General features: G+C 67.4%; 54 protein-coding genes (2 of these 54 running past the window's edge). 37 read left to right on the top strand and 17 right to left on the bottom strand.

Annotation, left to right across the window (positions count from 1 at the left end):
- From ABZ004_RS10335 to ABZ004_RS10300, 8 genes are all read left to right on the top strand, one after another.
- Positions 1-656 carry the end of a sugar ABC transporter substrate-binding protein gene (locus ABZ004_RS10335; RefSeq protein WP_355679489.1) on the top strand. 715 nt of this gene lie to the left of the window's left edge, so 656 of the gene's 1,371 nt are visible here — the last part of the coding sequence; its start codon lies beyond the left edge, outside the window; it ends in the stop codon at positions 654-656.
- Between the two features lies 1 nt (position 657).
- On the top strand, positions 658-1,581 hold the full coding sequence (locus tag ABZ004_RS10330; protein ID WP_355679488.1) for a sugar ABC transporter permease: 924 nt from the start codon (positions 658-660) through the stop codon (positions 1,579-1,581).
- A 12-nt stretch (positions 1,582-1,593) separates the two neighbouring features.
- Entirely contained in the window at positions 1,594-2,418 is an 825-nt protein-coding gene (locus tag ABZ004_RS10325) for a carbohydrate ABC transporter permease (protein WP_355679487.1), read from the top strand.
- A 145-nt stretch (positions 2,419-2,563) separates the two neighbouring features.
- Positions 2,564-4,204, top strand: coding sequence for a polysaccharide deacetylase family protein (locus ABZ004_RS10320; RefSeq protein WP_355679486.1), 1,641 nt, complete (start codon positions 2,564-2,566; stop codon positions 4,202-4,204).
- Positions 4,205-4,455: 251 nt separating this feature from the next.
- Complete coding sequence (locus ABZ004_RS10315) at positions 4,456-5,844, top strand: right-handed parallel beta-helix repeat-containing protein (protein WP_355679485.1); 1,389 nt, start codon at positions 4,456-4,458, stop codon at positions 5,842-5,844.
- Positions 5,845-5,954: 110 nt separating this feature from the next.
- Positions 5,955-6,146 carry a choice-of-anchor Q domain-containing protein gene (locus ABZ004_RS10310; RefSeq protein ID WP_355679529.1) on the top strand — a complete coding sequence of 64 codons (192 nt, stop codon included), beginning with the start codon at positions 5,955-5,957 and terminating at the stop codon, positions 6,144-6,146.
- Positions 6,146-8,443 (top strand): beta-galactosidase, encoded by a 2,298-nt coding sequence (locus ABZ004_RS10305; RefSeq protein ID WP_355679484.1) that lies wholly within the window; start codon positions 6,146-6,148, stop codon positions 8,441-8,443. Before ABZ004_RS10310 ends, ABZ004_RS10305 begins: the two co-directional genes overlap by 1 nt.
- A gap of 28 nt (positions 8,444-8,471) precedes the next feature.
- A complete protein-coding gene (locus ABZ004_RS10300) occupies positions 8,472-9,221 on the top strand; it encodes a class I SAM-dependent methyltransferase (RefSeq protein WP_355679483.1) in 750 nt (249 codons plus the stop codon).
- On the opposite strand, the gene ABZ004_RS10295 is transcribed toward ABZ004_RS10300, so the two are convergent.
- Positions 9,212-9,880, bottom strand: coding sequence for a PhzF family phenazine biosynthesis protein (locus ABZ004_RS10295; protein WP_355679482.1), 669 nt, complete (start codon positions 9,878-9,880; stop codon positions 9,212-9,214). The genes ABZ004_RS10300 and ABZ004_RS10295 overlap by 10 nt on opposite strands.
- Before the next feature lie 159 nt (positions 9,881-10,039).
- On the opposite strand from ABZ004_RS10295, the gene ABZ004_RS10290 reads away from it, so the two are divergent.
- The 7 genes from ABZ004_RS10290 to ABZ004_RS10260 all read left to right on the top strand — a co-directional run bounded on the left by ABZ004_RS10290 (position 10,040) and on the right by ABZ004_RS10260 (position 18,757).
- A complete protein-coding gene (locus ABZ004_RS10290) occupies positions 10,040-10,666 on the top strand; it encodes a peptide deformylase (protein WP_355679481.1) in 627 nt (208 codons plus the stop codon).
- Between the two features lie 18 nt (positions 10,667-10,684).
- Positions 10,685-11,035 (top strand): hypothetical protein, encoded by a 351-nt coding sequence (locus ABZ004_RS10285; RefSeq protein WP_355679480.1) that lies wholly within the window; start codon positions 10,685-10,687, stop codon positions 11,033-11,035.
- 85 nt (positions 11,036-11,120) lie between these two features.
- Positions 11,121-11,873, top strand: coding sequence for a beta-phosphoglucomutase family hydrolase (locus ABZ004_RS10280; RefSeq protein ID WP_355679528.1), 753 nt, complete (start codon positions 11,121-11,123; stop codon positions 11,871-11,873).
- A complete protein-coding gene (locus tag ABZ004_RS10275) occupies positions 11,870-14,248 on the top strand; it encodes a glycoside hydrolase family 65 protein (RefSeq protein WP_355679479.1) in 2,379 nt (792 codons plus the stop codon). The genes ABZ004_RS10280 and ABZ004_RS10275 overlap by 4 nt, the downstream gene beginning before the upstream one ends.
- A gap of 39 nt (positions 14,249-14,287) precedes the next feature.
- Positions 14,288-15,457 (top strand): acyltransferase family protein, encoded by a 1,170-nt coding sequence (locus tag ABZ004_RS10270; RefSeq protein WP_355679478.1) that lies wholly within the window; start codon positions 14,288-14,290, stop codon positions 15,455-15,457.
- A 65-nt stretch (positions 15,458-15,522) separates the two neighbouring features.
- Positions 15,523-16,209 carry a response regulator transcription factor gene (locus tag ABZ004_RS10265; RefSeq protein WP_355679477.1) on the top strand — a complete coding sequence of 229 codons (687 nt, stop codon included), beginning with the start codon at positions 15,523-15,525 and terminating at the stop codon, positions 16,207-16,209.
- On the top strand, positions 16,202-18,757 hold the full coding sequence (locus ABZ004_RS10260; protein ID WP_355679476.1) for a DUF4153 domain-containing protein: 2,556 nt from the start codon (positions 16,202-16,204) through the stop codon (positions 18,755-18,757). The genes ABZ004_RS10265 and ABZ004_RS10260 overlap by 8 nt, the downstream gene beginning before the upstream one ends.
- 46 nt (positions 18,758-18,803) lie before the next feature.
- On the opposite strand, the gene ABZ004_RS10255 is transcribed toward ABZ004_RS10260, so the two are convergent.
- On the bottom strand, positions 18,804-19,985 hold the full coding sequence (locus ABZ004_RS10255; protein ID WP_355679475.1) for a hypothetical protein: 1,182 nt from the start codon (positions 19,983-19,985) through the stop codon (positions 18,804-18,806).
- A 233-nt stretch (positions 19,986-20,218) separates the two neighbouring features.
- Between ABZ004_RS10255 and ABZ004_RS10250 the strand changes: the two genes are divergently transcribed.
- Entirely contained in the window at positions 20,219-20,422 is a 204-nt protein-coding gene (locus ABZ004_RS10250; protein WP_355679474.1) for an antitoxin, read from the top strand.
- Between the two features lie 52 nt (positions 20,423-20,474).
- Here ABZ004_RS10250 and ABZ004_RS10245 read toward each other — a convergent pair whose 3' ends face one another.
- A complete protein-coding gene (locus ABZ004_RS10245) occupies positions 20,475-20,987 on the bottom strand; it encodes a hypothetical protein (protein ID WP_355679473.1) in 513 nt (170 codons plus the stop codon).
- A gap of 156 nt (positions 20,988-21,143) precedes the next feature.
- On the opposite strand from ABZ004_RS10245, the gene ABZ004_RS10240 reads away from it, so the two are divergent.
- The 4 genes from ABZ004_RS10240 to ABZ004_RS10225 all read left to right on the top strand — a co-directional run bounded on the left by ABZ004_RS10240 (position 21,144) and on the right by ABZ004_RS10225 (position 23,709).
- Positions 21,144-22,193 (top strand): biotin/lipoate A/B protein ligase family protein, encoded by a 1,050-nt coding sequence (locus ABZ004_RS10240; protein WP_355679472.1) that lies wholly within the window; start codon positions 21,144-21,146, stop codon positions 22,191-22,193.
- A 58-nt stretch (positions 22,194-22,251) separates the two neighbouring features.
- Positions 22,252-22,578, top strand: coding sequence for a plasmid stabilization protein (locus ABZ004_RS10235; RefSeq protein WP_355679471.1), 327 nt, complete (start codon positions 22,252-22,254; stop codon positions 22,576-22,578).
- Between the two features lie 147 nt (positions 22,579-22,725).
- Positions 22,726-22,878: a hypothetical protein gene (locus tag ABZ004_RS10230; protein ID WP_355679470.1), complete on the top strand. Its 153-nt coding sequence runs from the start codon at positions 22,726-22,728 to the stop codon at positions 22,876-22,878.
- A 126-nt stretch (positions 22,879-23,004) separates the two neighbouring features.
- Positions 23,005-23,709 carry a GAF and ANTAR domain-containing protein gene (locus ABZ004_RS10225; RefSeq protein WP_355679527.1) on the top strand — a complete coding sequence of 235 codons (705 nt, stop codon included), beginning with the start codon at positions 23,005-23,007 and terminating at the stop codon, positions 23,707-23,709.
- Here the strand turns inward: ABZ004_RS10225 and ABZ004_RS10220 are convergent.
- Positions 23,706-24,416, bottom strand: a complete 711-nt coding sequence (locus ABZ004_RS10220) for a hypothetical protein (protein WP_355679469.1) — start codon at positions 24,414-24,416, stop codon at positions 23,706-23,708. The genes ABZ004_RS10225 and ABZ004_RS10220 overlap by 4 nt on opposite strands.
- A 177-nt stretch (positions 24,417-24,593) precedes the next feature.
- Between ABZ004_RS10220 and ABZ004_RS10215 the strand changes: the two genes are divergently transcribed.
- From ABZ004_RS10215 to ABZ004_RS10200, 4 genes are all read left to right on the top strand, one after another.
- Positions 24,594-25,367, top strand: coding sequence for a BTAD domain-containing putative transcriptional regulator (locus ABZ004_RS10215; RefSeq protein WP_355679468.1), 774 nt, complete (start codon positions 24,594-24,596; stop codon positions 25,365-25,367).
- A 19-nt stretch (positions 25,368-25,386) separates the two neighbouring features.
- Positions 25,387-28,209, top strand: a complete 2,823-nt coding sequence (locus ABZ004_RS10210) for a BTAD domain-containing putative transcriptional regulator (RefSeq protein WP_355679467.1) — start codon at positions 25,387-25,389, stop codon at positions 28,207-28,209.
- Positions 28,206-29,009 carry an alpha/beta fold hydrolase gene (locus ABZ004_RS10205; protein ID WP_355679466.1) on the top strand — a complete coding sequence of 268 codons (804 nt, stop codon included), beginning with the start codon at positions 28,206-28,208 and terminating at the stop codon, positions 29,007-29,009. Before ABZ004_RS10210 ends, ABZ004_RS10205 begins: the two co-directional genes overlap by 4 nt.
- Positions 29,010-29,078: 69 nt before the next feature.
- Complete coding sequence (locus tag ABZ004_RS10200; RefSeq protein WP_355679465.1) at positions 29,079-30,542, top strand: glycosyltransferase 87 family protein; 1,464 nt, start codon at positions 29,079-29,081, stop codon at positions 30,540-30,542.
- Between the two features lie 56 nt (positions 30,543-30,598).
- Here ABZ004_RS10200 and ABZ004_RS10195 read toward each other — a convergent pair whose 3' ends face one another.
- Positions 30,599-31,528: a threonine/serine dehydratase gene (locus ABZ004_RS10195; RefSeq protein ID WP_355679464.1), complete on the bottom strand. Its 930-nt coding sequence runs from the start codon at positions 31,526-31,528 to the stop codon at positions 30,599-30,601.
- Between the two features lie 13 nt (positions 31,529-31,541).
- Entirely contained in the window at positions 31,542-32,180 is a 639-nt protein-coding gene (locus ABZ004_RS10190; protein ID WP_355679463.1) for a TetR/AcrR family transcriptional regulator, read from the bottom strand.
- Positions 32,181-32,268: 88 nt separating this feature from the next.
- On the opposite strand from ABZ004_RS10190, the gene ABZ004_RS10185 reads away from it, so the two are divergent.
- Positions 32,269-33,717, top strand: a complete 1,449-nt coding sequence (locus ABZ004_RS10185) for an MFS transporter (protein WP_355679462.1) — start codon at positions 32,269-32,271, stop codon at positions 33,715-33,717.
- On the opposite strand, the gene ABZ004_RS10180 is transcribed toward ABZ004_RS10185, so the two are convergent.
- From ABZ004_RS10180 to ABZ004_RS10160, 5 genes are all read right to left on the bottom strand, one after another.
- The gene (locus ABZ004_RS10180) at positions 33,687-33,953 is read right to left on the bottom strand and encodes a WhiB family transcriptional regulator (RefSeq protein WP_355679461.1); all 267 of its coding nucleotides are present in this window, start codon (positions 33,951-33,953) and stop codon (positions 33,687-33,689) included. The two genes, ABZ004_RS10185 and ABZ004_RS10180, sit on opposite strands and share 31 nt — an antisense overlap.
- A 75-nt stretch (positions 33,954-34,028) precedes the next feature.
- Positions 34,029-34,886 carry a hypothetical protein gene (locus tag ABZ004_RS10175; RefSeq protein ID WP_355679460.1) on the bottom strand — a complete coding sequence of 286 codons (858 nt, stop codon included), beginning with the start codon at positions 34,884-34,886 and terminating at the stop codon, positions 34,029-34,031.
- Between the two features lie 5 nt (positions 34,887-34,891).
- Positions 34,892-36,268, bottom strand: a complete 1,377-nt coding sequence (locus ABZ004_RS10170) for a glycosyltransferase 87 family protein (RefSeq protein WP_355679459.1) — start codon at positions 36,266-36,268, stop codon at positions 34,892-34,894.
- On the bottom strand, positions 36,265-37,536 hold the full coding sequence (locus ABZ004_RS10165) for a DUF2064 domain-containing protein (RefSeq protein WP_355679458.1): 1,272 nt from the start codon (positions 37,534-37,536) through the stop codon (positions 36,265-36,267). The genes ABZ004_RS10170 and ABZ004_RS10165 overlap by 4 nt, the downstream gene beginning before the upstream one ends.
- Positions 37,533-38,192 (bottom strand): glycosyltransferase family 2 protein, encoded by a 660-nt coding sequence (locus tag ABZ004_RS10160; protein ID WP_355679457.1) that lies wholly within the window; start codon positions 38,190-38,192, stop codon positions 37,533-37,535. The genes ABZ004_RS10165 and ABZ004_RS10160 overlap by 4 nt, the downstream gene beginning before the upstream one ends.
- 123 nt (positions 38,193-38,315) lie before the next feature.
- Here ABZ004_RS10160 and ABZ004_RS10155 point away from each other — a divergent pair, with 123 nt between their 5' ends.
- Together ABZ004_RS10155 and ABZ004_RS10150 are read left to right on the top strand one after the other, a co-directional pair.
- Positions 38,316-39,014, top strand: a complete 699-nt coding sequence (locus ABZ004_RS10155) for a response regulator transcription factor (RefSeq protein ID WP_355679456.1) — start codon at positions 38,316-38,318, stop codon at positions 39,012-39,014.
- On the top strand, positions 39,011-40,171 hold the full coding sequence (locus ABZ004_RS10150) for a HAMP domain-containing sensor histidine kinase (RefSeq protein WP_355679455.1): 1,161 nt from the start codon (positions 39,011-39,013) through the stop codon (positions 40,169-40,171). Before ABZ004_RS10155 ends, ABZ004_RS10150 begins: the two co-directional genes overlap by 4 nt.
- A gap of 55 nt (positions 40,172-40,226) precedes the next feature.
- Here ABZ004_RS10150 and ABZ004_RS10145 read toward each other — a convergent pair whose 3' ends face one another.
- Both ABZ004_RS10145 and ABZ004_RS10140 read right to left on the bottom strand, forming a co-directional pair.
- A complete protein-coding gene (locus ABZ004_RS10145) occupies positions 40,227-41,243 on the bottom strand; it encodes an NAD-dependent epimerase/dehydratase family protein (RefSeq protein ID WP_355679454.1) in 1,017 nt (338 codons plus the stop codon).
- On the bottom strand, positions 41,240-42,040 hold the full coding sequence (locus tag ABZ004_RS10140) for an S-methyl-5'-thioadenosine phosphorylase (RefSeq protein WP_355679453.1): 801 nt from the start codon (positions 42,038-42,040) through the stop codon (positions 41,240-41,242). Before ABZ004_RS10140 ends, ABZ004_RS10145 begins: the two co-directional genes overlap by 4 nt.
- Positions 42,041-42,540: 500 nt before the next feature.
- Between ABZ004_RS10140 and ABZ004_RS10135 the strand changes: the two genes are divergently transcribed.
- Positions 42,541-43,011, top strand: a complete 471-nt coding sequence (locus ABZ004_RS10135) for a hypothetical protein (RefSeq protein WP_355679452.1) — start codon at positions 42,541-42,543, stop codon at positions 43,009-43,011.
- A complete protein-coding gene (locus ABZ004_RS10130; protein WP_355679451.1) occupies positions 43,011-43,991 on the top strand; it encodes an RNA polymerase subunit sigma-70 in 981 nt (326 codons plus the stop codon). Before ABZ004_RS10135 ends, ABZ004_RS10130 begins: the two co-directional genes overlap by 1 nt.
- Here ABZ004_RS10130 and ABZ004_RS10125 read toward each other — a convergent pair.
- Positions 43,973-45,628 (bottom strand): bifunctional 3'-5' exonuclease/DNA polymerase, encoded by a 1,656-nt coding sequence (locus ABZ004_RS10125; protein WP_355679450.1) that lies wholly within the window; start codon positions 45,626-45,628, stop codon positions 43,973-43,975. The two genes, ABZ004_RS10130 and ABZ004_RS10125, sit on opposite strands and share 19 nt — an antisense overlap.
- An 88-nt stretch (positions 45,629-45,716) precedes the next feature.
- Between ABZ004_RS10125 and ABZ004_RS10120 the strand changes: the two genes are divergently transcribed.
- The 5 genes from ABZ004_RS10120 to ABZ004_RS10100 all read left to right on the top strand — a co-directional run bounded on the left by ABZ004_RS10120 (position 45,717) and on the right by ABZ004_RS10100 (position 50,082).
- Positions 45,717-47,072, top strand: coding sequence for a PLP-dependent aminotransferase family protein (locus tag ABZ004_RS10120; RefSeq protein WP_355679449.1), 1,356 nt, complete (start codon positions 45,717-45,719; stop codon positions 47,070-47,072).
- A 133-nt stretch (positions 47,073-47,205) separates the two neighbouring features.
- Entirely contained in the window at positions 47,206-48,108 is a 903-nt protein-coding gene (gene pdxS, locus ABZ004_RS10115) for a pyridoxal 5'-phosphate synthase lyase subunit PdxS (protein WP_355679526.1), read from the top strand.
- A 34-nt stretch (positions 48,109-48,142) separates the two neighbouring features.
- Positions 48,143-48,697, top strand: coding sequence for a hypothetical protein (locus ABZ004_RS10110; protein WP_355679448.1), 555 nt, complete (start codon positions 48,143-48,145; stop codon positions 48,695-48,697).
- Positions 48,673-49,287, top strand: coding sequence for a pyridoxal 5'-phosphate synthase glutaminase subunit PdxT (gene pdxT, locus ABZ004_RS10105; RefSeq protein ID WP_355679447.1), 615 nt, complete (start codon positions 48,673-48,675; stop codon positions 49,285-49,287). The genes ABZ004_RS10110 and pdxT overlap by 25 nt, the downstream gene beginning before the upstream one ends.
- 33 nt (positions 49,288-49,320) lie before the next feature.
- Complete coding sequence (locus ABZ004_RS10100; RefSeq protein WP_355679446.1) at positions 49,321-50,082, top strand: YebC/PmpR family DNA-binding transcriptional regulator; 762 nt, start codon at positions 49,321-49,323, stop codon at positions 50,080-50,082.
- Positions 50,083-50,135: 53 nt separating this feature from the next.
- On the opposite strand, the gene ABZ004_RS10095 is transcribed toward ABZ004_RS10100, so the two are convergent.
- The 3 genes from ABZ004_RS10095 to ABZ004_RS10085 form a co-directional block, all read right to left on the bottom strand.
- On the bottom strand, positions 50,136-51,197 hold the full coding sequence (locus ABZ004_RS10095) for a rhamnogalacturonan acetylesterase (protein WP_355679445.1): 1,062 nt from the start codon (positions 51,195-51,197) through the stop codon (positions 50,136-50,138).
- The gene (locus tag ABZ004_RS10090) at positions 51,194-53,896 is read right to left on the bottom strand and encodes a Tat pathway signal sequence domain protein (protein WP_355679444.1); all 2,703 of its coding nucleotides are present in this window, start codon (positions 53,894-53,896) and stop codon (positions 51,194-51,196) included. Before ABZ004_RS10090 ends, ABZ004_RS10095 begins: the two co-directional genes overlap by 4 nt.
- Before the next feature lie 98 nt (positions 53,897-53,994).
- Positions 53,995-54,480 carry a DUF1961 family protein gene (locus tag ABZ004_RS10085; protein WP_355679525.1) on the bottom strand — a complete coding sequence of 162 codons (486 nt, stop codon included), beginning with the start codon at positions 54,478-54,480 and terminating at the stop codon, positions 53,995-53,997.
- A 157-nt stretch (positions 54,481-54,637) separates the two neighbouring features.
- Here ABZ004_RS10085 and ABZ004_RS10080 point away from each other — a divergent pair, with 157 nt between their 5' ends.
- The 3 genes from ABZ004_RS10080 to ruvC form a co-directional block, all read left to right on the top strand.
- The gene (locus ABZ004_RS10080; protein ID WP_355679443.1) at positions 54,638-55,102 is read left to right on the top strand and encodes a hotdog fold domain-containing protein; all 465 of its coding nucleotides are present in this window, start codon (positions 54,638-54,640) and stop codon (positions 55,100-55,102) included.
- A gap of 41 nt (positions 55,103-55,143) precedes the next feature.
- Positions 55,144-56,310 carry a GNAT family N-acetyltransferase gene (locus ABZ004_RS10075; RefSeq protein ID WP_355679442.1) on the top strand — a complete coding sequence of 389 codons (1,167 nt, stop codon included), beginning with the start codon at positions 55,144-55,146 and terminating at the stop codon, positions 56,308-56,310.
- Positions 56,311-56,386: 76 nt separating this feature from the next.
- Positions 56,387-56,804, top strand: partial view of a crossover junction endodeoxyribonuclease RuvC gene (gene ruvC, locus ABZ004_RS10070; protein ID WP_355679441.1) — the 5' portion only. Its footprint extends 179 nt past the window's final position; 418 of the gene's 597 nt are visible here — the first part of the coding sequence; its start codon is at positions 56,387-56,389; its stop codon lies beyond the right edge, outside the window.

The following is a 56,804-nucleotide window of genomic DNA, read 5'->3' as shown; positions in this document are numbered from 1 at the left end:
ACACCGACGATCTCACCCGCACCGACTTCACCACGACGGCCGCTCGCCGCGCGGTGGCCTGGTACGTCGATTTCGCCCAGGCCGGTGTCGGCCCGACCTCGCTCGATCCGCTCCCCGACGGTGCCGACCTGTCCACCTTCCTGGCCAAGCGGATGGCGATCAGCCAGGACGGCTACTGGTACGGCGGCAACTTCGTGAAGGAGAAGGCTCTGCAGTCAGTGATCCGGATGGCGCCGGCGCCGGTCATCGGCGATCACCGGGTGAGTCCGACGTACGCCGGAATCGGCGCGTGGATCCCGGTGAAGTCGAAGCACAAGGACGAGGCCTGGAAGCTGATGGAGTACTTCATGGCCGGACCACCTGCTGTGGAGCGCGCGAGCAGCGGCTGGGGTCTGCCGGCCCTGAAGTCTCTGCTGCCCAAGCTGCCGCAGGAGCTGCCCTACCAGAAGCAGGCGTACAAGACCGCGCAGAACGAGTTGCAGTACACCACTCCGCTGCCGGACTCGCCGTACGTGACGGCGGATACCTGGAACCTCACGCTGGACAAGCACTTGCAGCGGGCAATCAAGAAGCAGGCCACGGTCGACGAGGCGTGCAAGGCGATCACCGAGGAGATCAACAAGGCGCTCAAGCAGGGCAAAGAGCAGATCGGCTGAGATGGCTCGCAACAGCTGGACGCGCTACTCGAACCGGACCTTCTATCTGTTCGTCGCGCCATGGGTCCTGGGGTTCCTGCTGCTCACGGCGGTTCCGCTCGGCTATGCGTTCGGGGTGAGCCTGACGAACTTCGACGGGAGTTCACCGCGTTGGCGGTGGGTGGGTTTCCGCAACTACGTCGAGCTGTTCGGTGACAGCGAGGCCTGGCACGCCCTGCTCAGAACCGTCGCGTACGCCGCGATCGCCGTACCGCTCAGCGTCGCCGGAGCCCTCGGACTGGCCGTGCTGCTCAACCGTCGGCTGAAGGCGGTCGGCCTCTGGCGGACGATCTTCTTCCTGCCGTCGGTGGTCCCGGTGGTGGCGATGGCGATCATGTGGAAACTCGTGCTGAACCGGAACTCCGGCATCCTGAACGCGATCCTCGACGTGGCCGGGATCCGGCCGATCGCCTGGCTCGTCGATCCGATGGCCTTCTACGCGTTGATCATCCTGACCCTGTGGGGCTTGGGCGGCGGCATGGTCATCATGCTCGCCGCTCTGCAAGGTGTGCCGACGGAGCTGGAGGAGGCCGCAGTCGTCGACGGTGCCAACCGCTGGCGGGTGTTCCGGTACATCACCGTGCCGATGATCTCCCCGGTCATCTACTTCCAGGTCGTGACGGGCGTGATCGCGACCCTGCAGATCGTCGTACAGCCGCTGCTGCTCGCGGAGACCAACAGCATCGCCGGCGTCGGGCAGGTGCCGCAGAGCACCCACCTCTACATGGTTCAGGTGTACCAAGAGTTCTTCAACAGCAACCGGTTCGGCTACGGATCGGCGATGCTCTGGGTGTTCTTCCTGGTGATCCTGGCCTTCACGCTGCTGATCCAGCGCTCGAGCCGGTCGTGGGTGCACTACGAGGTCGACACCGACTCGGATCGATAGGAGAACACCACTGTGCCCGTCCGCCGAACCGGCTCCGTCTACGTGCTTTTGATGGGGCTTGCCGTGCTCTTCGTCGGCCCCTTCATCTGGTTGCTGCTGGCAGCGTTGAAGACCCGTGACGAGTGGGTTGCCTTCCCCGCGCGGGTGCTGCCGCAGCACGCGCAGTGGGACAACTTCGCCCACGCACTCACCGACATCAACTTCCCGGCGTACGCCATGAATTCACTCTTCCTGTCGACGCTGTACGCCGTCCTGATCACCGCGTCCAGCGCAGTGGTCGGATTCGGCTTCGCCAGGCTGCGTGGCAGTGGCAAGCGGGCACTGTTCCTGGTGCTGTTGTCGACGATGATGCTGCCGCAGATCCTCACGTTGCTTCCGACCTACGTGTTGTTCTCCCGATTGGGTCTGGTGAACACCTACTGGCCGTGGGTGCTCTGGGGGCTGGCGGCCTCGCCGTACCTGATCTTTCTGTTCCGGCAGTTCTTCGCCGCCATCCCACGGGAGCTGGAGGACGCCGCGATCATCGACGGCTGCGGATGGATCCGGATCTTCTGGCGGATCTTCCTGCCGCTGTCACGACCGGTGCTGCTCACCTCGTTCGTGCTGTCCTTCGTCTGGACCTGGGGCGACTACATCGCGCCGGCGCTGTTGCTCGATGTCGACCACACGACGTTGTCGGTCGCGATCACCGCCTGGTACCGCGACCCGCACGGCAACGCGATCCCCACCGTGCAAGCAGCCGCCGCCGCGCTGTACATGCTGCCGACCCTGCTCATCTTCCTCTTCGCCCAGCGCTACTTCATCCGCAGCGTCGTCTCCTCCGGCGTGAAAGGTTGACCGTGCACGTTCACAGAAATTTGGGTTGTGATCTTGCCAGGCTCTAGCAGATACGCTTCCATTTGCGGGGAGAGCTGAGACTCGTGTTGTTGTGCACGTGCACAGCACGATTCAGCGCCGCCCTTCGAGGAAGAGGTATCGCCCCATGCCCACAAAATTTCCCAGGCAGACGATGGTGATCTTCGCCGTTGGTCTCGCCGTCCTGATGCCGCAGGTGACGGCATCGGCCGACGTCGGTGGCCAGGGCCGACCGGCGACTCTGGTTGGTGACGGGACACCGTCGGATGCCAATATCAAGTATGTCGGGCGGTGGGATACCCGCTCGTCGACCGCCTATGTGCCGGGCTGGGCTGGTGCCTACGCGGTGGTTGGTTTCACCGGTACGACGGTGAAGCTGCGTCAGCGCAACAGTGTCGACCTGTATGCCAGCATCGACGGTGGAAGCTGGGTGACGTATCGGGGTGTCAGTGGCCTGGTGAATCTGACACCGACCCGGCTCGCCGCGGGGACCCACACGTTGCGGGTGTCCTATCGGCAGGCGACCGGTTCGTATCACGGTGACCTGGTGTTCCAGGGCGTGACGCTGGACGCCGGTGCGCGCACGGTGGCGGCGAGTGTGCCGTCGCGAACCGTCGAGTTCGTCGGTGATTCGATCACGGCGGGGGAGAAGGCGTCGAAGATGGCGATCACGGCGTACGGGTGGCTGACCGGGGAGAAACTGGGCGCTGCACACACCCAGATCGCCCGTGCCAGCGTTTGTCTGTACCCGGCCTCCGGCTGCATCGGAATGCGCGACCGTTCTTTCAAGACGACAGTGGATGCCAGCTCGCCGGACTGGGACTACTCCCGCTATCAGGCCAGTGACGTGGTGATCAACCTCGGGACGAACGACAAGTCGCGCAACGTCTCCGGCGCGCAGTTCCAGAGTGCCTACATCACCTTGATGCAGCGGATCCGGGCGAAGTACCCGACCGCCAACATCTACGCGATGGAGACCTTCCACAAGTTCTACGTCAACGAGACGAAAGCCGCCGTCGCCGCCCGCAACGCCGCGGGTGACAACAAGGTTCGCTTCCTCAACACCGAGGGCTGGATCAACCCCTCCACCGACACCGCCGACGGCACCCACCCCAACGACACCGGCCACCAAAAGATCGCCAGCCGCCTCGTCCCCATCCTCGGTACGGCGCCGACGTACACCGCCGCCTGCAGTAAGGGGTATGTCGGGCTGACGTTCGACGACGGCCCGACCAGCAACACGCCGGCCCTGCTCCGAGCCCTCACCCAGAGCGGGCTCCGGGCAACCATGTTCAACGAAGGCCGGTTCGCCGCCGCCGATCCGGCCGGTGTCCGCGCCGAGGTCAGCGCCGGCATGTGGATCGGCAACCACAGCTACTCGCATCCGCATCTGAATCAGTTGACCAAGGCGCAGGTCGAGTCGGAGATCTACCGGACCCAGCAGGCGATCGCCGCTGCTGGTGGCGGTACGCCGAAGCTGTTCCGCCCGCCGTTCGGTACGACGAACGCGACGGTGCGGGCGGCCGCGACGAAGTACGGCCTGCGGGAAATCATCTGGGACATCACCACCGGCGACTGGAGCGGGGTCAGCGTCGACAGGATCGTCGAGGCCAACGCCAGACTCACCAACGGTCAGATCATCCTCATGCACGACGGTCCGCCCAACACGGTCGCGGCGATCCCGCGGATCGCGCAGGTGCTGGCCGGGAAGGGGCTGTGTGCGGGGATGATCTCGCCGCAGACCGGTCGCGCTGTCGCTCCGAGCTGAACAGCACTTGTGGTGAGTGAGGGTCAAGGGCTCGGATCGCCGGCCGGGAGGAAGTTCGCAGAAGACCGGCTGCGGGCGATTGACAGATGCCTGCTTGCGTCGCGAGACTGGCTCAATTGAGTTTGGATTGGGAGCGTGCACAGTCCCGGTTCAACTAATACTTCAGACAATTTCCGCCCCATACTCAGCCCGTGGGAACTCCTGATGTGTGTACGTTCCCAGCGGGCTGCCGCCCCATCGGAGGATGCGGTATGAGAGCTACTCTGTCCGCGATCGGTGTCCGGACCCTCCTGGTCCTGGCTGTCGCGACGAGCCCCTTGACCCTGGTGACCGGCCCGGCTGATGCGAGCAGTAGCACAGCCACCGCAACGACCTACTATCTCGACGCCGTCAACGGCAACGACAGTGCCTCCGGTACGTCGTCGTCGGCCGCGTGGCGCACGTTGGCCAAGGTGAACGCCACCACGTTCGGCCCTGGAGACCACGTTCTGCTGCATGCCGGGCAGCGGTGGACCGGGCAACTGTGGCCCAAGGGCTCGGGAACCGACGGACAGCCGATCGTGATCGACCAGTACGGCACGGGCGCCAAGCCCGAGATCGACGGTGCCGGCCAGGTCGCGGACGCCGTACGGTTGCACAACCAGCAATACTGGGACCTCAAGAATCTGCAGGTGACCAACGCGAGGCCGCTGAACGGGGGAGGGGCCGGCAGCAATCTGCGGGACCTGCGCGGCGTCGGGATCAGCGGCAGCTCCGGCGGTCAACTCAACCACTTCCACCTGGACGGCGTGGATGTCCGCGATGTCACCGGCGAGGTGAACTGGATCGGCGGCGACACGGCCGACAACCGGCCCGGCATCACCTTCAAGACCGGCTGGGACCGATCGAAGAACACCGGCGGCATCGTCTTCCGCGGTCTCGTCGCCAATCCGGCGAGTCCGGGCCGGCCGACCATCCTGCACGACATCCTCGTCGAGCACTCGACGGTGCGGAACACCTCGTTCGGCGGCATCATCGTCAAGCAGTACACGGGTTCCAACTCCGGCGTGGTGCACACCGGCTGGGGTGAGCGGTCCAGCACGACCGACACAGCTTTCGCGCCGCACACTCAGGTCGTGATCCGGAACAACTACATCTACCAGGCCGACTCTACCTACGCCGCCAACGGTGTCTACCTCACGGACACTCGTGGTGGTGTGATCGAAGGCAACGTGGTCCAGCGCGCCGGCACCTCGGGTATCGAGGCCTACTACGCCGACCAGGTCACGATCCAGCGCAACGAGGTGTACGGCACCGAGCCGAAGGCAGGTGGCGCGGACTCGAACGGCATCGACGCGGACAACGCGACGACCAACGTTGTGGTGCAGTACAACTTCGTACACAACAACGGTGACGGCATCCTGCTCTGCCAGTGCGGCCGTAGCTTCGGCTCGGTACGCGTCCGCTACAACGTCATCGCCAGCAACACGCGGTACCAGATCTACCTGCACTCGCTGCGCGGCACGACGGCGTACGTCTACAACAACACCTTCTACAACGACCGCAGCAACTACCTGGTCTATGGCTACGGCACCACCTGCAGGCGTCGTACCACCTGTGGAACAACGCCTTCTACTCCACCCGATCCGGCGCCTCGCTGACCACCAGCTCGACCATCGACTACAACAGCAACCTGTACGGCGGTGCGTCGCTCCCCGTCCCGTCGTCGGACCAGCGGGCGAAGGTCGGCAACCCCCGGTTCGTCGGCACCATCACCGGTCCCTACGGCACTCCCGAGTCCGGCCCGGCCCTGAACGCGGCACTGCCACTGCGGGTCGCCGCGGGTTCACCGGCCATCAACACCGGCATCACCGTCGCCGACAACGGCAACGCCGACTACACCGGAGCGCCTGTCTACAACGGCCTGCCGGACATCGGCGCCTTCGAGTACCGCACCAGTTGATGGCGACAGACGCCCATCGGATCCAGGTGTCCGGGTGGCCGGCTGGTCCACGACGGCCGAAGATGGCCAACGTCGAGGACCGTCGGCCTGGGCTCGGGCTGTCCGACCGTGGGCTGGAGCGCAACGGCGTACCGTTCATCCCGATCTCCGGGGAACTGCACTACAGCCGGCTGCCCAGACATCGGTGGGATGCCCGGCTCCGGTCGGTGGTCGCTGGTGGGGTGACGGTGGTGTCGACGTATGTGCCCTGGCTGCACCACGTTCCGGATCGCGGCAGACCGCGGTTCGACGGCAACCTCGACGTCGGGGCGTTCCTCGATGCCTGCGGCAACCATCGGCTCGACGTGGTACTGCGGATCGGGCCGTGGTGCCACGGGGAACTTCGCAACGGTGGCTTTCCGGACTGGGTCGCCGCGGCGGACGTCGATCATCGCACCGACGATCCGGCGTACCTGAAGCTGGTCGAGGAGTGGTTCGGGCAGCTGGCCGGGCATCTCGGCGGGCGGGCCGGCGACCTGCTGGCGATCCAGCTGGAGAACGAGCTGTATGACCAGCCCGGTCATATACGCACCCTCAAGGCAATGGCCCGCCAGGCCGGACTGGCCGCTCCGCTGTGGACGGCGACGGCCTGGGGTGGAGCGCAGTTGCCGCCGGGGGAGGTGTTCCCGGTGTACGGCGGTTATCCGGACGGATTCTGGGTCGGGTCCGACGAAGGCTGGCATCCGTCGTTCCGGGAGCACTTCTTCTTCAGCCACCAGTGGGACGATCCCGGGATCGGCGCGGATCTGCGGCAGGGTGAGATCTCGGTGGCGGCCGATCCGGCCGGTCCGGGATTCCCGCCGGCCACCTGCGAGCTCGGCGGCGGCATGGCGGCGGCGTACCATCGCCGGCCGGTGCTCGCGCCGCTCGACGTGGCGACGGTGGCGTGGTGCAAGATCGGCAACGGCTCGGCCTGGCAGGGCTACTACATGTTTGCCGGTGGCGCGAATCCGGCCGGTGGCCCGGACGGCTGGCAGGAGTCGCAGGCGACCGGATATCCCAACGATCTGCCGCGACTGAGCTACGACTTCCAGGCGCCGATCGGCGAGGCGGGCGAGCTCAACGGCTCGTACGCCGAGTTGCGGCGCCAGCACGCGTTCCTGACCTCGTTCGGCGCCGGACTCGCGGAGCTGCCGTCCTGGCTGCCCGAGTCGGGACCGGCCGATGTCGGGGACCGGACAACGCCGCGGTGGGCGGTGCGATCGGACGGCGACAAGGGCTATCTCTTCCTCGCCTGGCACCAGCCGTATGAGCAGCTGGATCCGTTGGAGGGCGTCCAGTTCGAGATCTGTGGCACGACGCCTGTCACCGTTCCCTCGGTCCCGGTCACTGTTGTCCCCGGAACGCTGGCTTGCTGGCCGCTGTTCCAGGAGTACGGCGGAGTCGTGATCGAGTGGATCACGGCGACACCGGTCACGCTGCTCGCTGGGGACGAAGCGCCGGTCCTGGTGCTGCTTGCCGATCGTTGCATGCCGGTGGAGCTGCGGCTTCCGGCTGGTGTCGCACTCCAGTGGGAGGCGCGCCCGGCCGACCGCTCGACGACGTACCGGCTGACTCCTTCTGAGATTCCGCTCAGGGTGGTCTCGGCGACCGGGGCGGCGCTCGATCTGCTGGTGTTGCCGGGGGCACTCGGGCCGGATCTCTGGGTGCGCGACTACCCCGAACGAACGCTGCTTCTCTCCGACGGAGAGGTCTCGTGGTACGACGACGGTCCGGTGCAAGTCGTTGCCGCTGGCAAAGATATGGCAGGGGTGCGACGTTATGAGCCGGGCGATCGAGGCTTCGTTCCGTTGGATTCCGCGGCGGTCCACGGTCGGAGAGGGTCGGCTCAGGTGGAACTCATCCGTCCGGCCGCGCAGGTGCCGGCGACGTATGGTGAGCGGGACGGTCGCGCCTCCGGTCCTCGCGATATTGAGCGGCTCGCGGCCCACTATCGGGTGACGCTGCCGGATTGGGTTCGCGGCGACGGCGTCGAGGCGCGGTTGCGCATCACCTGGGCCGGCGACGTCGCCGAACTGGTGGTGGACGGCGTGACGGTAGCCGATCGCTTCTGGGACGGCCGGGTCTGGACGGTCGATGTGCGCGACACGGGTCTCGGAACGACGGACGACGTCGTACTGCGGGTGCTGCCACTCTCGTCGGAGAGCCCGGTCTGGGTATCGCCGGAAGCGCAAGCGGTACGCGCGAAACACCCGGGCCAGTTGATCCAGACACCGACGATCGAGGTGCAGGAGCTGACCACGTATTTCGTTCGCTAGGTGCCGGATGCGCTGACAGACTCGGTGGATGGACGAGTTGGTGCGGAGTAACCAGGCGGCCTGGGAGCAGGCGGCAACGAAGTACGTTGACGAGTACGACGTAATGCTGGAGCAGGCGCGCGGTGGGTGGGAACTGTTCCCGCAAGAGCTGGAACTATTGGGTCCGGTGCTTTCGGGTGGTCCGAGTGTTGTGCACTTCCAGAGTGGGCACGGATTGGACGACATTGCGCTCGTGCGGGCGGGGGCCCGGAGCGTGCTGGGGATCGACTACAGCATGGTGACCGCGGGTGCGGCGCAGCGCCGGGCGACGGAGGTCGGCGTACCGTGCCACTACGTTGCCGCTGAGGTTCCCGGCGTACCGGTTCGGGATGAGTGTGCGGATCTTGTGTACACGGGCAAGGGCGCGGTGATCTGGATGCGCGATCTCGACGCGTGGGCACGGGATGCTGCGCGGGTACTACGGCCCGGCGGCAGCCTGTTCGTGTACGAGGCGCATCCGGCGGTGCCGCTGTGGACATGGGACGAGGACGAGCCGCGGATCCGCCCGGACCGCAGCTACTTCGCCGAATCGCACATCAACGACAGCTTCCCCGGCAACGGCGCCCGCGAATGGCAGTGGACGCTCGGCCAGCTCGTCACCGCGATCACCCGCGCCGGCCTGCGACTCGACGTACTGGAGGAGTACGCCGAGCCGTTCTGGCGACCGGATGACGGATACGCGGCTGCCGCGTGGTCCGGTCGGCTGCCGAATGCCTACGCCCTACTGGCTCACAAGTAGTCGGGGACGACGGGGCCGCCTACCTCGGCGTACGACGGGGGGCCGGGTTGGGCCAGGACCAGGGAGCCGTTGCCGTGGTGGATGGTGAGCCGGCGGCCGAGGGCGGCGGCCAGGCGCATGGAGGCGGAGCCGCACGCCTCGTCCTCGGCGATGCCGAACCGTCGGGCGAAGACGCGGACCCGGACGATGCCGGCCTGTTCGTCTTCCCAGGCCCAGAGCTGGGTCGCGTCCTGTTCCGGGGTGAGCGGGCCGGTCAGCTGATCGACGGCCTCGGCGGAGTCGAGCCGTTCGTGCCACCAAGGCGGTACGGAGGCGAGAGGGCCGCGGACCCAGACGTCCTCGCCGTCCTGCCAGGTCTTCACCTCGCCGCCGGGAACACGCAGTACGTCGGGAGCCTTGCCCAGTTCACGATTGACCACCCAGGCGGCGCCGACGGCGGGGTGCCCGGCGAACGGCAGCTCGGTCGCGGGGGTGTAGATCTTGAACTCGGCGCGCTCGAGATTGTCGAAGAAGATCGTCTCCGAATAGCCGAGCTCTGCTGCCAACTGCTGCCGCTCAACCGGATCGGGAAGCTTGGCGCCGTCCAGTACCACGCCAAGCTTGTTCCCGAAGTTGCCCGCCTGATCAGCGAAGACTCGCACCACCTGCACGTCAGTCATGCAGCCAGTTAACCAGCGCGCCCCGACTATCGTTTGGGGAGCTACAGAGTGGATGTGATGCCGGTGCGGGTTAGTAGGCGGAGGTGGTTGGCGGGTGTGGCTGCGGTTCCGTTGGTTGGGACGGGGACTGCGGGTCGGCGGACGGTGAGAGGTGGGTTTGTGGTCGGGGATCGGATCAGGGAGCTTGTCGAGAAGTATCAGGACGGGACTGCGCCGATCGTGTCGTTGGGGGAGGCCGTGCTGCGGCAGCCTGCCGAGCGGTTTGATGGGCAGGTGGACGACTCGGTGTTGGTGGCGTTTGTGGAGTTGCTGAGGCGGACGAACAAGGCTGCGCCTGGTGTTGGGTTGGCGGCGCCGCAGGTCGGGGTGTCGGTGCAGATCGCGGTGCTGGAGGATCCGGCGCCGGTGTCGGACGAGGTGGCGGAGGCTCGGCAGCGGTATCCGCTGGAGTTCTTCGCTGCGATCAATCCGGAGTACAGGCCGCACGGAGCTCAGCGGAGGGGGTTCTACGAGGGCTGCCTGAGCATGCCTGGCTGGGCAGGCGTCGTCAATCGCTACCTGAACCTGCACACCACCTACACCGACGTTGCCGGCAACACGCAGCGCAGGACGTTCAGCGGTTGGCAGGCGCGGATCTTCCAGCACGAGACCGACCACCTGCGCGGCACCATCTACGTCGACAAGGCCGAGCCGCGTTCCTTCACCACCATCGAAACCCTGCAGACCCGCTGGAACGACCCCGTTCCCACCACCGCCGCCAGAGTCCTAGGCTTCCACCTCGACTGATGTAGTGGGGTGAGACCGGTGACGCGACTGGTGGTGACCTCGGGGATGGCGGCGGTGTACCTGGGCCTCGCGGTGGGACTTGGAATAGCGCGGATCTGGCCTGCGATGGCGCTGCTGGCTGTGTTCGCCGCGGGGTGGTGCACCCGCGTAGTGGTTCTGCTGCGGATGCGGCGAGCAGGAGTCTGGCGCGACGGCCAACCGCAGCTGGCCACCAAATACATGGCTCCCGTCTTCGTCGTTCAGCTCGCTGGCTGGTGCATGGCGGCGGTGTATTTCGTGGTGATCGGGTTCTGGCTCGGTCTGGTTGTGGCCGTGGCTCTGGCCGGTATGAGTTTCGGGGTTGCGCGGTTGTTGGCGGCTCGGCGCTGAGGGTTTCGGGTTACCTGTCGGCGACGCTTCCCGGGGGGTTTCGGGGGGCTGGGTTACGGTGAAAAGCGTGAACAGTGGACGAGTGATGCTGGGTCTGCCGGCGCAGGTTCGTGCGTGTCTCTTCGATCTCGACGGGGTGCTGACCGATACGGCCGCGGTGCATGCGGCGGCGTGGAAAGAGATGTTCGACGACTTTCTGCGGGCCGAGGCCGAGCGGGCCGGCACCGAGTTCGTGCCGTTCGACGCGCACGCGGAGTACGACGAGTACGTCGACGGGAAGCCGCGGACCGACGGGGTCCGCGACTTCCTCCAGTCGCGCGGGATCGAGCTGCCCGAAGGGGCACCGGACGACGAGCCGGGCGCGCGGACGATCAACGGTCTCGGCAACAAGAAGAACGAGGCCGTACTCCGGCGCATCCACACCGACGGCGTCAAGGTGTTCGAGGGCTCCAGGCGCTATCTCGAGGCAGCCAAGCAGGCGGGGCTCCGGCGGGTCGTGGTCTCGTCGAGCGCGAACACCCGCGAGGTGCTGGAGGTGACCGGCCTGGCGCCCTTGGTGGAACACCGTGTCGACGGCGTCACCATCCAGGAGGAGCACCTGCGCGGCAAACCGGCCCCGGACACGTTCCTCGCCGCAGCGAAGTGGTGCGGCGTCGAACCGTCCGAGGCGGTGGTCTTCGAGGACGCCCTGGCCGGCGTACAGGCTGGTCGCGCGGGCAGGTTCGGGTACGTCGTCGGTGTCGACCGGGTCGGCCAAGCCGACGAGCTGACGAAGCACGGCGCCGACGTGGTGGTCACCGATCTGGCCGAGCTGATCGGGCAGGGGGAGGCCCGGTGATCGACCGTGGAACGCGCCCGATCGAACCCTGGCAGCTGCGCGAGACCGAGCTGCCGCTCGACGAACTGGCCCAGTCGGAGTCTCTGTTCGCGCTCTCCAACGGCCATATCGGCCTGCGCGGCAACCTCGACGAGGGCGAGCCGTACGGCATCCCCGGCACCTACCTGAACTCCTTCTACGAGCGGCGTCCACTGCCGTACGCCGAAGCCGGCTACGGCTATCCCGAGTCCGGCCAGACGCTCGTCGACGTGACCAACGGCAAGCTGATCCGCCTGCTGGTGGACGATTCGCCCCTCGACGTCCGGTACGGCGAACTGCATGCGCACGAGCGCCGGCTGGATTTCCAGGGCGGGATCCTGCACCGCGAACTCGACTGGACCGCCCCTGGTGGTAAGCGGGTCAAAGTCCGGTCGAAGCGCCTGGTTTCACTAACCCAGCGCGCGGTCGCCGCCATCGAGTACGTCGTAGAGGCGGTCGACGAACCGATCCGGTTGGTCGTGCAGTCCGAGCTCGTAGCGAACGAAACCCAGCCCAAGCTCTCCGAGGACCCGCGCGTCTCCGCAGTACTGGAGAACCCGCTGCAGGCCGTCTCGCAGGACGCCGATTCCGAGGAAGTCATCCTTGCGCACCGGACCCGGGCGAGCGGGTTGCTGATGGCCGCGGGAATGGCGCACGAGGTCGAGTGTTCGACCCGGGTCGAGCAGGACGTCGACGTACGGGAGGACTGGGGGCGGAACACGATCATCTGTGAGCTGCAGCCGGGGGAGACCCTGCGGGTGGTGAAGTTCATCGCCTACGGCTGGTCGAGTCTGCGGTCGGACACAGCGGTCACCGACCAGGTCTCGGCGGCGCTCGCGGCGGCGAAGTTCTCCGGCTGGGAAGGGCTGGTCGAGCAGCAGCGGACCTACCTGGACGACTTCTGGGACGCGGCCGACGTGAAGGTCGAGGGGAATCCTGAACTTCAGCAGGCTGTCCGGTTCGCCTTGTTCCATGTCCTGCAGTCGGGTGCGCGGGCCGAGCGGCGCGGCATTCCGTCGAAGGGGCTGACCGGTGCGGGGTACGACGGTCACACGTTCTGGGACACCGAGGGATTCGTGCTGCCGGCCCTGACCCTGACCGTGCCCGATGCGGCCGCCGACGCGCTGCGCTGGCGGCATACGACGTTGCAGCTGGCAAAGGATCGGGCGGCCGAACTCGGTCTGAAGGGTGCGGCCTTTCCCTGGCGGACGATCCGCGGTCAGGAGTGCTCGGGGTACTGGCCGGCCGGTACCGCCGCGTTCCATCTGGATGCCGACATCGCCGCGGCGATCGATCGCTATCACAACGCCACCGGTGACGATGCCTTCATCAAGGAATGCGGTCTGGAGCTTCTGGTCGAGACCGCCCGGCTCTGGATCTCGCTGGGCAACCACGACCGGCGCGGGAAGTGGCACCTCGCCGGAGTGACCGGGCCCGACGAGTACAGCGCCGTTGCCGACGACAACGTCTTCACCAACCTGATGGCCGCCCGGAACCTGCGGACCGCGGCGAAGATGGCCGCCCGGTTCACCGACGACGCCCGCCGGCTCGGGGTGACCTTGGAGGAGGAGGCGACCTGGCGCGATGCCGCCGCCGCGGTCTACGTCCCGTACGACGAGGAGCTCGGCGTCCACCCGCAGGCGGAGGGCTTCACCGGGTATGCGGAGTGGGACTTCGAGGCCTCGCGCGGCAAGTATCCGCTGCTGCTGCACGCGCCGTACTTCGAGTTGTATCGCAAGCAGGTCGTCAAGCAGGCAGACCTGATGCTGGCGATGTACTGGTGTGGTGACGAGTTCACCTCCGAGCAGAAGGCGCGCAACGTCGACTACTACGAGCGGATCACGGTGCGCGATTCGTCCCTGTCGGCGTGCGTGCAGGCCGTCACCGCCGCGGAGGTCGGGCACCTGGACCTCGCCTACGACTACGCCTACGAGGCCGCGCTGATCGACCTGCTCGACCTGCACGACAACACGGCCGACGGTCTGCACATGGCGTCCTTGGCCGGTGCCTGGACGGCCTTGGTTGCCGGCTTCGGCGGCATGCGGGAGCGCGAGTCGGGGCTCTGCTTCGATCCTGCGCTGCCGCGGGGGCTGACCGGACTGACGTTCACCGTCCGCTGGCGGGGCGTCCGGCTGCGGGTCGAGATCGGCACCGACGAGGTGACGTACGACGTACACGACGGTCCTGATGCGACCGTCACCGTCTTCCACGCGGGGGAGAAGCTGCTGGTCAAGGCTCGTGAGCCGATCACTCGCAAGCTGCGCACCCGCAAGCCGATGCTGCCGCCTCCGACGCAGCCGGCCGGTCGCGAACCGCTCGCCGCCTTCGCCCGGACGACGGCCGTCCAGCACGAGTAGCCCATTGAGCTGACCCGGTCCAGGCCCGATCCTTACCGCATGGCTGATGAGGGACGGGTCTGGTTTCTGGACTGGCTGCGGGTGATCGCCGTCGGCGGCGTGTTCTTGTTCCACACCCTGCGCCCGTTCGACGATGGCGACTGGCACATCAAGAACGCCCAGACGAGCGAGGGCATCTCGGTGGCGATCGCGTTCCTCGGATTGTGGGGCTTGGCCTTCTTCTTCCTGATCTCCGGGGCCGGTGCCTGGCTGGCCTTGCGCTGGCGGACCGCGAGGGGCTTCGTGCGGGAGCGGTTGCTCAGGTTGCTCGTGCCGCTGGTCGTCGCGTACGTCTTGTTGTCGCCGCCGCAGTACTTCCTCGAGGAACATCACAAAGGTCGCTCCCAGGACTCGTTCATGGGTGACGTGCTGACGTTCTTCAGTGATCTGCGTGGTGATCCGCCGCTGTGGCTGCGTGACACCTACCACCTGTGGTTCCTCGTCTATCTCCTGCAGTTCGCGTTCCTCGGCCTGCCGGTGTTCCTTTGGCTCCGCGGTCCACGAGGCCGGCGCCTGGTGGACTGGATCGCGGAGCGTTGCGTACGACGCGGGCGTATCCTCCTGCTCGCGGTGCCACTGGTGCCGGTGCATCTGGTGTTCCAGGCCGCGCCCGGTCCCGACCACGGCTGGGGCGAATTCGTGTTCTTCTTCGACTTCTTCGTGGTGGGGTTCCTGATCCTGTCCGACCAGCGGCTGATCGCGACCGTACGGCGAAACGCCGTCCCCGGGCTGGCCCTGGGACTGGGGGCGTTCCTGCTCGGGCTGGCCACCGGGATCATGGATTTCCTCGACAAGTGGTGGGAGAACCCGGGCTACTCGTGGCCCTACCTGTGGTACTTCATGTTGATCACCTTCGCCGTCTGGGGCTGGCTGGTCGGCGTACTGGGGTTCGGGATGCGCGCGCCCGCGTTCCAGCGACCCTTGCCCGCGCCGGTCGCCCGGGCGGCGATGCCGTTCTTCCTGATCCACCAGCCGGTGATCCTGCTCATCGCGTACTACGTCGTCCGCTGGGACGCGGGGATAGCAGCGAAGTACGCCGTACTGATGCCGACCGCCCTGCTGCTCTCGGCGTTGCTCGCCTGGCTGCTGTCCAGCCTGCCGGGGGTATCGACCGCCCTCGGGGTCAAACGGCAGGCGGTCTCCGGTCGGGCCGTGGCCGAGGAACGCTGAGACCTGCACAGAACCTTCACGAGTCGTCCGCTGTTCCTGGCTGTTGGGGCTTCTAGTGTCAGGGCATGGGTGTCGAGCGGAAGGTCCTCGTCGTCGAGGACGAGCCGGTGATCAATCAGGCGGTCACTGATCGGCTACGGGGTTCGGGGTACGACGTAGTCCAGGCGTGGGACGGCCCGGGAGCGGTGAAGGTGTTCGCCGAGGCCGTGCCCGACCTGGTGGTGCTGGACGTGATGCTGCCCGGGTTCGACGGTCACGAGGTGTGCCGGCGGATCCAGGCCGACCGGCCCGTTCCGGTGCTGATGCTGACCGCGCGGGACGACGAGGCGGACATCCTGGTCGGGCTCGGCGTCGGTGCCGACGACTACCTCACCAAGCCGTTCCGGATGCGCGAGTTGGTGGCCCGGGTCGGTGCGCTGCTGCGGCGGGTCGATCGAGCGGCCGAGCTGGCCGAGCGGACCAACAGCGATCTGGGCGACCTGCGGATCGATCCGGCAGCCCGCCGCGTCTGGGTCAGCGGCAGCGAGGTGCACCTGACGCCCACCGAATTCGACCTCCTGCTCTGTCTCGCGGCCAGCCCCGGCGTCGTGCTCAGCAGAGAACATCTGTACGCCGAGGTCTGGGGCTGGCCGGGTGCTTCCGGGACCCGCACGGTGGACAGCCATGTGAAGGCGTTGCGCGCCAAGATCGGCACCGGCCGGGTGCGCACTGTGCACGGTGTCGGCTACGCGCTCGAGACGCCTCATGAGTAGGCCACTGCTGGACCAGGTTCGCTCGGTCAAGGTGAAGCTCGGCCTGCTCGTCGCGGTGAGCGTCACCGTGGCGTCGATCCTCGCTGCGGTTGGCGCCACGGGCAGTGTGCCGGTCTGGATGAGCATCCCGGTCACCGTTGCCCTCGCCCTCGGCGTCACCCAACTGCTTGCCGTCGGAATGACGTCGCCGTTGCGCGAGATGACCGCAGCCGCCCGCGTGATGGCCCGCGGCGGGTACTCCGGCCGCGTCACCGCCACCTCGAGCGACGAGGTCGGTGAGCTGGCCCGCGCCTTCAACCGGATGGCCGAGGACCTGGCCGCCGTCGATCGCCAGCGCCGTGAACTGGTGGCGAACGTGAGCCACGAGCTCCGGACTCCACTGGCGGCCCTGTGCGCAGTACTCGAGAACCTCGTCGACGGCGTAGCCGAGCCGGACCCGGTGACGCTGCGAACCGCCCTCGACCAGGCCGAGCGCCTCTCGGCTCTCGCCTCCGACCTGCTCGACCTCGCCCGGGTCGACGCCGGCGAGGCACGACTCTCCACTACCCAGGTACCGATCGCGGACCTGCTGGAGCGCGCGGTCGCCGAGGCCGAGGTGATCGGCCGCGAGGTCCAGTACGACGTACGCGTCACGCCCCCGACTCTCACCGTCGCCGCCGACCCGGCCCGGCTTCACCAGTTGGTCGCCAACCTGCTCGACAACGCGTCCCGGCACAGCCCCGCCCACGGGGTCGTCCGGATCACCGCCGCCGCGACCGCGACCGGTTGGCGACTCGAGGTCGCCGACGAGGGGCCGGGGATCCCGGCCGCCGATCGGGACCGGGTCTTCGAGCGGTTCGGGACGCTCGGTGAGGCCGAAGGCGGCGGCGGGACCGGTCTCGGTCTCGCGATCGCCCGCTGGGTCACCGATCTGCACGGCGGCACCATCCACTTCGTCGAGCCCGAGCCGCGCAGTACCGGTCCTGCCGGTGCGCTGGTCCGGGTCGACCTTCCGTTCGAGCCCGTCCCCAAAAAAGCTGAGGAGCCCTCAATGACGAAGCCGGAAAGCCCAGCCCCACCCAAGGCGCCGGTCGTGGCACCTGTTGCGGCCAAGGTGCCCGAGTCGGGAATGGACCAGGTCTTCGGCAACTTCTGGCCCGACGCCAAGGTCCCCGCCAACCTGCGCGCGGTGCTCTACTGCCTGGCGGTCGGACTGCTGGCCGCGATCGTCTTCCCGTTCCGCGACATGGGGATCGGAACGGCCGTCGTGCTGATCGCGGCGGGCGGCGTGATCATGCGCTTCAGCGTGAACATCCGGTCCCGCTTCACCCAAGCCTGTGCCGTCCTCTGTGTACTCCTGGCGGCAGTCACCGCCGTCCGGGACGCCGAGTGGATTGCGATCCTGTGCGTGCTGGCGGGGATCGCGGTCTGCATGGCCGCACTGGTGAACGGCCGCACGGTGCCCGCCTTCGTGCTGGCCGGCATCTCCTGGCCGCTCGCCGCGCTGCGTGGCCTTCCCTGGCTCGGGCGTTCGCTGCAGGCCGTCACGGGCCTGAAGTCCAGTGCGGCAGCGGTGCGCACGATCGTGTTGTCGGCGCTGGGAGTCCTGGTCTTCGGCCTGCTGTTCGCCTCCGCCGACGCGGTCTTCGCCAAGTGGGCAGGCGCGATCGTCCCGGATCTCAACCTCGACACCTTCGTACTCCGGGCGTTCATCACCGTCGCGTTCGGGGGAGTCGTGCTGGCGGCGACCTACCTCGCGCTGAACCCGCCGAATGCCGAGCCGGCCGCCGGTACGACGCGGCCGGTGGCGCGCCGGTACGAATGGCTGGCGCCCGTACTGCTCGTCGACGCCGTCTTCCTGGTCTTCCTTGCTGCACAGGCAACTGCGATCTTCGGCGGCCACGCGTATCTCCAGAAGATCACCGGGCTGACTTACGCGGAGTACGTCCATCAGGGCTTCGGCCAGCTCACGGTAGCCACGGCACTGACACTCCTAGTGGTCTGGGCGGCTGCCCGCAAAGCTCCTCGTAGTACGGGCTCGGACGTGGCCTGGTTGCGCGGATCACTTGGCCTGCTGTGCGTGCTGACTCTGGTAGTGGTTGCTTCCGCTCTCTACCGGATGCACGTTTACCAGGAGGCCTACGGTTTCACCCAGCTGCGTCTGCTGGTCGACGTCTTCGAGGGCTGGCTGGGACTGCTGGTGGTCGGCGTCATCCTGACGGGCCTGACCTTGCGGGCGACCTGGTTGCCCCGCGCCGCGCTACTCAGCGGCGCCGGTCTCCTCTTGGGGCTGGCGGCAATCAACCCGGACGCCTGGATCGCCCAGCACAACGTCGACCGGTACACCAAGACCGGCAAGGTGGATTGGCAGTTCCTGCAGGATCTTTCCGACGACGCCGTACCGGTCCTCAACACCCTGCCCGCGGACGTGGCCGGCTGCGCACTCCAGGGTTACGACGTCAGCGACGACGACTGGCTCGAATGGAACTTCGGCCGGCAGCGCGCGCAGTCCATCCTGAAGACGGTGCCGAAGGATCGCGCCGCGATCTGCCCGGGTCGCACCAGCTGAAGTTGCCGAGGGCCCCGACCTTTGTGATCGGGGCCCTCGGCAACTGTTAGCGGTGGTTGAGCTTCTTGTATTCCTGGATCGTCATCTCGTGGAGTTCGTGGGTGGCGGTCTTGGACTGGATGCTGCTGCCGGCGCCGCCGACATCGCCGCCGCCGAAGCGGATGTTGGCCCAGTTGTTCTGCGCGGTGAGGGTCGTCCTGGTGTTGTCGCCGTTGATGCTGGTGTTGGCGATGTCCGCGGTGTCACCGTCACAGTTCCAGTCGATGCCGGCGTTGGCCGCGCCCGACGTACGGGTCGTGCCGTTGGGGCATTTCCAGGACGTCTTCCAGGTCGAGGCCTGGCTGGTGTTCAGGCCGACCGACTCGTTCAGGCTCCGCTCGTTCAGCGCCGGCGGCGCGAAGTTGGAGTAGCTGAACCAGTTGGCGCCGCTGGTCCGCGGTACGCCGTTGAACTGGAACGAGTAGTTCATCACGCTCAGGTAGTTCGGCTTGTAGTTGACGCTGTCGGTGCCACCGTGGGTGAGGCCGAGGTCGTGACCGAGCTCGTGGATGAAGGTGCCCACGTTCATGTTCTCGGTGGTGGTCCAGCCGCACTTCGGGCCCATCGTCACGATGAAGGTGTCGTTCGGGATCGCGAAGGCGTTGCCACTGCTGCAGCTGTTGTCATAGTCGTCGGCCCAGAGCATGTAGTGGAAGACGGCCTTGCGGGCCGAGGCGAAGTTGGCGTTCTTGATCGCATCGGTCTGCGACTCGGCGGGCTGCAGGTTGCTGTCGTACGGCACCTGGTTACCGCCGCCGAGGTTGTACGCCGTACCGGCCGCCGCCCCGCCGTCGAGGTGGATCTTGATGCCGGTGCTGCCGTCGGGGTTGCTGACCGGCGCGGTGGCGAAGGTCTGGACGATCCGGTCGAACGCGGCCGTGCCGGCGAGGCGTCCGCTCATGTAGTCCATCTCGACGAACAGGTCCTTCTTGTTCGGTGATGCGCCCATTCCGGGCAGGTTGACGTCGACGACGCCGTCACCGTTGGCGTCGTACCCTCCCGTCTCCCACGCATCCGGCAGCGAGTCACCGTCCGTGTCGGTGGCGGCGGCCAGGCGGGGAGCTTGTTGCTGCTGGCTGGGAGTTGGTTGCTGGTGGTCGGGGGCCAGCGAGGCGACGGCGCTGCCGGCCGCGGCGGCGGTCAGCGCGAGCGAGGACAACGTGGCAAGCACGACAGGGCGGAATCTCATGGATCTCCTCAGTCGGGGCGGACTGCAATTCCCACAGGGTGGGGTCGATTGGCCAGTGGATGCAATGGCCACCCGAAGATGTGAGGGGTTTCCTGCAAGCTGAACATCCGGCCAACACGGGGCCGAAGTCTTGTGGCCTGCTGGTGGGTCGGCTAGGAACAGGCTTAGATGACATCGGCAACAACCGGCACTCTGCGGAGGCGTGCCGGGCCCGACTCCGAAAGGTTCTCCCGATGAACATGTTCGACAACATCAAGGACAAGGCCGAGGGTCTGGTCGACTCCCAAGGCGACAAGATCGGCGAGGGGCTCGACAAGGTCGGCGACCTGGTCGACGAGAAGACCGGCGGCAAGTACGGGGACCAGATCGACCAGGGCGTCGACAAGGCCAAGGACGGCCTCGACAGCCTCGACGGCCAGGACGACGACATCCAGTAGTACTGCGTTTTGTGAGCGGCCGCAGGGTTTCCTCCCTGCGGCCGTTCTGTCGTTATCGGGACAGCAGCGCGATCCGTTCCTGAAGCCGCTGGGGGAAAACGAACAGCTGGAAGACCATGATCGGCACGAGGGGGGCCAGGACGAGGAGACTCCAAGGCGAGGACGTGAAGGCAATGCCGATCTCGGAGATCACCAGCAGCACCAAGACGGCGGCCATCCAGGGCCGCAGGCGGAGCTGCCGCCTCAGGTCTCCCTGAGCCAGTTCGAGCGCAGCGCTCCGTACCTCAGGGTCCGTCGGAACCGGTCCGCTACGCGACGCCCGGATCGCGGCCGACCGGTCGGTCTGTTGGACGTCGCCAAGCACCCGCTGCTGCGTCCGCCAGCTGAGCTTCACGGTAGTGCTGGTGGCCAAGCCAAGAACCGCCCCGCCGACCGCCGCGAGCTCGAGCGCCGGCAGCAGCTCATCGCCGCTGATCAGATTCACCACGAAGAACACGGCACACCACGCAGCACCGAGGATCAGGAACAGAGCCCACACCGGCAAGGACAGGAAGCGATCGCGCACGCGCCGAGTATGGACTGGGCGAGGTCCAGCGCCTAGTCGGTTGCTGGTTTGTCAGAAGGCGGATGGCTTCGGTGATGTGATGGCTGCGTGGTGGCAGGGGTAACGGGCGTGATGGGCGGGGGAAGATTTGGGGTGAGGTGGTGGTTGGGTGGGGGTGTGCATGGTGAATACAAGGTGCCTGGTGGGAAGTTGGTTGTTGCTGATCTCGAGGTGGTCGGCGAGGTGGTGCGGCGGGCTCGGATCAGTGGGGACTTCTTTCTCGAGCCGGACGATGCGCTGGAGCGGATCAACGGGGCGCTGAGCGGCGTACCGGTGGGGGCTTCGGTGGCGCAGATCGCGGCGCGGGTGCGGGGTGTGCTCGGTGACGGGGTCGAGATGCTCGGGTTCTCGCCCGAGGCGGTGGCGGTCGCCGTACGGCGTGCTGTGACCGGGGCGACGGGGTGGGCGGACCATGCGTGGGAGTACGTGCATGACGTGCCGCGCGAGCCGGCATTGCAGATGGCGCTCGACGAGGTGCTGGCCGAGCAGGTCGGGTCGGGGGAGCGGGCGCCGACGCTGCGGATCTGGGAGTGGGCCTCGAACGCGGTCATCGTCGGCAGCTTCCAGTCGCTCGCCAACGAGGTGGATCTGGCCGGCGCCGCGAAGCACGACGTGACGGTCGTACGCCGGATCAGCGGCGGCGGCGCGATGTTCGTGGAACCGGGCAACACGATCACCTACTCGCTCTACGTCCCGGAGTCGCTGGTCTCCGGGCTGTCGTACGTCGACTCGTACGCGTTCCTCGACGACTGGGTGGTCGGTGCGCTGAACGAGCTCGGCATCGCCGCGACGTACCAGCCGATCAACGACATCACCTCGCCCGCGGGCAAGATCGCCGGTGCCGCGCAGAAGCGGTTCGCGGGCGGCGCGGTGCTGCATCACGTGACGATGGCGTACGACATGGACGCCACGAAGATGCTCGAGGTGCTCCGGATCGGCCGCGAGAAGATGTCGGACAAGGGGACCAAGAGCGCCAACAAGCGCGTCGACCCGCTCCGCAGCCAGACCGGTCTCGAACGCGCGGACGTGATCGACCGGCTGGTCGGCACCTTCGGCGCCCGCTACGGCCTCGCCGACGGCACGATCGATGCCGGGACCGTCGCCGAGGCGGAGCGCCGGGTCGCGACGAAGTTCGGCACCGAGGACTGGCTGACCAGAGTTCCCTAGCTGGATTGTTGCCTCGGCGACGGGGTACCGGGCGGGCAAGTTCGGAAGGAGAGAGAGCATGCCTGCTGGTTCGAACAAGAAGCGGGAGCGGCAGTACGAGCACATCAAGGCCGGGCTGAAGGAGCGCGGCCGCAGCGAGGACGTCGCCGAGGAGATCGCCGCCCGGACGGTCAACAAGGAGCGCGCCCGCGCGGGCGAGGCGAAGGAGTCGAGTCGCAGTTCGACGCACGACATCTCCTCCGGCCGGCGCGGCGGGCTGCGATCGCACAGCGGTTCGCAGGGGCGGACCAAGGAGCAGCTCTACAACGAGGCCCGGCAGAAGAACATCAAGGGCCGCTCGTCGATGAACAAGGCAGAACTGGCCAGAGCGGTCGGCCGCGGCTGATCACCGGCCCTTCCCGTACGCCGGCTGATGCTGATCGCCGGGTTTCCGTACGGCGTACGGGCAGGTTCTTAACGTGGGGTTGATGGGTGTGGGTGAAACGTTTGCGGCTGGGCCCCGATAGGAGGTGTGGGGAGAGGAGCTCTGACAGTGCTGGGGACTGATGTCGCACGACGTCTGATCGCGCTGCTCCGGATCGTGGAGTGCACGGCAGGTGACCACGTTGACGTGGCCACCGACGACGCCCTGCTCGACGCCTGGTTCGGCTGCCGGGCGCCGGCGATCGGACCCGACATCTCCTGAGTCAGCGCTGACGGCGAACAGTAACGCCGAAGTTATGCATCGGGTACTGCCGAAGCGGCTCCGACGGTGCATCATATGGGCGTGGATCGCACCAATGAGGCGGGCGCTGCGGGTACCGAGGTGTACCTGGAGGCGGACGCGTTCAACCCCGCGGAGTTGTCGGCAGCTGACGTGTTCGCGCAGCTGGCGACGGAGCTGCACGACTCCGACGGCGTCGAGCAGACGGTGGATGCCGTCGTGGAGTTCGCCCTGCGCGCGCTGAGCTGCAACTACGCCGGGGTGGTCTTCCTGGCGCGCGGTGGCCGGCCGGAGATCGCCGCCGTCACCGATCCGGCGGTCGCCACCGTCTACGGGCACCAGATCGACGGCGGCGACGGACCGCTGATGGAGTCGCTCCGCGACGGCGTCATAGTGCATGTCCGTGACGCGAAGCTCGACACCCGGTGGCCGCGCTGGTCCGAGCTGGTCAGCGGACTGGGCATTCACTCCGTGCTGCACCTGCCGCTGGTGGTCGGCGACCGGACCGGCGGCGTACTGAGTGTGTACAGCACGACACCCGCTGCGTTCACCGAGGACGACGAGGCGGTCGCGCACATCCTGGCCAGGCACGCGGCAGTGGCCTTGTCGACGGCCCGGGAAGAGGAGAGCCTGGCCCAGGCGGTCGATGCCCGCAAGCTGATCGGGCAGGCGATGGGCATCCTGATGGAGCGCTTCGATCTGGACGAGGACCGGGCGTTCGAAGTACTGAAGCGGTATTCGCAGGACGGCAACATCAAGCTCCGCGAGGTGGCGCAGCAACTCGTCGACACCCGGAAGCTGCCGCGCCGCTAGCCCGGGCTGCGGGTGTTGTCCTGCTCCGGGGCGTTGCCCCAGCGGCCACCGCCTTCGCCGCGCATCGCCATCGACAGTTCCATCACGATGGCGCGGGTGGCGCTGCTGCCGCCGAAGTAGCCGCGGCTGTACGGCTCGATCAGGGCGCCCGCTTCCCAGTACGGCACCGACTGGGCCTGGTACCGCACGATCCGGACCGCCGGCTCGTCGCCGGCTTTCACCCGGGCGGCACATTGCGTGCAGGCCGGCACCCTGCGGGTTCCGCCACGAGCCGGGGTCCATTGGATGTCCAGGGCCGACGGGCCGTGCTGCGGATTGAAGAAGCAGGGCGACCGGCGTTCCGGCACCGGGAGTCCCGCGTCGCGCGCCCGGACGCAGGCGACGGCGTACCGGCCCTCGGCGAGGGTGTCGACGACGGTGCTGATCGCGTCGGCAGCGTGCAGGTGGGCGACCTTGCGGCCCGCCGACTCGTAGGCATCGAGGGCGCGCTGGTAGTCATGCCTGGTGTCGACGTCGAGCTCCCGGCCGGCGATCACCACATCGAGCCGGCTGAGCTCCTCGCCGAACTGGGTGACGTCCTCGTCGGCGACCTTCCGGATCTCGGCCAGCTCGGCAGCATCCAGTCTGCGGGCCGCCCGCCGGTCCCACAGATACCGCCCGGCCAGCGCCGCACCGCCCCCACCCACCAGGAACACGAGCCACTCCATCCACCGATGGTAAACGCGCTTCCAACCCCCAGCACGCGCTCCGCGCGCCACCCCCATCCTCAAACATTTGCTTGAGGGCTCGGGGTGCGGCGGCCTTCTTGATGCACGGGGCTTGAGGGGGCGCGGCGCGCTTCTTGATGCAGGGGGATTGCAAGGGGGTGGGTGGACGGTGCCGGCATGGTGACAAGGGGTTTGGTCGAGTGTCGGGTGCTGGGGCCGTTGCGGGTGGATCGCGGTGGGGTCGAAGTTCCGGTGGCGGGGCAGGTGGCGGGCAGGGTGCTGGCTGCGTTGTCGACCGCGGCCGGGGTACCGATGGCGGACGGTGTGCTGGCCGAGGTGGTGTGGGGCGACGAGTTGCCGGGGCAGGTGGCGCATTCGTTGCGCGTCGCGGTGAGTCGGCTGCGGGGGAAGTTGGGGACGGATTGCGTACTGCGTACTTCGGGCGGGTATGCGATCTCGATTCCGGCCGAGCGGGTGGACCATCATCGGTTCGCCGAATCGGTCGGTCGTGGGCTGCGCTGTCAGCGAGACGGGGACGCGGCGGGCGCAGTACGGGCTTTTGAAGGGGCGTTGGGGTTGTGGCGCGGGCGGCCTTGGCCGGAGCTGGGGGAGTCGTCGGAGGTGGTGACGCTGGCGCGGATGCGGTTGGAGGAGTTGAGGTTGGTCGCCGTTGAGGAGTTGCAGGCCGCGCGGTTGGTGATTGGGGACTTTGGTACGGCGATTGCTGCGTTGCGTGGTGCGGTCGCGGAGACGCCGTACCGCGAACGCCGGTGGGAACTGCTGGCGACCGGTCTCTGCCTGATCGGCCAGCCCGCTCGTGCTCGAAGCGAGCTCCTCCGGATTCGTCACCTTTTGGCCGAAGACCTCGGCATAGACCCCGGTCCAGCTCTCCGCTCCCTGGAACACCGCATCCAAACCACCCGCCCCCAACCCACCTGGCGCTGGCGCTAGTCGCGGTTATGCTCGGCGGGTGTTGGTTTGCCGGGTTCTGGGGCCGGTTGAGGTTGTGGTCGACGGGGTCCTGGTTGATGTCGGCGGCGCGTTGCCGCGGCGGTTGCTGGCTGCCCTTGCGGTGGCGGGCGGGAAAGTGGTGCCCGACGATCGGCTCGTCGATGCGATGTGGGGGAGTGCACCGCCGCCGAAGCCTGCGATTGCCCTGCAGGCTTATGTTTCGCGGATTCGCACAACCCTGGGTCCGTATCGCGGCCGGCTGGAGCGCGACACGCTCGGATATCGGCTGACGCTTGATCAGCTCGACGCGCAGCAGTTCAGCGAGCTGGTCGAGGAGGCTCGTGCGCATCTCGCCAAGGAGCGGGCCGAACCGGCGTGCCGATTGTTGACAGAAGCAACCGGTTTGTGGCGGGGCGAGGCGTATCCGGAGCTGCCGGATGAGTATGTCGCTGCTGAGCGCGGGCGGCTCCATGAGTTGCGGGAGGCTGCTGCGGAGGATCTTGCGGCGGCTCGGTTGGCGAGCGGGGATGCGGTCGGGGCTGTTGTTCAGCTCGAGCAATTGGTTCGCGAGCAGCCGTTGCGCGAGCATCGGTGGGCGTTGCTGGTGCTAGGTCTCTATCGCAGCGATCGGCAAGGTGATGCGCTGGCGGCTCTGCGTCGCATCAGGAAGCTCCTCGCCGACGAGCTCGGCGTAGATCCAGGCACTGAACTCACCGAGATCGAGCGCCAGGTGCTGGCCCAGGACCCGCGCCTGCTACTCACCGAACCGCCACAGCTGGCAGCGCAGATCGTGCCGATCAGACGCCCGCTGACGTCGTTCCTAGGTCGGGAGATCGACCTCAAAACCCTGACAGAGCACCTCGCAGCACAACGCCTGATCAGCCTGATCGGCCCCGCCGGCGTAGGAAAGACAAGGCTGGCAATCGAGTACGCCGCCGGCGCCCCGGGGTCGGGTCGGCACGGCGCGGCCTCGTCCTCCGGCGCGAGCCAGGAGATTTGGTTTGCGCGGTTGGCTGATGTGCGGGAGTTCGGGGAGGTGGCGACTGCTGTTGCGGACGCCATGGGGTTGGTGGTGGTTGATGACGATCCGGCTGCCGCGGTGGTGGATGCGATCGGTGGCGGACCGGCGACTCTGGTGCTCGATAACTGCGAGCATGTGGTCGCGGCAGCGGCTGAGCTGGCTGATCAGCTCCTTCAGCGCTGTCCCCGATTGCGGATTCTCGTCACCAGCCGGGAGCCGCTCGGCGTCGAGGGCGAGGTCACCGTCCCGGTCGAACCATTGCCCTGGGCAACAGCAGTCGCGCTGCTCACCGACCGCGTGCGCTCGGTCCGGCCCGGCTGGGCACCCACGGACACCGACGAGAAGGCAGCACGCCAGATCGCGTCCAGGCTCGACGGTCTACCCCTTGCCATCGAACTCGCCGCCGCCCGGGCAAGAGTGCTCAGCCTCGCCGAGATCGCCGAACGGCTCGACGACCGGTTCGCCTTGCTTGGCAAGGTGCAGCACGGATCCCTGGCCGCGCACGAGACGCTCGACGCGGCCATCGGCTGGAGCGTCGACCTGCTGGCCGACCAGGATCGCCGGTTGCTGCTCAGGTTGTGGGCCTTCGAAGGTGGCTTCACCCTCGAAGCCGCCGAAACAGTCTCCCCGGATTCCGCAGGCCCTGAGGTGCTGGAGTCGCTGTCGGCCCTCGTCACCCGGTCCGTCGTCGTCGCGGACACCAGCGCCGAGCCGACGCGCTACCTGTTGCTGGAGAGCATTCGCGCCTACTGCCGCCGCCTCGACCGCGACCCCGCCGCGACCGCGGAGGGCCAAGCGAGCTGGGTCCGCCTACTGGCCGGCCGGTGCACCGAAGCCGTTCGCGGCCGCAAGGCCGGCTCGTTCATGCGGATGATGAGCCGTGAGCTGCCGAACTTTAGGGCCGGCTTCGCCCATGACCTCGAACACCACCCCGCGGCCGCCCTCGAAAGCGCGGTCGGCCTCGGCGTCTTCCTCTACCGCAGCCTCCATCACGGCGAGGCAGTAAAAGTCCTTCGTACTGCGCTAGCCGCCGCCCCGGACGCTCCCGTGCTCGACCGTGCCCGCGCCCTCAACTCACTGACAGCACTCAACTACTTCGCCGGCGACCTCGAGGCCGCCCGGGAACTCATCGACACCGTCTACCGGATGCTGGCGGAGCTCTCGGCCGACGACCACACACCGATCGAGTACGCGGAACTCTGCTTCTTCCTGGCCGTCGGCTGCGCGGTCACCGGTCAGACCGAGCGGACTCGTGAAGTGACAGGCAAAGTCATCCACCACGGCCGGGACGAACTGGAGAGCATGGTGCGAGCTGCTCGCTCGGTGCTCGGGGTCGCCATGCTGAAGGAGGCCGTGCGAACCGGAGATGAAGCGGGCATGGTCGCGCAGGTCGAGGCGCTGCAGTACAAGTTCAGCCGCGGCTGGGCCAGGGCGTGGCTGAACATCGCAGTAGCCGAGGTCTATCTCCGCTACCCGGCTCCCTTTCCCGACTCGGCGGAGAAGGCGCTGGCCGCAGTACGGAGTGCTGTGACCACGTTCCTCGCCCATGAGGACTACCCCTACACACTGAACGTTCTGCAAGTCGGTGCGCTCGCGCTGGATCGAGCGGGCCGGCCTGAAGACGCGGTGCGCCTGCTGGGCGCAGTACAGGCTCATGCACGTCGGTTGGGACTGCGGACGCCCGGTCTGCTCGAGCCGGAGCGGCCGTGGGTTGCGGAGGCGCTCGGTGAGCCTCCGGCAGAAGAGCTGTCCTGGCAGGGGATGGTCGCGTTGCTCGATGCAGGTGAAGTGCAAGCGGAGTCCAGCACTCTCGGACCGTGACTACTACGGCGTTCATGAGCGGTACCGAGGGCAAGAGGCTGGATCACGTACGACGTGGGCGGGGTGCGCCGCTGCTGTTGATCCAGGGCATGGCCGGGCATCACGAGATGTGGGGCGAGGAACTGCTCGGCGGGCTCGAGGGGGAGTTCGACATCGTCGCGTACGACCATCGGGGGATCGGACGGGGTGACCGGGCCGAGGGACCGTTCAGTACTGCGGACCTGGCGGACGACGCCGCCGCAGTGATCGCATCCGCGGGATGGGGGTCCGCGCACGTGGTCGGCATCTCGCTGGGCGGGATGGTGGCGCAGGAGCTGACCCTGCGCTACCCAGAGCTGGTCAGGACGCTCACCATTGGTGCTAGTACAGCGGGCGGCAGTGAGGGGCTGATCTCGGAGACCTCGCGGCGAATGGTCGACGCCTGGGCGACCAGAGACGTGGAACACTCGAGCCGGACCGGCTTCGAGGCCAACCTCTCCCGCCGGTACGCCGAACAGGTGCCCGGGGCGTTCGAGGTGTACCGCAGTCGCAGCCTCGCCGTGAAGGTGCCCGTCCCGGTGATCCTGCTGCAGTGGGAGGCAGCACTCGCGCACGACGCTGCTGACCGGGTGGGAAGCATCACCGTGCCGACCCAGATCCTGCACGGCACCGCGGACGCCGGGATCCCGGTGCTGAATGCCCACCAGCTCAGCCGGCTGCTGCCTGCCGCAAGACTCGAACTCTTCGAGGGCGCGGGCCACCTGTTCTGGTGGGAGGACCCCGCCCGCGCCGTCGAGCTCATCCGGTCCCACGCGCGGTAGAGCCGGGGTCACACCAGTCGGTGTCGTTCCTGGGTACCCTGGCGACCGCCGCTGACCGGATAGGAGACGATGTCCACCGTGACCTCACGACGTACCCAGGACTCTCAGCAACGGCCGGCGCCGACCGAGGTCGATCCGGCCGTCGCGAGTCTGAGTGTGAGCCTCGGTGGTGCAGCCGGCCGGTTCGCGCGGCTCGGCGGCTCCTGGTGGACGCCGCTGCGGATCGCGCTGGCGGTCTGCACGATCACCTTCGCGCTCGGCGTACTGCAGAAGGCGCCCTGTATGTCGAACGGCTGGGACCGGCAGGACTGGCGGCCGTTCAAGGCGCTCTGCTACTCCGACATCGGCTACCTCTACCAGGAGCGTGGCTTCGCCGAGGGCAACCGGCCGTTCCTCGACACCGGTAACTACCCGGTGCTGGAGTACCCGGTGCTCACCGGCGGCTTCATGGAGGTCGCCGCGAAGATCACCTGGCAGATCACCGGTGATCCGAAGAAGGACCTCACCCCTGAGCAGAAGCGCGACACCGCCGGCGTCTTCTTCGTCGTCAACGTCGTGCTGCTGTTCCTCTGCACCTTGCTCCTGGTCGGCCTGACGGTCGCCACCGCGCGCGGAGTAGCATCACGCCCCGGCGCGGCCCGTGGGCAACCACTCGACGCCCTGTACGTCGCGGCCGCGCCCGTGCTGGCCTTCACCTCGACGATCAACTGGGACCTGTTCGCGGTCGTCCTGACCGCGGGAGCGATGTTCGCGTGGTCGCGCGGTAAGCCGATCTGGTTCGGCGTCCTGCTCGGCCTCGGTACGGCGGCGAAGTTCTACCCGTTCCTGCTGCTCGGTCCACTGTTGATCGTCTGCATCCGGGGTCGCAAGCTGTGGCCCTGGTTCCAGGCGACGGTCGCCGCGATCTTCGCGTGGGGTCTGGTGAACGCGCCGATCTACCTGCTGGCCAAGAACGAGTGGATGTCGTTCTGGGTCTTCAACGACGAGCGTGAGAGCGACTACGGCTCGATCTGGTACGTGCTGAAGCTGGCCAAACACGAGGTCACCGACGTCAATCAGCTGAACATCGTCATCTTCGCCGGGCTCTGTCTGTCGATCGCGATCCTCGGGATGATGGCGCCAAGACCACCACGCTTCGCACAGCTGGCGTTCCTTGTGGTTGCTGCGTTCCTGTTGGTCAACAAGGTCTACTCGCCGCAGTACGTGCTGTGGCTGTTGCCGCTGGTCGCGCTGGCTCGGCCGAGGCTGCGCGACTGGTTGATCTGGCAGGCGTGCGAGTGCTTCTACTGGATGATGGTCTGGCTCCATCTGGCGCAGTTCCTGGCGCCCGGGCAGCCGGATGCGCCGGACAAGATCTACTGGTTCGCGGTGATCCTGCGGATGGCGGGGACGCTATGGCTGATGCTCGTGGTCAGCCGCGACATCCTGCTCCCGGAGAACGATCCAGTGCGCCAGGGAGACCTGGTCGACGACCCGAGCGACGGCGTACCGTCCGGTCTCACTCCTCGGCAGCTGGACCCAGCGCACGCTTAAAGCCAAGAAAAACAAGGGAAGGAAGGCGAAGGGGAGGGGTTAGATCCAGCGCACGCCTAAAGCTTCAGTTTTGCCACGTCGAGGTTGCCGCCGCTGATGACCGCGGCGGTCAACCCGCGCAGTTCGACCTTGCCTTCCAGGAGGGCGGCGAAGGGTGCGGCGGCGGCTGGTTCGAGTGCGAGTTTGGTGCGAGACATCACCAGCCGGGTCGCCTCGATCAGGGCGTCCTCGCTCACCCGGACCACCTGGTCGACGTACTGCTGGATGATCGCGAAGTTGTGCGTCCCGCAGACCGGCGCCGCCAGTCCGTCCGCGACCGACTTCGCCGTCGGCAGCTTCTGCGGCTGGCCGGCTTCGAGGCTCCGGCTGACCACATCCGCACCCGAAGGCTCGATCCCGATTACCCGGATCGCGGGCTTGATGAGCTTGATTCCCAGCGCGACACCGGAGATGAGCCCGCCGCCACCGACCGGAACGAGCACGGTGTCGAGATCGGGCCGATCGGCCAGCAGTTCCAGGGCGAGACTGGCATGCCCGGTGATCACATCCAGGTCGTCGAACGGGTGCACGCCGGTCAGCTTGCGCTCGTCCCGGATCGACTCGTACGCCGCGATCAGGTCGCCGTCGACCAGTTCGACCTGGGCGCCGTACGCGCGAGCAGCGTCGATCTTGGCCGGTACTGCGGTCTTGGCCATCACCACGGTCGCCGGTACGCCGGCGTCGCGGGCCGCCCAGGCGAGTGCGCCCGCCGCGTTCCCGGCCGAGACGGTGATCACGCCGCGACCGCGTTCGTCAGGGCTCAACCCGAGCGTCTTGTGGAGCAAACCGCGCACCTTGAAGCTGCCCGTCTTCTGGAACAACTCGGCCTTGAGAGTCAGCTGGGCATTGAAGAATTCGTCCAAGGCGGACGACTCGAGCATCGGCGTACGGTGAATGCGTCCGTGCAGTCCGTCGGCGGCCTGGCGGATGTCCTCGAGGTTCGGCATAAGCCGACCTTAATCAAGTGCTGTACGGCGCGAGGTAGAGCCCGGCGATGGCGTCGATCAGGCCGGTCGCCACGTCCTGCCAGGTGGCCCGGGGGACTGGCGTTCCGTCGGCCAGCCCGCGTTCCTGCTCGGCGAGCAGGTGCACCATCAGCAGCCGCATCATCTGGCTGCGTTCCTGCCGGACCTCGATCGGCAGCTCGGGCAGGCTGCCCAGCAGGCCGTCGACGATCTGCCGCAGTGCCGGCGAGCTGAGCGACTCGGCGCCCATGATCGCGCGCAACTCCGGATCGGTCATCACCTGCGCGCCGAACCGGGCGAACCAGGTCGGGTTGCCGAGGCCGGCCAGATATTCGGTCTGCGGGCGGACCAGGCAGCTGACCCAGTCGCGCACCGTCGGCTCGTCGCCGAGTTCGGCCAGCATCCGCCGCCGGATCTCCTCAACCGGTGCTGCGTGCTTCTGCAGGATCGCGCGGATCAGATCGGTCTTGGTGCCGAAGTGGTAGCCGACCGCGGTGTTGTTGCCCTGCCCGGCGGCCTCGCTGATCTGCCGGTTGGAGACCGCGAACACACCGTGCTCGGCGAACAGCCGCTCGGCCGTGGTCAGGATCAGTTCGCGGGTCGCGGTGACCCGCTCGGTCCGGGCGGTCTTCATACGCCTAGTTTGCCATCGACTTGTTTTAAGTCAACTGACTGACTTAAGCTCGACGGCATCTGCCCGTTCCCCTGCCGGAGGTCTTTCCGTGTCCGCTGCTGTCTCTGAACCTGGACCGGCGCCGCGCGCCGGTGCCGTTGTGGCGGTGCTCGCCTTCGGCGGCATCGTGGTCTCGCTGATGCAGACCTTGGTGATTCCCCTGGTCCCCGAGCTGCCGAAGCTCGTGCACGCCTCACCGTCCGGTACGGCGTGGGCGATCACGGCGACCCTGCTCGCGGCCGCGGTCGCCGTACCGGTGATCGGCCGGCTCGGTGACATGTACGGCAAACGCCGGATGCTGATCGTCAGCCTGGTGCTGCTGGTGTCCGGGTCTGTCGTCGCCGCGCTGAGCAACTCGCTCGAGCCGCTGATCGTCGGCCGGATCCTGCAAGGACTCGCTTCCGGCGTCATTCCGCTGGGCATCAGCATCATGCGCGACGAACTGCCCGCGGAGCGACTCGGCTCGGCGACCGCGCAGATGAGCGCCTCCCTCGGCGTCGGCGGCGCGCTCGGGCTGCCCGCGGCTGCACTGCTCGCCGACCAGTTCAACTGGCATGTGCTGTTCTGGGTGTCCGCCGGACTCGGTGTCCTGGTGCTCGGCCTGGTGCTCAGCTTCGTGCCGGAATCTTCGGTCCGCACCGGCGGTCGCTTCGATCTGGTCGGTGCTGCTGGGCTCTCCGTGGGGCTGATCTGCTTGCTGCTCGCGATCTCCAAGGGCGGCACCTGGGGCTGGGGCAGTGGCCGGACCCTCGGGTTGTTCGGGGTGGCCGTGGTCGTGCTGGTGGTGTGGGGCTGGTTCGAGAGCCGGACCAAGCAACCGCTGGTCGACCTCCGGACCACGGCGCGGCCGCAGGTCCTCTTCACCAATCTGGCGTCGATCGTGCTCGGCTTCGCGATGTTCGCGATGTCGCTGGCGCTGCCGACCCTGCTGCAGCTGCCGAAGATCACCGGCTACGGATTGGGCCGATCAATGCTGGTCGCAGGTCTGGTGATGGCGCCGTCGGGCCTGGTGATGATGGCCACCGCGCCGCTGTCCGCCGCGATCTCCAAGGCCAAGGGACCGAAGGTGACGCTGATGATCGGCGCGCTCGTGATCGCTGTCGGGTACGTCGTCGGCCTGGTCCTGATGTCGGCCGTCTGGGAGCTGGTACTCGTCTCGGCCCTGATCGGAGCCGGCATCGGCTTCGCGTACGGCGCGATGCCGGCCCTCATCATGGGTGCCGTGCCGATCTCGGAGACCGCGGCCGCGAACAGCCTGAACTCCTTGATGCGGTCGATCGGTACGTCGATCTCCAGCGCGGTCGCCGGTGTCGTCCTCGCCCAGCTGACCGTCAACCTCGGCCCCATCAGCGTCCCGTCGCAGAACGCCTTCCGGGTGATCCTGGGAATCGGTGCGGGGGCGGCCGTGGTGGCGTTCCTGGTCGCGGCCGCGATCCCGGCACGGCGTACCGAGGTCGCCCTCGAGCCTCAGCTGGCGGCGGCCTCCAAAGTGGGGTGACCGCGACGGCGGCCGTAGAGGAGCTTCTCGCCGGCCGCCGTACCGGTGAACTTGGTCCTGCTGGCCCATTCGCGGCATTCCGCCAGCACGGGGCATTGGGTCAGGCAGCGTTCGCGCGCCTTCCGCTGCTCCCAGGCACTGGCGGTTTCGTCGTACGCGGGACCCTGGCCGACACACGCGGCACGGCTCATCCACTGGTCGGCGGGGTCTGCGATCACAGTCAGCGTCGGCCTCATAACGCTGACGGTATGCGCGTTCCGGTGGTCGTGGGGTCGCGTCTTACTATATGAGAGTAATCCTACTGAATTACCTCACTTAGTTCGGTTCGCCACTGCTTCGGCGAAGCGGGTGGCGGCCGGTGCGTGGTGCGGGAGAAAGAGATAGGGCTCGATGAGTTCGAGCTCCATCAGCAGGAAACGGCCGGCCGCGACCACGCCGTCGACGCGGGCATAGACCGGCGGGGTCCGGCTGTCGAGGGCGGACAGGACCGCGTCAGCAGCAGCCCGTACGGCGGGCGCCGGGTCGGCCGGCGTCGACGTACCACCGAAGTCGTCCTGCACCCGGAAGTCACCGTCGGCCGGACGCTTCAGGGCCGCGTGGCTGAACTCGCCGTCGAAGTAGATCAGCGACCACTCGCCCTCGGACTGGATCTCCGGCAGGAACGGCTGCACCAGGTAGACCGCGTCCGGCAGCTCGTCGATCTGCCGACTGAGCTCCTCGGAGCCCGCCAAACCACGGACGGTGTTGTACGCCGTGGCGCTGACCGTCGGCTTGATGACGACCTCCTGGCCGTCGAGCCCGGCGACCACCTCGCGCAGGCAGGCACCGGCCGCCACCTGGGACGGCACGATCGCGACGCCGCGCTCCCGGAGCTCCAGCAGATGCCGCTTGTCGCCGTTCCAGCGGACCAGCTCACTGTCGTTGAGGACCGGTACGCCGGCCTTGTCGAGCTGGCCGAGCCACTCGGTGAACTCCAGGTACCGGGTGTGGTAGTCCCAGACCGAGCGGAGCAGCACCGCGTCGTAGGCCGACCAGTCAACCGACGGGTCGGTCCACACCTCGGCGACCGGGTCGAGCCCTGCGGCCCGGAGCGCAGCCACGAGCGGCAGGTCGTCCTGGTGCAGGTCCGCGTGGTCGGCAGAGTTGGCGAGAGCGATGCGTGTAGTCACGTCGTTCAGTGTCGGAGCGCTTCGGCCGGGACGTCAAACTGCCGTCCGGCGTCCGAGCGGTGACGCAGCGTGATGGTGGTGACGACGATGGCGGCGGCCGCGAGGTACGCCAGGCCCTGTTCGTGCTCGTGCCCGAAGCTGGCGTAGGCGATGTAGGCGGCGACCGGCACGGCCAGCCACTCGAGGCGGCCGGCGAGGACCGCCAGGGCGATCAGGGGCAGTCCGTACCACGGGTAGGTGGGCGTGGTGATCAGCAGCGCGGCGCCGTACAGCCAGCAGCAGGTGACCGCGATCGGCTCGCGTCCGTGCTGGTGGAGGGCAAGTATGGCCAGGGTCACGGCCAGTACGCCGGCGGCGAGCTGGCGGGCCTCAGGAGGTAACACCAGCGCGAGAATCGCCGATCTGGAGCTGCCGTCGGAGAAGCCTTCTTGGGTGAGGTAGCCGGGGAGGAACCCGATCACCAGGGTGCCGGCGGCGAGTAGGTGCGGTACGTACGACGCCACGAAGGCGCCGACGGCAACCAACGGTGTACGGAGGTGCCGCCGTCCGGTGAAAGTAGGGATTAGTAGTAGCGGGAGAAGTTTGACACTGGCGGCGGCGCCGAGTAGTAGGCCGGCGATGATCGGCTTGCGAGCTGCGGCGATCACTGCGGCAACGATGAGGAGTGCTGCGAGGACGTCGAGGTGGGCGGCGCTACCGGCTTCCAAGGTGACGATCGGTGACCAACCCCACATGGCCGCCCAGCGTGGATCACGCCCGCGACGGCGGAGCTCCACAGCGAGTAGCGCCGTGAGTACTACGGCTAGCAAGGCGGCGGCGACCTGGAGTCCTAGGGTGCCTGCTCCGCGTGGGGTGAGGAGTGCGACTGCGGTGAAGTACGCCTGGGCGACGGGTGGGTAGATGGTCGGCACGCGTGGTCGATTGATCTTGGTACGCGGGTCGTCTTCGGACAGTGCCGACAGGGCTGCTGGGTCGTGGGGGACTCGCGGTGGGCCGGTGACGCCTGACTTGTCTGTGGGAGAGAGGCCGGGGAAGAGCACTGGGTCGCGGAGCCTGGCCAGCGCGTCGTCTAGCGGAACATGCGAGTAGGGCGAGCTTCCGGAGAGCTGGACTCGGCCGTCCCAGACGTAGCGGTAGGCGTCGGTGCTGGTGATCGGTGCCGTGGTCAGGCCGGGTAGCTGGCAGAGGGCCGCGAACGCTACGACTGTGAGGACCGCACGGTTGCCTTCCGGATGTGTTGTGATTCGCCAGATCAGTGCAGCGACTACAGCGAAGGCCGTGATCAGGACTACGTTCTGCCACCAGTTGGCGGACTCCGCAGCGATCACCCCGGCGCTGGCGGCGACCGCTACCAGCCCACCCGCTGCCAGCCTGCCGGTCATCCGTTGGCTGCCGAGAGGACGCTGGTGCTGCAGCGGCGGAAGGTGAGGAAGGCGCGGCCGTCGGCACGCCAGTCCTCGGTGGCGAGGAGATCTGCGGCACTCGCGTACCGGAGCACGGCACGGCTTCCTACTCTTGCCCAGGGCAACGGGTAGGAGCGGCGGCTCGCACTGCGCAGGACGATGGGCGCCGGGTCGTCCAGGTTGTCGTCCGGATCGACCTCGACCAGTACCAGGCCGTCTGGCCGGACCAGCTCGGCACAGCGCCGCAGTAGCGCTTCGGGTGCGCCGCCGATGCCGATGTTGCCGTCCATCAGCAGGACACTGCCCCAGCGGCCCTCGCCCGGTAGTGGTTCCTGCACTGGTCGCTTGAGAGCTGGGGCGCCTCGTTCGTTGGTCAGCATCACTGCTTGGGCGGAGATGTCTACGCCAAGTGCTGGAATGCCTCGCTCGGCCAGTGCGGTGACGATGCGGCCGGGACCGCAGCCGATGTCCAGCACTGGTCCCTCGCAGCGACTCAGCGCCAGGTGGTCCACTGCGTCCGCCGGTGCCTGCCAGCGGTCCACCTCCGACAAGGATGTCACTGTGCGGCCGTCGGTGCCGATAGCAACGACCGGTGCACCTTCCAGTGCCTTCTCGAACAGCAGGGACGGGTGGGCTGCGTGCTGGAGCTTCCGGTGGAGTCGGGAGGTTCGTAGCGCCGGGTACATCATCGCCAGGGCTGCTGCGTCAGCTGGTGTATCCATGTCACGCAGGGTCGGCAGGAGAAGGACCTTGTAGCCGAGCGACTGCAGTCGGGTGAGCTGGTCTTTGCCGGTGTGCTCGGTGGACATCGGTACGCCTACTAGTGCCCGGCGGTCGGGCTGCTGGAGCCCGAGACACCAGTAGCCGCCGTCCTCGGTCAGACCGAGCACAGCGTCGTACTGGGACCAGTCGGCTTGTAGCAACGCCGGGGTGACCTGCGGGGTGTCCATGCCGATCAGGAGCATCGGCGTACCGGCGTACGCGTCCTCGAAAGCGGCAGCTAGTCGTTCGTCCAGGCCGTCGCCTCTTTGCGGTACTACGGTGAACCCGGGCCACGTGCCGGTATCCCCTTCCAGCGCGAGAACCCTCCGGCGTACGTCCGTCGCTCGTACTGCGGCCAGCGTGTCGCCCAGGGACGCCCGGGCGAGCGCAGCCGCCTCCGCTGGGTTGAACTCGGTCTGCAGACGTGTCTTGACCCGGCCCGGTACCGGTTCCTTCGCGATGACGATCAGCGTCTCGGCGGTCATCGGCTCAGCACCTTCGTCATGTCCAGGACGGCCCGCGCAGCGCCCAACGGCGTACCGGTGACCTTGGAGCGGCCTGAGCGAGGCAGGTAGTCGACCTCAACCTCGGAGATGCGCCAGCCGGCGTCGGCGGCGCGCACCACAGTCTCCAGTGGGTAGCCGGAGCGTCGGTCTTGCAGGTTGAGAGCGAGCAGAGCCTCACGGTGTGCAGCCCGCATCGGTCCGAGGTCCCGCAGCCGTACGCCTGTACGCCGCCTGATCCTTCTCGACAGTTCCGCGTTGGCGAGCCTTAGATGCCAGGGCCACGCGCCGCGGGAGACAGGTTTGCGGCGACCGAGCATGAGCTCCACCCGCCCGGCCAGGACCGGTGCGGTGACACGCACGAGCTGCTGTGGGTCCAGCGAGGCGTCTGCATCGAGGAAGGCGACGACGTCTGCCTTCGCAGCCTCCAGGCCGGCATGGCAAGCAGCGCCGTACCCGCGGACCTCGCAGTTGATCACTGTTGCCCCTAGCCCCGCCGCGATCTCCGGTGAGCCGTCAGTGGAGCCGTTGTCGACGACAACCGCCCGTACGCCGGCAGGGAGCCGCCCGAGCACCCAGGGCAGGGCAGCGGCTTCGTTCAGGCACGGGAGGATGAGGTCGACTTGTACTGACGGCACTCTTCGACGGTAGGGAAATTCCGGGTCCTACTGGGCCGGAACGCGACTACGGCTCGCTTACGGCAGCTCATCGGTTGCTCCTGCATGGCGTTCGGCTGCAGCCGGAAGATCTAGGCTCAGAGCGTGGCTACTCGCGTACTTGTGGTGGACGACGACCCGACGGTGTCGAACGTGGTCTCGGCGTACCTGACCAAAGCCGGGTACGAGGCCCGCGTGGTCGCCGACGGAGTCCTGGCGCTCGAGGTCTGGCAGCAGTGGAAGCCGTCGGTCGTAGTACTGGACGTGATGCTGCCTGGTCTGTCCGGGTTGGACGTGCTGCGCCGGATGCGTGCGGCCGACGACAGTGCCGCCGTGATCATGCTGTCGGCCCGGGGCGAGGAGGAGGACCGCCTGGTGGGGCTGGAGGTCGGTGCCGACGACTACGTCGTGAAGCCGTTCAGTCCGCGCGAGCTGACGCTGCGGGTGCAGGCGATGCTGCGCCGGGAGGAACGCCTTGGCGGCGTGGACCTCACGCCGACCAAGCTGACCGGCGGACCGATCACTGTCGACACAGCAGCCCGTACTGCGTTCTTGGCGGACGCTGAGCTGTTGCTGACGCACCGTGAGTTCGACCTGCTTGCCTTCCTCGTCGCGCATCCCGGCAAGGCCTACACGAAGGCGGAGTTGCTCCGTCGTGTGTGGGGCTGGGACTTCGGCGACTCCTCGACGGTGACCGTCCACGTCCGCCGGCTGCGGGAGAAGATCGAGGTGGACCCGTCCGATCCGCAGCTGGTGCTGACGGTGCCGCGGACGGGCTACCGGTTCGTGGGGGAGGCCTCGTGAACCACGACACGATGAAGATCCTCGCCCTGACAACGCTGTGGACGCTGGCGGTCGCGGCGGTAGGTGGCGGGATCCTCTGGCAGTTCCGCCGGCGCTCGCTGCGGATCACGATGATGGTGGTCGGTCTCGTGCCGATGGCGGCGGCCTTGGCAGCGATCCTGCAGAGCGTGCGGGCGATGTTCATCTCGCAGCACGACTCGCTGGTGGTGCTGTGGACCCTGGCGTTCTCGGCGCTGCTCGGGCTCGCGATGTCGGTGCTGCTCGGCCACTGGATCACCGCGGGCTCTCGCGACGTCGGGCTGCGCTTGCGGCACCTCGGCACGTCGTACGAGCCTGCTGTGGTTGGCAACCGGGGCAGCGTGCCGCTGGAGCTTGCGGCGCTGACGGATGAGCTGGAGATGACGCGGAAGAAGCTGGCCGCCTCGTCCGAACGTGAACGTGCGCTGGAGACGAGCCGGCGGGAGCTGGTCGCATTCATGTCCCACGACCTCCGTACGCCGCTCGCAGGGTTGCGGGCCGTTTCCGAGGGGTTGGAGGACGGGGTGATCGAGGATGTGCCTGGTGCTTTGCGGCAGATGCGGGCGACTGTCGATCGGATGACCGGGCTGGTGGATGACCTGTTCGAGCTGTCGCGGTTGTCGGCCGCTCCGCCGCCGCGGCGACGCTCAGCGGTGAGCCTGCGCGAGCTGGCCGAGGATGTGGCGGGGGAGACCTGTGAGCACGCGCGGTCCGAGGGCGTGAAGTTGGTGGTGGACGCGCCGGACGATGACGACCGACTCGCGGTACACGGCGACGCGGATGAGCTGACCCGGGCCGTGACGAACCTGGTCGGCAACGCGATCCGCCACACCGAACGCGGCGGCACCGTGCGGTTGGCCGTCGACCGCGAGTCCGACGGCCGGGTCCGGCTGGCCGTGACCGATGGCTGCGGCGGCATCCCCGACGACGACCTGGAACGCGTGTTCGACATCGGCTGGCGCGGCGACGAACAACGCACCCCCGCCAACAGCGCGGCCAGCAGCAGCGGCGGCGGCTTGGGGCTGGCCATCGCCCGAGGCGTCGTCGAATCCCACGAAGGCACCATCGCCGTCACCAACGTCACCGGCGGCTGCGCCTTCCAAATAGCCCTACCCCCAGTCCCCGCCACCACCGCCTGACGAAGGAGCTTACGTCCGAAGAACCGGAGGGACGTGCAGTCCACTTCTTAGGACGTTAGCTCTTCAGGAGATCGGCGACGCCTGTCTTCAGGTCGTAGTCCGGCTTCCAGTGGAGGGTTTGGCGGAGGCGTTCGGATGAGGCGGTGATGTGGCGGACGTCGCCTAGGCGGTAGGCGCCGGTGGTGACTGGTGGGGGACCGCCGTAGGCGCGGGAGAGTTCTTCTGCGAGATCGCCGATGGTGCGGACGGTGCCGCTGCCGACGTTGAAGGCGGCGAATTGGTCGTCCAAGGGAGCGGTGGCTGCACAGACCGCGGTGGCGACGTCGCGGACGTGGACGAAGTCGCGGCGCTGGCGGCCGTCCTCGAACACCCGTGGCGCCTCGCCCCGCTCCAACGCCGAGCGGAAGAGCGCCGCAACCCCGGCGTACGGCGTATTGCGCGGCATCCCCGGTCCGTACACGTTGTGGAACCGCATCGCCGCGACCCGCCCGCCGGTCTCCCGAGCCCACGCCGACGCCAGGTGCTCGCCGTTGAGCTTGGTGGCGGCATAGGTGTTCCGGGGATCGGTCGGCGCACTCTCATCGACCAGCCCAGGACGCAGCGGTTCGCCGCACAAGGGACAGGGCGGCTCGAACTGGCCTTTGTCCAGATCCTCGATGCGACGTGGACCCGGACTGACCTTCCCGTGCCGGTCGCATTCATAGTGGCCTTCGCCGTACACGACCATCGAACTCGCAGAAACCAGGTGACGCACCTTCCGCCGACCCATCGCGCGCAGCAACACCGCCGTACCGAGACTGTTGCTGCTGACGTAGTCGTCCATGTCGTCGAGATCCACCCCCAGCCCGACCTTGGCCGCGAGGTGGATCACCGTGTCTACTCCGGTGAGCGACTGGTCGACCACCGAGGCGTCGCGAATGTCTCCGACGATCAGGTTGCTGACCTTCGGCTTCTGGTGATGGACGTCCGGGCGGAGTGAGTCGAGGACGACCACCTCGTGGCCCTCGGCAATCAACTGCCGGTGGACGTGCCGCCCGATGAACCCGGCGCCGCCGGTGAGCAGGATCTTCACCAGAGCTCCGCCGCGGCCGTACCGTCCAGCGAATGCCGGCAACTGCAGTCCTCATCGGCCTTGGGCAACTTGCCGATCACCTCGGCCAGCAACACCTTGAGCCGCTCGATACTTCGCCCGAACACCGCGAACACCTCAGCCTCGGTAACACCGTCACCAGTTGAGATCCCCGCATCGTGATCAGTCACCACCGCCACCGAGGTGTAGCAAAGCGCCAGCTCCCGAGCGATCGCCGCCTCCGGTGCGCCAGTCATCCCCACAACCGACCAGCCCTGCGCGGCATGCCACCGCGACTCAGCCCTGGTCGAGAACCTGGGTCCGTTGATCACCACCATCGTTCCACCGTCCACGGTTTTCGACGTGACTTGGTTGCTGCTGGCAATGACAGTGGCCCGGCCGATCGCGCAGTACGGGTCGGCGGGGGAGACGTGGACAACCGGACGACCATCGGCGTACACGGTGTGTTCCCGGCCCCACGTGCGGTCGACGAACTGGTCGGGGACTACGAAGGTGCCCGGGGTGAGCTCCGGTTTGAGCGAGCCGACCGCGCAGGGAGCGAGGACCTGGCGTACGCCGAGTTCATGGAGGGCCCAGAGATTCGCGCGATAATTCACCTGGTGCGGCGGGAAGCGGTGATCCGCCCCGTGCCGCGGGATGAACGCGACCTCGCGACCGTTCACCTCGCCCACCACCGGCGATTCGCTAGGCCGCCCGAACGGCGTATCCACCTCGACCGCGTGCGCTTTTGAGCTGAACGTGTAGAACCCGGACCCACCGATCACACCGATTTCCGCCATACCTCCGACCCTAGAATCCGATTCCGCCCCGACTACCCGATCCACCCCAACCGACACCCCCCCTTAACCACCGCCCACCGCCGCCTCACCCCCTCCCCTGCGGGTTCGCCCCCTGCTATAGAAGGGGGCGAACCCGCAAACGAGGAGCGAACCCGCAAACGAGCCCGCAAACGAGGGGCGAACGAGGGGCGAACCCGCAGACGAGGGGCGAACCCGCAGACGAGGAGCGAACCCCGAAACCTGGGGCACCCCCGTGGGCCGCGCCTGAAAGATGCGGTCGGCGGCAATGGATTGCCGTCAGCACTCCGTAATCGCCGGCGAAAAGGGGGCTTACCTCCGCCAGTGCGGGTTCGCCCCCTGCTATAGGAGGGGCGAACCCGCAAACGAGGAGCGAACCCCGAAACCTGGGCATCCCCCGTGGGCGCAGTCGGCGCATTCGGTGGGGGCGGAGGGCGGGTCGGGGGTGTGGATGGTCGAATGTGGGGGTGCAGGCTCCTTGGGTGTTGGTTGTGGTGGGGGGTGTGCTGTTGTTGCTGGGCGCCTACATGAGCTGGACTGCTGGGCGACTAGATCGACTGCATCACCGCGTGGCGACCGCTAGAGCTTCGCTGGAGACGGAGCTGGCGCGGAGGTCAGCGCTGGTGGCAGAGCTGGCCAGTAGTGGAGTGCTCGACCCGGCCTCCTCGCTGCTTCTCCTGGACGCAGCCCACCGAGCACGCACGGCTGAGCCCGAGGACCGCGAGCAGTGTGAGTCCGCGCTGAGCAGGGCAATCGCTGCGACTGGTACCGATGTCGAGCCCTGGGCGGTCGAGCTGGGCGTCGCCATGCGGCGAGTGCAGATGGCCCGGCGGTTCCACAACGACATAGTGGTGTCGACGCGAGACCTGCGGACCAGGCGACTGGTGACCTGGTTCCGGTTGGCCGGGCACGCGCCGATGCCGTGCACGATCGAACTGGAGGACGGCAGCTGATGACCGAGGACGACTTCACCGAGCAGGTGGAGCTCTACCGGCATGAGCTGCGCGTGCACTGCTACCGGATGCTCGGCTCGTACGACGAGGCGGAGGACCTGGTGCAGGAGACCTTCCTGCGCGCCTGGCGTCGGCGTACCGACTTCGAAGGCCGGTCGAGCTTCCGCGCCTGGCTGTACAAGATCGCCACCAACGCCTGCATCGACGAGACCCGCCGCCCCCAGCGGGTCCTCCCTTATCAGCTGGAGGCCGCGTCCTTCCCAACTGAGCTGATCCCCGCACGCAACGACCTGCCTTGGCTTCAACCCTTCCCGGACGTACTGCTCGACAGGACTCAAGAACCGGACGCAGAGCTCGTACGGCGCGAGACGATCGAGCTGGCCTTCCTGGTAGCCATCCAGCATCTTCCTGCGCGGCAGCGCGCAGTACTGATCTTCCGCGACGTCCTCGGCTGGACAGCGAAAGAGACAGCCGAAGCAACAGAGCTGAGTGTGGCCGCGGTGAACAGTGCACTGCAAAGAGCCCGGCCGGTACTCCGTGCCCAGCTGCCCGCTCGCCGTACGGACTGGGCGCCGACGCAGGACCCATCGGTTGCTGAGAAGGCCCTGCTGGCGAAGTACATGGATGCGTGGGAGCGTGCGGACCCGGCTGCGATCGCCGCGCTCATGCACGAGGATGTGCGGATCACCATGCCGCCGTACCCATTCTGGTTCTCCGGTCGCTCCGACGCCTACCGCATCACCGCAGCGAACCTGGACCCTTCCGGCGCCGCCTACCGCGGCCACTGGCGGTTCATCCCGACCGGCATCAACCGCCAACCGGCGCTCGCCGCCTATCTCCGGACGCCAACCGACACCATCTACCGCCCCTTCGGTGTCGACGTCTTCCGCATCGAGGAGGGCCTGATCGCCGAGATGACTGCCTTCGACCTCATGGACTTCGAACGCCTAGGTCTACCCGCCTACTTGGCGTCGGCGTAGCACTCGACGATGGCGGTGTCGAAGGGGAACCGGGTCGGCGTCTCGCCGAAGGTGATCCGGCCGGCCAGGTCGCTCGCGTCCTGGATCGCGGCCGCGACCTGCTCGGCCTCGTCGGCGGGACAGTGGACGATCACCTCGTCGTGCTGGAAGAACACCAGCTCGGCCTTCCACGGCGCGATCGTCTGCCGGAGCGCCGCCATCATCAGCAACGCCCAGTCGGCCGCGCTGCCCTGGACCACGAAGTTCCTGGTGAACCGCCCGCGGGCACGCGCCTGCCGACTGTCCTTCTGCGGCTCGTCAGCAGGCGGACCTTCCAGCATCGCCGCGTCGATCGGAGCCCCGTCGGGCGGGCAGGTCCGCCCGAGCCAGGTCCGCACCAGCTTCCCCTCCTCGCCGGCCCGCGCCGCGTCATCCACATAAGCGACCGCCTTCGGGAACCGCTTCCGCAACGCGGCAAGATTCTGCAACCCATCACCCGAGGTCTGCCCGTAAACAGCACCCAGTACGGCGAGTTTGGCCATCGCCCGATCACCCGAGAACGCCTTGTCCGACACGGCTTTGTAGAGGTCTCCCGCGCTTCCCGCGACCTCCATCAGCCCAGGATCACGTGAGATCGCGGCCAGCACCCGCGGCTCCATCTGCGCTGCGTCAGCCACGACCAGCCGCCAGCCGGGATCGGCCACGACTGCCCGGCGGATCACCTTGGGGATCTGCAGCCCGCCACCGCCGTTCGTGATCCATCGTCCGGAGACCGTGCCGCCGGGAACGAAACCGGGCCGGAAGCGACCGTCATGCACCCAGTCGTTGAGCCAGGTCCAGCCGTTCGCGGTGTAGATCCGGTAGAGCTTCTTGTACTCGATCAGTGGCTCGACGGCCGGGTGATCGATCGTCTGCAGCTCCCACCGACGAGTCGTCTTCAACTGGTGCCCTGCCTGCTTGAACGCCTTCAGCACGTCGGCCGGCAGGTCGGGTCGCACGCGTCGCCCGAACGCGGCCGACACCTGGTCGGCAAGCTCGGTCAACCGCCGCGGCTCACCACCACCCGCGAACCGCTCGCCGAGCAACTCGCTCAGCAGCGCCCGATGAGCCTCCGCGCTCCAGGGCAACCCGGCGCGGTCCATCTCGGCCGCGACCAGCCAGCCGGACGACTCCGACGCGGTGAGCAGCCGCATCCGGTCCGGGTGCTCGGTCTTCTGGTGGCGCCGCAGCTGGTCGGCGTACACCCGGAGCAGGGCCTCGAACGACACCGGCTCGGCCTGGATCTCGAACAACGACGACTGCTCGCCCGGATCGACGCCCCGCAACGGCGGATCGGGTGGCACCGGACCACCGGTCAACCGCGCCCACGCAGCCGCGGCCGAATGTGGCTCGCCCAAGCGACCCTCGTGCCCGAGCAGCAACGTCTCACTGTTCTCGATGTCGTAGCAACGCTCGACCCGTACGCCGGACGCCAGCAACCGGGGGTAGATCTCCGCACTCGATCTCCACACCCACCTGCTGACCTGGGGCCGGCTCGCAACGGCCTCGGCAAGGCTCGGCTCGTGCAGCACCTCACCGGCAGGCTGACCGTCCGGATGCAGGGCGACGAGAACCGCCCCGCCACCCTCCTCCGGCGCAATCGCCCACCGCTCGTCCATACCCCAGATCCTCACACCCTCCACCGACATTTCTCCTACCGTCCGCCTGGACAGGAGCTTGGTAGTCCAGTGATGTCAGACTGGACTTATGTGGCGGGGGAGTGATCTGGATCCGGCGGACGGGACCAAGACCGAGCAGGTCGAGGCGCTGGTGCTGCGCCGGATCGAGCGGGGTGACCTGTCGATCGGCTCGCGGCTGCCGTCCGAGCGGGTGCTGTCGGAGCGTCTCGGGCTCAGCCGGGTGACCGTAGTACGGGCTCTGGATCAGTTGCGAGCTGACGGCGTACTGGAAACCAAGCGGGGCTCTGGAACGCATGTGCGGCCGCTGGATCGCCTGCTCGACCCGATCGCTCCGGTGTCGACTGTCACTGCAGGAGACCAGCCGATGCTGGACCTGCGTTTCGCCACTACCGCTGCTCCGCACGACGTCGCTGAAGTCGTAGCGCAGTTCGTAACCGGGGGGCTCCCGCAGGCAATGGGCGGGGACGGCCCTCCGTCAGGTGGCTCAGTAGAACTCCGTACGGCGTTAGCCGAGCGCCTCACGAAGGAAGGTGTGCCCACAGAGCCTGGCCAGCTGACACTCACCGTCGGAGCCGCAGCCGGGTTGAATGCAGCGCTCGCCGGGCTGGACCTGGGACCAGGTGTCGCGATCACCGAGTCTCCGACGTACCCAGCAGCCTTTGACCTGTTGCGAAAGCACCGGCTGGACGTAGTGGGCTGGCCAGCTGGCGTGTGGGACACGGATCAGCTCGCGCACCTCTGCCGACGCCACAAGCCGAAGGTGATCTACCTACAGGCCGACAACCACAACCCAACCGGCTTGAGCCTGCCTGCGGATCGCCGTACTGCTGTAGTCGAGATCGCCCGTCGGTACGACGCTGCGCTGATCAGCGACGAGACCATGCGGCCGCTCTGGTTGGCCAGTGGCGACCAGCCAGAGCCACTGAGCCGCTACCCACGCACTGTGAGCGTCGGGTCGCTCAGCAAGACCGTGTGGGGTGGACTACGCGTCGGTTGGGTCCGGACCGGGCGGCAGCTACGCAGGCGCATCAACACGTCCGCACAGCTCAGCGTGGTTTCGCCTAGCGCGCTGGATGACCTGCTAGCTCAGGAGATCCTCGGCAGGTTGGACGGGGTGCTTTCCCGGCGTAAGAAGCGGCTGCGTGGCAACCTGCAGGCGCTGGAGACCGGGCTGAAGGCGCTCGACGGAGTTGCCTGGACTACGCCGACCGGTGGGATGACGCTGTGGCTGGAGCTGACCGAGGTCCGGGCCCGGCGAGTGCTGGAGGCTGCGCGGGACCAGGGGTTGCTGCTCGGTGCCGGGGATCTCTTCACCCCGGACGGGACCGACCGGCGGCATATCCGGATCCCGTTCACCGCGACGCCGGGCACGCTGCGGCTGGTGGCGAGCCGGCTCGGTTCTGCGCTCGAGCAGGCTCGCTGACCATCAGTCCACTTGTGACCAGTCCACTTGCTCTGTGACTGGCATCAGTCCAGTTGATCTGGGGTGGACTGACAAACGCCTGCTTCGGCGGCCTAGGCTTGGCTGCGTGACGAGCCGCGAGCAGGAGGATGCAGTGACCGAGACCCAGAACAGCCCGCAGACCGGTACCGCGAAGGTGAAGCGGGGCATGGCCGAGATGCTCAAGGGCGGCGTGATCATGGACGTGGTCACCGCCGACCAGGCGAAGATCGCCGAGGACGCCGGCGCCGTCGCGGTGATGGCGCTCGAGCGGGTCCCGGCCGACATCCGCGCCCAGGGCGGCGTCTCCCGGATGAGCGACCCGGACATGATCGACTCGATCATCAACGCGGTCTCGATCCCGGTGATGGCCAAGGCCCGGATCGGTCACTTCGTCGAGGCGCAGGTGCTGCAGAGCCTCGGTGTCGACTACATCGACGAGTCCGAGGTGCTCACCCCGGCCGACTACGCCAACCACATCGACAAGTGGAACTTCACCGTTCCGTTCGTCTGTGGCGCGACCAACCTCGGCGAGGCGTTGCGCCGGATCACCGAGGGTGCGGCGATGATCCGCTCCAAGGGCGAGGCCGGTACCGGTGACGTCTCCAACGCGACCACCCACATGCGCCAGATCCGCCAGCAGCTCCGCCACCTGCAGAACCTGCCCGAGGACGAGCTGTTCGTCGCGGCGAAGGAGCTGCAGGCGCCGTACGAGCTGGTCAAGGAGGTCGCCGAGCTCGGCAAGCTTCCGGTGGTGCTGTTCACCGCCGGCGGGATCGCCACCCCGGCCGACGCCGCGATGATGATGCAGCTCGGCGCCGAGGGTGTCTTCGTCGGCTCCGGCATCTTCAAGTCCGGCAACCCGGCCCAGCGCGCCGAGGCGATCGTCAAGGCCACCACCTTCTACGACGACCCGGACGTCCTCGCCAAGGTCTCCCGCGGCCTCGGCGAAGCCATGGTCGGCATCAACGTCGACGAGATCCCCCAACCCCACCGCCTCGCCGAGCGCGGCTGGTGATCCAGGCCCGGACGGTGCGCTCGGCGGTGCTGCGGTGAGCGGGCTCGGCGAGCGGACCGGGCGGGAGCTGCGCGGTCTCGCTCGGGTTCTGGTGCGGTCGGGGTACGCCGATCGCACCGCGGTGACGGCTGCGTTGACTGAGGCTGTGCAGGAAGACGCCCCTTCCGCGGATCCGTCCGTGCTCGTCCCGCAGTTGATCGACGAGGTTATGCAAGCGTTGGGTGAGGACGCGAAGGGCTGGCCGACGGAGACCGACCCTGAGCGGCTGGACGCAGTACTGGCTGAGCTGGAGGCGCTCGGCGTCGTGGTGGTTCGGTACTGCGCCGATCATCACGAGGCGCGCAAAGCACTCGAGGCGGCGGCGGATCCGAAGGGGCTGGTGTTCTTCACCGACACCGATGTCTGGCATGCGGTCGACTTCGGGATGCTCGAGCTGAAGGTCTGGCACCCGGACACCGCCAACGTCGCACCAGGCGAGCCTTTGCTGGACGACGTACTGGCTCTGCTTCATGAACGTGACCTCCCCGCGGTCTTCGACGAGGGCCGCATCGAGGTCTCACTGCAATGGCATCGGAGGGTTCGGTTGTGACTGTGATCGGCGTGTTCGCCTTGCAGGGAAACGTGCGTGAGCACTTGCAGATGCTGGCCCAGGTCGGCGTCGAGGCCCGCCCGGTACGCCGTTCGTCGGAGCTGGCCGAGGTCGACGGGCTCGTCCTGCCCGGCGGCGAGTCCACCACGATGGACAAGCTGGCCCGCTCGTTCGAGCTGTTCGAGCCGCTGCAGAAGCGGATCGCGGACGGGATGCCGACGTTCGGGACCTGCGCCGGGATGATCATGCTGGCGAACGAGATCACCGGCGGGATCGAGGGCCAGGAGACACTCGGCGGCCTCGACGTGACGGTCCGGCGGAATGCCTTCGGGCGGCAGGTGCACTCGTTCGAGGCGGACCTGGAGTTCGCGGCGTTCGACACGCCGTACCACGCGGTGTTCATCCGGGCACCCTGGGTCGAACGGGTCGGCCGGGAGGTCGAAGTACTGTCCACCGTGAGCTCTGGACCGGCCGCGGGTAGGATCGTGGCGGTTCGCCACGATCGGCTGCTGGCCACTTCGTTCCACCCCGAGATGACGGGTGACGCCCGGCTGCACGGTTACTTCGCCGATCTGGTGCGCGACCTTTAGTCAGCAGCAAGCGGTAGAAGGGTTGGGTTCGCGATGTCAGGCCACTCCAAATGGGCCACCACCAAGCACAAGAAAGCGGTCATCGACTCGAGGCGCGCCAAGCTCTTCGCGAAGCTGATCAAGAACATCGAGGTGGCCGCCCGGACGGGCGGTGGCGATCTCGCGGGGAACCCGACCCTGTACGACGCGGTCCAGAAGGCGAAGAAGTCGTCGGTCCCGAACGACAACATCGACCGCGCGGTCAAGCGCGGCTCAGGTGCCGAGGCCGGTGGCGCGGACTGGCAGTCGATCACCTACGAGGGCTACGGGCCGAACGGCGTCGCCATGCTGATCGAGTGCCTGACCGACAACCGGAACCGGGCCGCGGCCGACGTACGGACCGCGATGACCCGCAACGGCGGTTCGCTGGCCGACCCGAACAGCGTCGCGTACCTGTTCAACCGCAAGGGCGTGATCGTCGTCAACAAGGAGCAGGCCGGCAAGACCTACTCCGAGGACGACGTGATGGAGGCTGTGCTCGAGGCCGGCGCCGACGAGGTGAACGACCTCGGCGAGTCCTTCGAGGTGATCAGCGAGGCCAGCGACCTGGTCAAGGTCCGGACCGCGCTGCAGGACGCCGGCATCGACTACGAGTCGGCCGACGCGTCGTTCGTGCCGTCGATGACGGTCGAGCTGGACGCCGAAGGCGCCGGCAAGATCTTCCGGCTGATCGACGCGCTCGAGGACAGCGATGACGTGCAGAACGTCTACGCCAACTTCGACGTCTCCGACGAGGTCATGGAGCAGGTCGGCTGATTGTCCGAAGCACCAGGGCGTGTCCGGGAGAACCGGACACGCCCTGGTGCTGCTTAGCCGGCCCAGTAGCGGTCGCCGATGAGCCCGAGTTCGCGGAGCCCGGCGGCGACCAGGTCGGCGTAGACAGTCGCGCCGTACTCCGAGGTGTGCGTATCGTCCCGTTTCTCCCGGGTGAGGTAGAGCGCCTTGGCCTGCTCCGGCCCCAGCCCTTCCACCACCGCCCGGGTCCGGGCCGTCAGATCGATCAGCGGCACCGCCTCGGTCGCCGCGACCGACCGCATCTCAGCGGGCAGATCGACGCCCAGCCCGTTGACGATCAACCCGGTCGAATTGAGGGTGCTCCCGGTGAACCAGCGCCGGACGATCGGCGTCACCAGCACCGGCGTTGCCCCACTGGCCCGGACGCCTCGCACGATCTCGGTCAGATTCGCGCGGAACTGTTCGGCGGTCGTCTGCTTGTCGTTGTGACCGAACTGGACCAGTACGACGTCGCCCGGCCGCAGCTGAGGCTCCAGACCCGCCCACATCGCCGGCTCGGCCAGGAACGACACCGAGCTCTCACCCGAACCCGAGTGGTTGACGACCGACAGCCCGTGCCGGAACCACTTCGGAAGACGCTGCCCCCACCCGGTGTACGGCGGTGTCTCCTGGTCGGTCACGGTTGAGTCGCCGGCCACGAACAACCGGGGAGTTGTCGCAGCAGCCAGGCCGATCCCGCTGACCTTCGGCGCCGATCCGGAGAAGGTCAGCGTGAGACCCGGCGTACCGGGGCCGCCGAAGCCGTTCTGCTGTCCCTCGGGGGACCGGACGTTCACGGTGAACGTACGCCGTACCAGCTCACCCGCCCCCGTCTCGGTGGAGTCGACCATCAGCCGTCGCGCCTCGGCGTACACCTCCGTCCGTGCAGCCTCGTGCCGATCGCCGAGCATCACCGTCACGTCGTAGTGACCAGGCGGTACGTCGAAGGTGCACGTGATCGGCTGCGAGCCGCTGCAGTGTGAGAGCAACGCCGGGTCGGGATGTGGCGCCGGACCGAGTCCACCGGCGGCCGCTGGTTGAGTGAAGGTCAGGCCGGCACAGAGGACAAGTGCGCCGGCGACGATGCGCGGCGTCATGGGTTCACAATCTGGTCGCCGACCAGAGCCAGCGTCTGGATCGCAGCGAGGCCGTAGAGCGCCGTGGTGTTGGTAGAGACCCACGTGGCGGCCTCTGTCGGGTTGAGCGTCTTGGTGACGGGCTGGGCGCTCCACGGCAGCGTCGGTGCGTAGCCGTCGCCGGTGTAGAACTCCTTCCAGGCACGAGCGGCCAGATCGTCCCGGTTCAGCCGGACGGCTGCGTAGGCGGTGAGTCGCGAGTGACCCTGACGCAGGATGAGATTGCCGAAGTACGCGCCGCACTCCGCGGTCTGCTCTTCCCTGGTGGCGTTGAAGAGACGGCAGTACTGCAGCCACGCCTTCTCGAAGGCAGGCAGCTCCACCAGGTCGAGTAGCTCGGCGCAGATCTCCACCTGGCCGAACATTGCGCTCAGGTGCGAGACACTGACCGTCTTCTCGGTCACCGGCGCGAACCGACCGGTGTCCAGGTCGTAGAGGCCGCCGCCCGTCACGAAGCCGTTGGGCATCGCACCGATGGTCTCCATGGTCGCCAGCAACTTGGTCTTCGCCACGTCGGCCTTCGGGCCGTGCCGTTCCCACTCGGTCAGCCAGGCGGCCGCCAGTCCACTCCAGTCCGTGCCGAGGCCTATAGCCAACGCATGCGGGTCAGGTGTGTACGGCTCGGTGCGGATCTTCCGGAGCGGATCCAGTACGAGGAAGGTTCGGTCGGAGTCGACCAGCTCGGACAGTAGATCACCGGTGCGTTCGTCGGCCGTGAGGTAGTAGTAGAACCGGCGGTAGATCGCAGTACTGATCCGCTGTTGCTTGGCACTGTCCGCCCAGTGCTGTACGCCGTGCCGGGTCCCCAGACCGGCCCACTGCCCTAGGTGGTAGACGTCGACCTCACCAGTGTGTCGAGTCATCGCCTCGGCGAACCGGAAGATGTCGGCCCGGCCGGACCGCAGGAACGAGTACCAGAGCCACAGATCCGGTGACAGCTCCGAGTTGTCCCAGGCGTATCCGCCCACGTCGTACCGCCAGACCAGCCGGTCCTCGTCGAACGTGTGCATGATGTCGCCGTAGTCCCAGAAGCCGTACCAGTGCCGCTGCTCCACCTGGCCGCGGTAGTAGTCGAATAGGAAGTCCAGGTGGTCCTCGATCGCCTTCTTCGCCGGGTGCGAGCGGTCGACCGGCGTGACCAGCCCACCGAACACCTTGGTCGACACCAGCTGGTCCACCGGGTTCACCAGTTGCGGGGGAGTCTGTACCTGGTCCGCCATTGAGCTGAGCCGCTCGGCCGTCGGCGTCGCGGCCAGCGCCCAGAACGTCAGCTCGCTGGTCCGGGCGATCCCGTACGGCGTACCGAAGCCTGGTTCGTAGTCCTCGTAGGTGATGTTGAGGCCCTCTAGTTGCTCCGGATACGTGTCCTGGCCCATGTCGTCGTGGTAGAACCGCGTGTCCATCGCCCCGGCGTCGGGCGACCAGAGCCACACAGTCACCTCGGCCTCGTCGGTATGCGCACCACGGATGTCGAGCTGGGTCGGATGCCGTTGCCAGAAGTCGCGCAGCCCGAACGCCAGGCCACCGCTGACACCACCGACGTAACCGAGTCCTGGTGCGCGCTTGCCCTGGTCGACTGCGATCCAGCCGTAGCCCTTCTTCGTCCGCTTCTTCACGGTGAAGCCGTCGGCCGACAATTGGCTCAGCGTGTAGTCGCCCCACTCGGGGATGTACTGCAGCCGCGTAGTCACTCGCTGATCCCACGTGGCCGGATCGGGCAGCTTCGTCCCGGCGATCTGTGCAGCCCGGACAGCAGTTCCTGGATCGCGGCGCAGTCCCGTGATGCCCTTCACTGCTTCACTCAGCGCTCCACCGGACTCACCTGCGAAGCGCACATGCCGGTCGTACGACGCGTCGCGCAGCGGCACCCGGAACCGCACACCGAGCCCAGCGATGTAGTCGTGCTGACCATCCCGGTCGTACACGAAGGTGTGCATCATCCGGACGTTCTCTGCACCCGCGTAGAAGTACAGCCGGACCGTGAACGGCAACCACGCTTTGCCCTTGGTGTTGGTGGTGGTGTGCTTGCCACTGATCCGTACGACGGCGCGGACTGGACCCGACTGCTCGACGACCACGCTCTCGACGGAGCTCTCGAATCGCTCGCGGGTAATGCTGCCCTGCTCGTCCTCGGAGATCTTGTCCTGCTTGAGATTGACCAGGGTTGCCTTGCGCGCGATCTCGACTCCGCCACGCCAGATCTGACTGATCAGCTCCGAGCCGCTCTTGCGGATGCGGGCCTTGATCACTCCGGTGTCGACGTCGAGGTAGCTCTTCTCGTCCTTCACCGTCACGGCTGTCGCCGGCACGGCCGCAGTACCAGGCGTCAAGGTGTAGGAGTGAGCAGGAGCCGGCGCAGCAATGGCGTGCGCACTCCACTTGAGCGTGCCGTCCGGCCAGTACGCCGTAGGCCAGCTCTGCACTGGTACTGCGCTGCCGTCAGCTGCTGTGAGCGAGAACGTCTGGTCCGGCGGCACGGCTCCCTTCGGCCACGGCGTACCCCAGGTCGTCACGGCCGCGGTGGCAGGCCGGCCCTCGAGCCACGTCAGGTTCACAGCCGGTACTGCGGCCGGCCGCGCGGCCGCGGTCGGCAGATCGATCAGAGAGGCCACCGGGGCGGCGGCCAAGGTGGCAAGGATTTGTCGACGGGTGATCTCCATGCTTGTGGCACCTCTGTCTGGGCGAATTGAATCGTCTCAATCTCGGGCTATGGAAAGCGCTTGTCAAGGCTTCGGTAAGCGGTTGCCCGAAACCGGCCTCAGGGCTGGGAGACGCGCAGGTTCGCGTAGTCGCCGATCATCGGCGCCATCTGACGGAAGCCGACCTTCCCACCGCTGAGCGGCTGCGGGTCGCGCCAGCTGAACGAGACCACCTCGTTGATCGCAAAGGTGATCAGGCCGTCATGGATCGTCAGCCGGAGGCGGTAAGGGCCGGTCGCGTCGATCACCGACGGAAGCGGGTCAGCCCCCTGGGCGACGAGCTCGAAGCCGTAGCTCTTGCGCAGGTTGCAGGTGTGGAGAGCGCGCTCGGCCGGCCAGCGGCGCCGGAAGTACGAGACGTGGTAGGCGTCCAGATCGCCGTGGTGGTACTGCTCGTACGGGCCGGTCCGTGGTGCGAGGTCGAAGAGGTCCTCACCGTTGCGGCCCCTGGCGTGGAAGAACAGGATGCACAGGCCGGGCTCGCGGATCGGCCAGAAATCCCACTCCACGATGAGGTTCGGCCCGAAGTCCGCTGGGCCAGTCAGCTTATCGGTCCGTTGATCCCCGGCGTGTCGCCCTTCGTTGGTCCGAAGTTACCGTTCGCCGGAAGATGACCTCTGGTTTCTCGGGACCGATGAACCCCGACACACCGGGTATCAACGGACCGATGACGGGGTTCTTACTGGCGGGTAATGTGCCGGTATGGCGAGTCGGGTGTTGGGGATGTGGGAGAGGTTGCGGGGGATGCCGGGCGGGACTCGGGTGTTCTCGATCGCGTTCACCTGGAAGGCGCCGTACTTCCGGTCCATCAGGCCGCGGTTCGTTCAGGTGAGCCCGAATTACGCGGCGCTCGTGCTGCCCAAGCGGCGGGCGGTGCAGAACCACATCGGCACCGTGCATGCCATTGCCGTGTGCAACGGTCTCGAGGCTGCGATGGGTGCGCTGGCGGAAGCGACCGTTCCCAGTGGGAAGCGCTGGCTGCCGAAGGGGATGGAGGTCGCGTACCTGGCGAAGTCGACCTCGGATCTGACCTGCTCGGCCGAGACCGACCCGGATGCCTGGAGCGCCGGGCCCGACGTACCGGTCCATGTGAAGGCGGTCCGGACGGACGGCACTGTGGTCGTCGAGGGCACGATCAATCTGTGGGTGACCGACAAGTTGTCCTAATGCCCTCGCCGCGCTGATCGGGCGCATCGTAGGGTCGTGCCGTGACTGATGCTTTGCGACTCGTCGACATTGCTGTTGAGCACCTCGACGAAGTGATCCGGGTCAGGTCCAGGTCGTTCGGGCCGCTGGATGCCGCCACTCGGGAGAACTGGATCAAGGACGCCAAGGAGTTCGTCGACGACGGCCGGTTCCTCGGGGTGATGGACGGCGACGAGGTGGTCGCCGCAGCCCGGTACTGGGACTTCAAGCAGTGGTGGGGTGGCCGGCAGGTGCCGATGGCCGGTGTCGCGGGGGTGGTCGTCTCCCCGGAGTACAGAGGTCGCGGTGTCGGCAGCATGATGATGCGTGGCGTACTGCGGCGCGCGGTCGAGCAGGGCTACCCGCTCACCGCGCTGTATCCGGCGACCACGGTGATCTACCGGCATCTCGGCTACGAGTACGGCGGCGGCCGGTACCGGTTCAGCTTCCCCTCGCACGGCCTGCGAGCCCTTGGTGGCAAGGAAGTTCCGGTACGCCGTGCTGGTGCCGACGACGCCGCCCGGATCCTCGAACTGGTCGCGGAGGCGCACACCGCCGGTCGTACGAGCGGTCCGTTGGTCTGGGCCGAGTCGAAGGTCGCCGACTGGCTAGCGGACGACGACAACTTCGGCTACCTCGCCGACGATGGTTTCGTCGTCTACAACTGGGACGGCGGAGACCTGCGCGTCGACGAGATCATCGCCGGCTCTGAAGCAACGGCGCGAGCACTGTGGGCCACTGTCGGCTCTGGCTCTTCTATAGCGCGCACTGTGAATGCGTATGTGCCGCCGAGTGACCCGATCCATCTACTGATCGAGCAGGAGGCCGACAAGCACGCGCAGCTCCAACGGTGGATGCTCCGCCTGCTAGACGCGCCAGCAGCGATCGCAGCACGAGGCTTCGCAGTCGGAGCGTCGCTAGAGACTGAGCTGGAGCTGGATGACGCAGAGCTCCCGGGCAACACCGGCCGCTGGCACCTCTCTGTTGCCGACGGCTCCGGTTCGCTGACACCGTCCACTGCCACTGGCGAAGCGCTCCGCCTCAACGCCCGAGGCCTGGCCGCCCTGTACGCCGGTACGCCGCTCGCGACCCTGCGTCGGGCAGGACTCGCGGCCGGGGGTTCGCAGCCGGACGATGCCGCCCTGAACACCGCGTTCACCAGCGCGTCGTACATGCTCGACTACTTCTGATCGGTTTCCCGCGCGTCGATTTCTTGCTCGGGGGACGGGCTACTAGGGTTGTCGAACACACGTTCGGAGGTAGTCCATGCGCGTACTCGGTGTCGACCCTGGCCTGACCAGGTGCGGCCTCGGCGTCGTCGAGGGATCGCCAGGACGGCCGCCCGCGCTGGTCGCGGTCGGTGTGATCAGGACTCCCGCCGATCTGGATGTCGCCAAGCGACTGGTTCTGATCGAGGCGGAGATCGAGGAATGGATCGCCACCCACAAGCCGGATGCTGTCGCCGTCGAGCGGGTGTTCGCGCAGCAGAACGTGCGGACGGTGATGGGGACCGCACAAGCGTCCGGGGTGGCGATGGTGGTTGCCGCCCGGCATGGGTTGCCGGTGGCGCTGCATACGCCGAGTGAGGTCAAGGCTGCCGTGACGGGGTCCGGGCGAGCGGGCAAGGAGCAGGTGACGACGATGGTCACCAGGATCCTGAAGCTGGCCGAGCGGCCGACGCCCG

It is taken from the genome of Kribbella sp. NPDC006257 (assembly GCF_040613535.1).
Taxonomy (GTDB): domain Bacteria; phylum Actinomycetota; class Actinomycetes; order Propionibacteriales; family Kribbellaceae; genus Kribbella.
This window is presented reverse-complemented; position numbering and strand designations above follow the sequence as displayed.

What these genes read in the sequence shown, in the direction of transcription:
- ABZ004_RS10320 (WP_355679486.1), top strand. Translation starts at nt 2,564, where the DNA reads ATGCCCACAAAATTTCCCAGGCAGACGATGGTGATCTTCGCCGTTGGT.
- ABZ004_RS10190 (WP_355679463.1), bottom strand. Translation starts at nt 32,180, where the DNA reads ATGAAGACCGCCCGGACCGAGCGGGTCACCGCGACCCGCGAACTGATC.
- ABZ004_RS10255 (WP_355679475.1), bottom strand. Translation starts at nt 19,985, where the DNA reads ATGAGATTCCGCCCTGTCGTGCTTGCCACGTTGTCCTCGCTCGCGCTG.
- ABZ004_RS10090 (WP_355679444.1), bottom strand. Translation starts at nt 53,896, where the DNA reads ATGGAGATCACCCGTCGACAAATCCTTGCCACCTTGGCCGCCGCCCCG.
- ABZ004_RS10235 (WP_355679471.1), top strand. Translation starts at nt 22,252, where the DNA reads ATGCCTGCTGGTTCGAACAAGAAGCGGGAGCGGCAGTACGAGCACATC.
- ABZ004_RS10250 (WP_355679474.1), top strand. Translation starts at nt 20,219, where the DNA reads ATGAACATGTTCGACAACATCAAGGACAAGGCCGAGGGTCTGGTCGAC.
- ABZ004_RS10220 (WP_355679469.1), bottom strand. Translation starts at nt 24,416, where the DNA reads ATGGAGTGGCTCGTGTTCCTGGTGGGTGGGGGCGGTGCGGCGCTGGCC.
- ABZ004_RS10305 (WP_355679484.1), top strand. Translation starts at nt 6,146, where the DNA reads ATGGCGACAGACGCCCATCGGATCCAGGTGTCCGGGTGGCCGGCTGGT.
- ABZ004_RS10170 (WP_355679459.1), bottom strand. Translation starts at nt 36,268, where the DNA reads ATGACCGGCAGGCTGGCAGCGGGTGGGCTGGTAGCGGTCGCCGCCAGC.
- ABZ004_RS10095 (WP_355679445.1), bottom strand. Translation starts at nt 51,197, where the DNA reads ATGACGCCGCGCATCGTCGCCGGCGCACTTGTCCTCTGTGCCGGCCTG.
- ABZ004_RS10200 (WP_355679465.1), top strand. Translation starts at nt 29,079, where the DNA reads ATGTCCACCGTGACCTCACGACGTACCCAGGACTCTCAGCAACGGCCG.
- ABZ004_RS10080 (WP_355679443.1), top strand. Translation starts at nt 54,638, where the DNA reads ATGGCGAGTCGGGTGTTGGGGATGTGGGAGAGGTTGCGGGGGATGCCG.
- ABZ004_RS10215 (WP_355679468.1), top strand. Translation starts at nt 24,594, where the DNA reads ATGGTGACAAGGGGTTTGGTCGAGTGTCGGGTGCTGGGGCCGTTGCGG.
- ABZ004_RS10265 (WP_355679477.1), top strand. Translation starts at nt 15,523, where the DNA reads ATGGGTGTCGAGCGGAAGGTCCTCGTCGTCGAGGACGAGCCGGTGATC.
- ABZ004_RS10125 (WP_355679450.1), bottom strand. Translation starts at nt 45,628, where the DNA reads ATGGACGAGCGGTGGGCGATTGCGCCGGAGGAGGGTGGCGGGGCGGTT.
- ABZ004_RS10330 (WP_355679488.1), top strand. Translation starts at nt 658, where the DNA reads ATGGCTCGCAACAGCTGGACGCGCTACTCGAACCGGACCTTCTATCTG.
- ABZ004_RS10315 (WP_355679485.1), top strand. Translation starts at nt 4,456, where the DNA reads ATGAGAGCTACTCTGTCCGCGATCGGTGTCCGGACCCTCCTGGTCCTG.
- ABZ004_RS10195 (WP_355679464.1), bottom strand. Translation starts at nt 31,528, where the DNA reads ATGCCGAACCTCGAGGACATCCGCCAGGCCGCCGACGGACTGCACGGA.
- ABZ004_RS10295 (WP_355679482.1), bottom strand. Translation starts at nt 9,880, where the DNA reads ATGACTGACGTGCAGGTGGTGCGAGTCTTCGCTGATCAGGCGGGCAAC.
- ABZ004_RS10130 (WP_355679451.1), top strand. Translation starts at nt 43,011, where the DNA reads ATGACCGAGGACGACTTCACCGAGCAGGTGGAGCTCTACCGGCATGAG.
- ABZ004_RS10280 (WP_355679528.1), top strand. Translation starts at nt 11,121, where the DNA reads ATGCTGGGTCTGCCGGCGCAGGTTCGTGCGTGTCTCTTCGATCTCGAC.
- ABZ004_RS10120 (WP_355679449.1), top strand. Translation starts at nt 45,717, where the DNA reads ATGTGGCGGGGGAGTGATCTGGATCCGGCGGACGGGACCAAGACCGAG.
- ABZ004_RS10260 (WP_355679476.1), top strand. Translation starts at nt 16,202, where the DNA reads ATGAGTAGGCCACTGCTGGACCAGGTTCGCTCGGTCAAGGTGAAGCTC.
- ABZ004_RS10270 (WP_355679478.1), top strand. Translation starts at nt 14,288, where the DNA reads ATGGCTGATGAGGGACGGGTCTGGTTTCTGGACTGGCTGCGGGTGATC.
- ABZ004_RS10180 (WP_355679461.1), bottom strand. Translation starts at nt 33,953, where the DNA reads ATGAGGCCGACGCTGACTGTGATCGCAGACCCCGCCGACCAGTGGATG.
- ABZ004_RS10140 (WP_355679453.1), bottom strand. Translation starts at nt 42,040, where the DNA reads ATGGCGGAAATCGGTGTGATCGGTGGGTCCGGGTTCTACACGTTCAGC.
- ABZ004_RS10300 (WP_355679483.1), top strand. Translation starts at nt 8,472, where the DNA reads ATGGACGAGTTGGTGCGGAGTAACCAGGCGGCCTGGGAGCAGGCGGCA.
- ABZ004_RS10165 (WP_355679458.1), bottom strand. Translation starts at nt 37,536, where the DNA reads ATGACCGCCGAGACGCTGATCGTCATCGCGAAGGAACCGGTACCGGGC.
- pdxT (WP_355679447.1), top strand. Translation starts at nt 48,673, where the DNA reads ATGGCATCGGAGGGTTCGGTTGTGACTGTGATCGGCGTGTTCGCCTTG.
- ABZ004_RS10100 (WP_355679446.1), top strand. Translation starts at nt 49,321, where the DNA reads ATGTCAGGCCACTCCAAATGGGCCACCACCAAGCACAAGAAAGCGGTC.